Source organism: Dictyobacter kobayashii (assembly GCF_003967555.1).
In the GTDB taxonomy this organism is placed as follows: Bacteria; Chloroflexota; Ktedonobacteria; order Ktedonobacterales; family Ktedonobacteraceae; genus Dictyobacter; species Dictyobacter kobayashii.
This window is the reverse complement of sequence record NZ_BIFS01000001.1, coordinates 3,517,183-3,574,853: the sequence shown is the minus strand read 5'-3', so window position 1 is coordinate 3,574,853 and position 57,671 is coordinate 3,517,183. Positions and strand designations below refer to the sequence as shown.

Below are 57,671 nucleotides of genomic sequence, written 5' to 3'. Positions count from 1 at the left end.
TGGGTCTATTCACAGATAGACCTTTATTGCCTGATTCGATATTTTTGTTTGATGCGAACGAGTGAAAAATCCAATAGTTTAATAAAAGTAGGGACAAACAATGGCTGAAGATGTAGAGATACAAGAACAACCACTCTTCAATGAAGCAGATGAAGAGGACGCTTTCAACTTTGATGAGGTTCAACAACAACAGAAACGCCAGCGCCCCAAGACGTTAGTGATCATATTGATTATCTTGCTGGTGATCATCCTGGCTGCTGGCGCCTTTCTCTACTGGCGCTCCACCCAAAAAGTCTCCATCAGCTATACCCAGGCGACCGTAACTACGGGTAACATCGCGCAACAAATCTCTGCTACAGGTCCTGTCCAGGCCAGGGCAACATATAATTTGAATTTCACCACCAATGGACAGGTCAGTCAGATCAATGTAAAAGTGGGAGATCAAGTTAAAGCGGGCCAGCAACTAGCAGTGATTACGCCTACCAATTCGCAGCAGAACAGCACCGCATTGACCACATTGACCGCCCCGGCCAACGCGACGGTGGCAGCTATCAATGGTTATGTTGGTACAGCCGTTGGCAGTGGAAATAATAATGCCAGCAGCAGTAGTGGTAGTGGCTCAAGTGCATTTATCGTGCTGACCGATACTAGCTCGCTACAAATTGCGGCCCAGGTTAATGAATCAGACATTGGTAATGTCAAGGTCGGGCAGCCGGCACAGTTCACCGTCGCCGCCTACCCTAACTCAACATTTCAGGCCACGGTTGCTTCAATCGAGACCATCGGGCAATCCAGCTCCGGAGTTGTAACGTACCCGGTCAACTTGAACGTCACAATGAGCTCGCTAAATAACATTCACTTGCTACCGTTAATGACGGCAACAGTAAACATTATCACGGCGCAACAAACCAATGTCCTGCGCGTACCAGCAGCCGCCCTTACCTTCTCAACGACAGCCTTACAGAATGGCTACATTAGCCGTCAGTCATTGCGTGCGTTGCGCAACGGATTCAATCAGCAAGGCAATAATGCTGGTAGCAGTTCATCCTCCAGCACAGGTAAACAGGGCATCGTACTGGAATTGCAAAATGGCGTGTTGACCCCGTTCTGGTGACGACAGGCTTAAGTGATGGCCAATACACCCAGATTATCTCAGGTTTGAATGAAGGTGACCAGGTAGTAACCAATGCCACAGGCGGCAGTACGCAGAGCACCACCACCGGCACACAACGCACAGGCGGCGCTGGTGGCTTCGGTGGTGGTAATGGTGGCTTTGGTGGTGGCAACGGCGGCTTCGGTGGCGGTCGTGGTGGCAATGGCGGCAATGGTGGTGGTACTGGCGGCTTTGGCGGAGGTCGTGGTCAATGATAGAGGCCGATCCACAAGCAACCCAGAAAAAAAGCGCTACCCGTATCCAGATCCGTTCTCTGAACAAATACTACACAATGGGCCGGACAGTAGTGCCGGCCCTGCGTGGAGTAAATCTAGAGATCAAACATGGTGAGTTTGTAGCCATCATGGGTCCATCAGGTTCAGGCAAATCGACCTTTATGAACATTCTAGGCTGCCTGGATAGACCGACGCGTGGTGAATACATTCTAGACGGGGTATCCGTAGGGCAGATGAGCAATACAGAGCTGGCAGATGTACGCAACCAGAAGATTGGCTTTATCTTTCAAAGCTTCAATCTGTTGCGCTGGATGTCTGCCCAGGCCAATGTAGAGCTACCACTGGTCTACGCGAGCATTTCAAAAGAAGAGCGCCAGGCACGCGCTAAACGGGCCCTATCCCTGGTCGATCTAAGTTCGCGCGCCAATCACCGTCCGATGGAATTGTCAGGTGGCCAGCAGCAGCGTGTAGCCATTGCGCGCTCGCTGGTAACCTCACCCTCGCTGATCCTGGCCGACGAACCAACGGGAAATCTAGATTCGCATACGAGCCTGGAAATTATGCGTATTATGCAAGAGCTGAATGCACGTGGCATGACAATTGTGCTGGTTACCCATGAACAGGATATCGCCGACTATTGCCAGCGAAAAGTTATTTTCCGGGATGGTCGAGTGGTTGATGATCTGGCTAATCCGCAACCACTGAATGCCAGGGAACAACTCTCTAAGCATACAGCTACAGAGCAGGTGCAACCATGAGCATATCAAAACAACAGGACCGCAAAGATACGCCGACAAGGCAGCCGGCCGCGGCACAGATAATGCCACCCATCAAACACACACAGCGACGGCGCGGCCGCAGTAGTTATGCACTGGTCCAGAGCCTCAGTAGTGCGATTGAAGCCTTGCGTGCCAACAAGCTGCGCTCACTGCTAACCTCGCTGGGTATCATTATCGGCGTAGCTGCCGTCATTATGATGGTAGCGACCAGCGAAGGCAATGCCGCGACCATCAATGGACGTCTCTCAACGCTGAATCCCAATCAGTTGAATATCCGTGGTGGTAGCGCCAGCACTGGCGGCGTCCGTCAGGGAGCAGGAACGCAACAAATACTCACGCAAAGCGATGCCGATGATCTGGCCAGCCAGGTGCCCGGTTTAGCGGCAGTCAGCCCTACGGTCAATGTAAATGGACAGGTAATTTACCAGAACCAGAACTGGTCAACCAGTGTGCAGGGCGTTTATCCGAATTACCAACAGATAGGTAGCTGGCAACTGCAAGAGGGCAACTTCTTTACCAGTGCCGATGAGCAAAGCAATGCCTCAGTTGCGGTATTAGGGCAAACGGTAGTCGATAATCTGTTTACGGCCCAGGGAATCGACCCGCTGGGACGGCAGATTCGTATCGGTTCATCGACCTTCACCGTCGTTGGCGTCCTGGCCACTAAAGGTGCAAATGGCGCCACCAATGCCGATGACGTCGTCTACATCCCATTTAGCACAGCCAAAAATCGTCTTGGTGGCGGCCAGAGAGCAATCGCCATCACGGTTCTGGTAAGCCAGGGACAGAATGTCACGGACGTACAGGCCAATGTACAACAATTTTTACAGGGGCGACACGATGCCAGTGAGTTCACGATCCAGAATCAGGGCCAGCTCCTGCAAACCGTCCAGACGGCCGCTGAATCCCTGACCATTCTCTTGATCAGCGTGGCCGCCATCTCATTGCTGGTCGGTGGTATCGGCATTATGAACATCATGCTGGTATCGGTAACCGAGCGCACACGTGAAATTGGTATTCGCATTGCCCTGGGAGCTTATCCTAGCGACGTAATGGCTCAATTCCTGATCGAAGCCCTGATACTCAGTGCCCTGGGAGGTATCGTAGGGATCGCCATAGGTGTGCTGGGAGCCTTTGTCAGCTCATTGGTGACCGCACAGCCGCTGGTCATTGATCCATTAGCCATCTTACTCTCATTCGCCTTTGCCGCAGTGGTTGGTATCGTCTTCGGCTTCTATCCTGCTCAACGAGCAGCGAGGATGGACCCCATTAACGCGCTCAGGACTGAATGATATGTATTATTGACGGCGGTTCCTATCTGAGGGCCGCTGTCAATAACCTCTAGCATAGTCTCCTCAATGTTCGTTAGCCAAATCCTGTAACCCTGCGTTTCTTTCTACGTATACACCACAGTAATAAAGATAAGCATCTGCCTATGCACGTTGCCATCTTTAATGATTTTTCATAACACCATTCTTAATATCGTATCTACGCGCTTTTTCCTATGTCATCAACAGCGAAGCTGCAAGAGGAGAGACAGAAATGCACGTTATAATTCAGCCGATCCATATCACAACCATACATATTACAGATATACTACAACCAGGCAACCTTATTGCCTGGCTATTGGTAGGATTGATCGCGGGTGCCCTGGCAGGCACAGTCGTACGTGGCCGCGGCTATGGCTGCATCGGCAATATCGTAGTAGGACTGGTTGGTTCAGTCATTGGAGCCATCCTGGCCAGCGCGCTGGATCTGGGCACGTTTCATTTCTGTGGCAGCATCTTCATCTCCTTCATTGGGGCCGCCATTTTTGTTGCCATACTACAATTGCTCTCGGGAGGCAGTCGCCGATAGAACAGATTGTAGGCTATGTTGGGCTCATTGTATTTAGCCAAAACCAATGATCAGTTTGTCTGCTTGATAGCGATCGCGCTAAAATCTGTCATCATGGGAAATAGGCAAAGCAATAGAGTCACTACATTGGCCGTGAGATCGAACCCAGTGTGATGATTGTCGACAGTAAGTCGATCAAAGCCAATGACGTTCCAGCCATTGATAGCTATGATCTAACACTGATAACAATCACCGCAATCAACATGAAATACCAGGATCTGTTGAATAAATTTGAGCAATAAGTGGCCCAAAGACATCTCCTAAAAAAGTTGAGCCAAGGGCGGCGAGGGCTCAGCCGAAGAAAGCGCGCAATGTTGTTTCTGACACTTGATCCCATCCAATAATACCTAACAAAGCGCCTCCGATGCAGCCTTTTATGCCATTTGGCAGCCCGGCTTTACCATGTGGATCAACATTATTAACAGGATTATTATCGGCATACTCATACGGGTTGGCCTTCAGCGTCTCCTGCAAGGTACCACCAACGGGCGTGCGCTGGGTCCAGCGGCCGAAGATGGGATCGTAGTACCGGATACCGAGCCTGGTCAGGCCGGTGGTGCTGTCGTAGTTGCCGCCGGCATACTGTCAGGGGTTGACGATTCCACTCTGCACGTTGCTGCCGGAGATGCTGCCGAGGGGATCGTAATCGTAGCTGGCCACCAGATTACCTGCGCTGTCGGTCATCCCCACAATCGATCCCTGCCCGTTGAACAGGTAGGAGTAGACCTTGCCCGCTGAGGTGCGCTCGCTGTTGAGCAGACCGCAGCTACAGCGCACGTATGCTGTCCACTATAATGATCCTAGTATTCCGAATTTTCTAAAGTGTTAAAAAATTAATCGATTTATCAATACGATTATTATAAACAACAAAATCATAAAACCAGCCCATGAAATTTTACGCGTGTACCAAATATTTTTATTAGTATCCGCAACAGAGTTGTGGCTATCCGAATAACCACTATAAATACAAAATGTTGCAAAAAAAATCAATGCTATAAGTCCAATATCATTAAATAATGGCAATGAACGAAAAATAATGATGGCTAAAAACATAAAAAATCCTGCCGTTAAAGTCATAAGTAGCAAGATCCATTGAATTATATCGAAATGAACGCGCATATTTCTTTCCTCTCGAATAAGATTTCACTGAATGATATTTGGTTCAAAGTAAGTTAGATCAATCTATGCAATTTTACAATGAATCATTGTAAAATTGCATAGATTGAATTAGTCGTGGTTATGGATACCGGCTACAAACTCCTTTAATAGTTCCAATACTCCCGGCAAGAGTATTAGCGAATTGATAGGTTTCATAGGCTATAACACCAAATAATATAGCAGTTACTGCTGCACCTAAAACAGCTCCAACAGCTGTTCCAGCAGGGCCAAAAACGCTTAATGATGCAACTAGCGATGCAGTTATGCCAGCAGCTACCCAACCTGCGACCTCTACTGATGCAATGATACCTGAAAATTCTAAACCTGTTGTAAATCCAAAAAAAGCAATTGTAACATTACAGAAAAAGGAAATTTGCCCATTTGGATCAATCTCATTGACAGGATTATTATCAGCATACTCATACGGATTGGCCTTGAGTGTCTCCTGCAGCGTCCCGCCAACGGCGGGTACGCTGGGTCCAGCGGCCGAAGATGGGATCGTAGGAGCGGACCCCGAATTTGGTGAGCCGGCGGTACTGTCGTAGGAGCCTCCGGCATACTGCCAGGGGTTGACGATTCCGCTCTGCACGTTGCTGCCGGAGATGCTGCCGAGGGGATCGTAATCGTAGCTGGCTACCAGGTTACCCGCACTATCGGTCATGCCCACGATCGAAAGTGGAGCATTGGTAATTCCCTATGGCAAAACGCTAGCGTTAAGATATTCTTTTCACACGTCTATATAGAAAAAGAAAAACAATCAGAGACAAAATTAAGAATAAAATCACGATGATTGATATATTTTTCAATGTCCCTTGAGAAAGTCCATAAAGGATAAGGGATAAAATTATTCCAAATACATCGCAAATAGCAGCAATTGACAAATATCCTAAAGCTTTATCTCTTCTGTCCATATCAGCCTTTCATAAAGACAATTTCTGTATAACTATACAACCAGCGGCAATCAAACAGCACACTTTCAAATTTTCTGATCAAAGATAGTTGAAATTAATTTCAGCTATCTTTGATCTTTCATCTGCGTTTCAAACTAACTAAAATAGTGTTCGATGTCAGGTACTATCTGATCCAAAACATCGCAAACACCCTGTAACTTTATTAGTAGAGCGCCAAGTACTCCTCCTAGAAAAGCCCCTCCTCCTGCGAGCACTGCTAAAGCAGCTACCGGTCCAGTTAGATAAAATGCACCAATTATGCCAGCCAGACCTGCCACTATAGTAGTAGAAACTACAGCCTCACTGATCAAACAAATCGCTAACTGCTTGAGGAAACTGGGGTCCTTACCATTTCTATCCACTTCATTGACAGGGTCATTATCGGCATAGGTATACGGGTTGGGTTTGAGTGTTTCCTGCAAAGTACCACCAACGGGCGTGCGCTGGGTCCAGCGGCCGAAGATGGGATCGTAGTACCGGATGCCGAACTTGGTCAGCCCGGTGGTGCTGTCGTAGTAGCCACCGGCATACTGCCAGGGGTTGTAGATCCCACTCTGCACGGTGCTGCCAGCCACGCCGCCGAAGGGGCCGAAGTCATAGCTGGCCACCAGGGTACCTGCGCTGTCGGTCATGCCCACGATCGAGCCCTGCCCGTTGAACAGGTAGGAGTAGACCTTGCCGGCCGAGGTGCGCTCGCTTTCTTCCCCTTTACAAAAACAAGCAATTATTTGTTAATGCTATATTGTATAAAATATTGCTCCACTATCATGGACGGAAGAAGTAAAATAAAAAACCCCCGCACGCTATTGCTATTAAGAATAATCCTATCAAAAACCATGTTTTTTTATTTGAGGGGGTTGAGGATCCTTTAAATATGTAAAAAAGCAACCAAATGAATCCAGCGATAAAAAGTAGATTACCTATGTATTTAAACGTAGGAATGCTACTTAGTAGCATGATGAATATGCCGGCGAGAATTAGTACACCACTAATACTTAGTGAAATTTTTCGTTCTTTCATTTCTTGCCCTCTTTTTGAAAGTAGAGCTTCCGTCTTTTCAGGAAAAGGAAGCTCTACCCTTGTTATAATGATTTGTTAGCCGTTATATGCTTTATCAATAGCATAGCCGAAACAATAGCCCCCAAGAAAGGCACCAAGTCCGGTGACTACTCCTGCCCCTACGGCTGCAGCAGGTTCTGCCCCTACTCCTGCAAGAATCCCGGTTATGATTGTAGCTGTCCAAGCAAGACCAGCTAAACCATGAGAAAAATCATCTACACCTCCAGATACACATGAACCCCAGTTTCCAAAATTGCGGGAAAAGTCTTGTCGCCAATCCGCACCTCCTCTGTCAGTATAGTTGACAGGATCGTTATCGGCATAGGTATACGGGTTGGGTTTGAGTGTTTCCTGCAAAGTACCACCAACGGGCGTGCGCTGGGTCCAGCGGCCGAAGATGGGATCGTAGTACCGGATGCCGAACTTGGTCAGCCCGGTGGTGCTGTCGTAGTAGCCACCGGCATACTGCCAGGGGTTGACGATTCCGCTCTGGACGTTGCTGCCGGAGATGCTGCCGAGGGGATCATAGTCGTAGCTAGCCACCAGGTTACCTGCGCTGTCGGTCATGCCCACAATCGAGCCCTGCCCGTTGAAGAGGTAGTAGTAGACCTTGCCCGCCGAGGTGCGCTCACTGTTGAGCAGACCGCAGCTACAACGGACGTACTCGTAGGTCGTGCCTCCTGTCTTTTCAGTGCTCAGGCCCAGGCCGGTGTAGACCGTGCTGGTCCCATTGTTGGTGGTGCGCTCCGTCTGGCCGATGTCCGTGTAGCCGTAACTATAGCTCTGCGTCGAGCCTGACGCCGTGCCGATGCCACTCACATCCTGGTTTCACACTTATTATAGGTGTGGGTTTGCCCCAACTTCTCGCTCGTCGGGGCAAACCGCACCGCTTCTCGTTTAGATTCAATCGTATACGTCTCTAAGATTTCTGCATAATCTCTGCACTTTCGCAAGATAGCATATCCTAAGGTTTCTTTACTCTACAGAAGTGGAGAAGTTCACTTTGGTTTGCGCCAAAAGAGCAGAAGAGTAGGTACAAAAATGAGAATAAAACCAATAATGATTATTATCTCATTTTTTGTGCCAGTTTTACCTATAAGACTGTTAATAATCGCAATAACCTCAAAAATAAGACCAACAATAGAAATCATACCAAGAATAACTTTATTCCATGAGCGTTTCATTATTAAATACTCCTTTCTCCTCGTGATTCGCAGGGGCAAATTAGACTCTGCGAATCGCGTAGGCTACCAAATCAAAATGTATTAGAGTTTGAGGCAATAGTGTCACCGTTTTATTGTTAACATCCAACTCCATTTATTTCTGGCAAAACCGCAAGATCTTGGATGGTAATAAGAATGCCATGGTTTCCACATAGGCTATCCTCTAAAAGTGCTGTTACCCCCAAACTGCCACCAATAAACGCCCCTATAGGGCCACCAAAAGCAACTGCACCATTACCAGCCTCAAAAGCTTCTGTAGCTCCCTCATTCAACTTAGCAGTAATCCCCCACCAATAATATGTAAATGTGACGACCCAACTATGATCAGTAAAAGTTTGAGAATAAATTCCATCCTTTCCACTCGGATCAATCTCATTGACAGGATTATTATCCGCATACACATACGGGTTGGCTTTGAGCGTCTCCTGCAGGGTACCACCAACGGGCGTACGCTGGGTCCAGCGGCCGAAGATGGGATCGTAGTACCGGATGCCGAATTTGGTGAGGCCGGTGGTGCTATCGTAGTAGCCGCCGGCGTACTGCCAGGGGTTAACGATTCCGCTCTGCACGTTGCTACCGGAGATGCTGCCGAGGGGATCATAGTCGTAGCTGGCCACCAGGTTACCCGCGCTGTCAGTCATGCCCACGATTGAGCCCTGTCCGTTGAAGAGATAGTAGTAGACCTTGCCCGCCGAGGTGCGCTCGCTGTTGAGCAGACCGCAGCTGCAGCGGACGTACTCGTAGGTCGTGCCTCCTGTCTTTTCCGTGCTCAGGCCCAGGCCGGTGTAGACCGTACTGGTCCCATTGTTGGTGGTGCGCTCGCTCTGGCCGATGCCTGTGTAGCCGTAGCTATAGCTCTGCGTCGAGCCTGACGCCGTGCCGGTGCCACTCACATCCTGGTTCGCGTTGTTATAGCTGTGCGTCTGGGCGTAAGAGAGCGCTCCACGACCATCGCTGCCATTGGTGATCGACGTCAGATTCCCATCGGCATCATACGCATAGGTGGCACTGCCCGAAGTCGGTTGGCCTGCATAGCTGCCGGTGCTGGTCGCCCCCGTCGGCTCGTTGTCCGCGTTATAGTTACTATACGTCGCCACGTTGCTAGAAGCTCCAGTATACTGCCTGGTCTTCAGGTTCCCGTTGGCGTCATAGCTCAGGGCCCAGTGCTGCACGCCGTTATTGACATCCGTCAACTGATTGAGCGTGTCGTACTGGTAGTTCCAGGTCGCGTACTGGGTATAGTTGTTGGCGCTGTGGATCACCGCGCTCTTCATCACCTCCGTGGACCCATTGGAGGGGCCATAGTTGTAGGTGTAACCTGTGTAGTTCGTGCTGACGTTACTGGACGTGCTGCACTGGCTCCCGTTCATCTTGCCGCCCTGGTTGCTCACCTGGCGGCCAGCCGCGTCGTAGCTCATGAGCATGCCGGTGCCGTTGGGATAGATAATGCAGTTCTTGCGGTTCGCGTTATCGTACCCATAGTTGGTGACGGCGCTTCCTGGATCGGTCAACGTCGTCATCAGGTTGACTTCGTTGTAGCCGTATTTGGTCAGACCGGTGCCGTCGTTCAGGCTGGTCAGGTTGCCGATATTGTCAAAGGTACTGACGATGGTGGGACCACCCGGGATCTGCTTGTTGGTCTGCCGATTGAGCACGTCATAGGTGAACGAGGTGGTTCCGGTGGGATCGCTCTGGGTCAGCGTGTTGCCATCATCGTCGTAGCTATACGTGAACGTGCGGGCCGAGCCGGTTCCCTGGTTGTAGATGGTGCTGAGCACGCGATCGAAGACGTCATAGGTATAGGTCGTCGTGTTGCCGTTGCCGTCGGTCTCCGTGCTCAAACGACTCAGGGCGTCGTAGGTCATCGTCGTCTTGCCCATGGGGGCGGGCGGCGTGACCGAGGTCAGATTCCCCTGACCGTCGTAACCATAGAGCGTGGTATTGCCATTGGCATCCTCACTACCAGATGGCGTGCCGTCCTGATTGTAGGAATACTGCAGCTTGCTGCCATTGCTCTTGCTCCCGGTCGTATCAGCCTGAGACAACAGGTTGCCATAATTGTCGTAGTTATTCGTCTTCACATTGCTCTGCGCATCCGTTGAGGTGGTGGGCAGATACTGCACGTTCTGCTGCTGGCCGCCCGAGAGCGGTGAATAGCTGTATTTGGTCGTGGCCCCGGTCGGATCTTTGACCTGCGAGACCATGTTGTTGCTGCTATTATACTGGAAACTGGTTGGTCCATCGGATGTGATCGCATCCTGGTAGGTATTAACGTTGTAGGAGGTGGCGTCAAAGGTGCTGCTGGTGCTATGGCCCAGCGCGTCTTTGGTCGAGGTCACCTGCAGGTTGGCCTGGTACGTATAGGTGGTGGAATGGCTGTTCACGTCTTTCACCACGGTATTGCCGCTGTTATACGTAAAGGTCATCTGCTTGTTGTTGGCATCGGTGATGGTGGCCACCTGGCCGTTTGAGCCATAGGTGATCGTCGTCGTGCGTCCCAGCGGGTCCTTGATGGTGAGCAGCTCCGAGTTCCCGTCATAGGTAAAGATGGTCTGCTTGTTGTTGGCATCGGTGATGCTGGTCAGATTCGACTGAGCATCGTACCCGTAAGTGATAGTGCGCGTCTTGCCGCCAACCACAGTATTGTCGACCACCTTCGTCACCTGGTGGTTGCTGTTCTGGGTGGCGCTCACGGTGCGTCCCTGCGTGTCGGTCGCTCCGGTCCAGTCGCCGTTGTCCAGGTAGCTATATTCGAGCTGGTTGTTGTTCTTGTCCAGCACCTCGTAGCGCGTGCCCCACTGGTTGAACAGCCAGCGCTCGCCGGTCTGGTGGAACTGCAGGGTGTAGACGCCCCCATTCAGGGGCAACAGCGTCGCGTTCAGGCTGGGAGCATCTTTGAAACCGCCTTTGCCATCGGGAGCGAAGTAAGCCTTGAGGCCCGTCGGCAAGTTCAGCGTGATGCCGCCGGTGGTGGAGAGATCATCTAAATACAGGGAGGCTCCGCGACCGGTGGTGAAGTTCCAGTTGGTCCCGTGATCGGCCAGCCACCAGTTCGACTGGCTGTTGTAGTAGCCGCCGATCGTGTTGTTGAGCCCCGGCCCGAGATCTGCAGCTCCGCCGTGTGTAGGACCAGGTTGCCGTTGGCGACGTTGACCTTCAGATCCAGGTGATCGGAAAGGGATTTGTCGATAAACGTGTAGAGCGACGAGTCACCCAGGCCGTTGAGTGGTGTGCCGCTGCTGACCGGTGAGGCGGCAGGCGTCGCCATTTTTGCCTGTGTTTTCGGTTTGAAGGGAGAGATGTGCGAACTGGTATCGTGGACGTTCGTGGGAACCGGTACGTTCCGCGTCGGGTTGCGCACCCCGCTATAGGTCGCGGGCAGACTGGTCTGCGGGAGCGCCTCGTTCGCGGTCGCCGCGTAGGCCGAGGGAACGGATGCGACCACGGTGGTTAAGATCGCCCCTGTCGCCAGGCTGAGGACCAGCAAGAGCCGCCAGAGCGATGACCAGAATGGCGAGGTCTGCTTCGCTGTCACAGGAGCATTTGTCGAAGGGATAGCTTCAGGCACAAGGGTCGCCGAAAAACGATCCATAGAGTGAAATCCTTTTCTCGTTATACCTATTCAAAAAAGCAGCAGCAGAGGGGGAGTGCCTCTATCCTCTCAGCACACACGTTGTCGAAATACGGCGCTGCATCTCACTGGCACCAGGGCACACAATGAGCCGGCATGCGTACCGCGGTGGAGGCATGCTGCTCCCTGGCTGGTCTCCATTCCTTTTGGACAACCAGCGGCTCCTGGATACCGGGGTGAATGGTCGACATCCTGTCATTCGCGCATTAGGGATATTTTTTGACAAAACATGTAAAATAAAAGTTGATAAAATATGAAAGCACCAGAACCAAATCAAGAGAAAGAGTCATAGATTGTCTTTCACTTATTACTGCTTTCTCAAATATAATGTAAAAAAAGATACATGTCAATAATTAGATATAATTCTCTAATAATTCTTATCTTACTCTAATATACATAAAATAGATGAGTTTACAATCAGAAGGTCAGTGACCGCAATAAAGGAGAAAAGAGGTCATGAAAATGATAAGAACAGACAGTCACCAGAAAAACGAATGGCAGCCATGTCATGTGTGGTAAACGCACTTCAACGAAAAAACTGCCTGCTTTGGTACGACAGAAAGGATATCGTCATTGAGCACATGTGAGATGGTACGTGATGTAGCACGCTAATTGCATATCATATCCAACTTTTTTTTGAACCCTATTGTGTCCGAGGCGGCTAAAACGTTTGGCAAATCACAGCATAGATGAGCTCGCGGCTCCCAATTTGTCCAAAAGATACCTCCATCAAACGTAATTAAGAGGGACTTCATAGGTCCACAATTTACTCAGATGGAGGATCATATTATGATTACACATGTTGTGTTAGTACAACCAAAACCAGAGGCCACACCCGAACAAATACAAACAGTCCTTGAGCAGGTAAGGGCGCTCAAACAGCTTATCCCAGGCATCCAGGACGTGCAGGTTGGGAAAAACCTTGGTCAGCATACCCAGGGTTATAGCTATGGAATGATCATGCAGTTTGAGGATATGGAACACTTGAAGGCGTACCTGCCACATCCCGCCCACCAGACAGTGGTTAAAGAGATCATGCAATTATGTGCGAATCTGATTGAGTTTGATCTGGCGCACTAAGCGCAACCAACCCGACACAAAAAAGGATCTGGATCCCTAAACCAGATCCTTTTTTGCCCTCAACGTTCAATTCTCTTCAATGCGCAACTTCTCTATTACCAGGGCGGTCTCGGGCAAATAAACAATCATTAGATACTTACCAGCTGGTATAGCCTTAAATATAAACATGCCCTGTCCATCAACCAGGGTAGAAAATACTGGCTGCTGCATATAATCGCTCGGTCGCTGCTCGGCATAGATAGAATAGTCATTTGGATTGTCTTCTACATCACTAGCGGACATAGCATAATAAAGTTCAATTTTCATATCCGCAAATATAGCCGGGTCATCTTCATCACTTTTCGGTAATAAAGATCCGTAAAAGGTAATCCCAGACTCATAATCTCGTTTTACATACAATGAGAGGAGCGCGTTATCGGTCTGATGCAGATATGGCCAGACGCGTACATGCGAGGTTTGCGGCTGAAGGGCGATAGGGGGTTGGCAGGATGAGAAATCCACGCTAACTGGTTGGGTGTCCACAGAAAAGGGGAGAGGCAGATCAGAACTCATAACAGGCGCAGGCGAGCCCAGAAAACTACGCATTTCAGCGATATCAGTGGCACACACAGGGCATGACTCCACATGTGCTCTGATCTCGTCTTCCTCATGCGCAGACAACAGCCCAATGCAATAGTGACTTAAAACAGTCATATCGGGACACTGACAGCGATAAAGTTGGGACAGCAAAAAATTATTAGCGTAGGTATAGCTATTAAGTCGTTGCTGACAAATAATACAATCCACTAAATGCTCTTTTGCCGCCGTTGGCAAAGCTTCCCCATCAAGGGTATAGCGCAATAATTCCTCGTCTTTAGGAGCAACTAAACACAGGCAATCCATCATTCCTGGTCCTTCATGTAAGATCACTTCGTTTAAATAGATTTTTTACAATGATTTAGTCTTTCACTGTATAAAAACGCTGAGAAAGATATTTTTCGCGCCATCATTTCAGGAACTGCAGAGAGAGCATGCCGCCGTTAAGCAGACATGCTCCCGTCTAATTTCCAGCGAATCTTATCTGCGTTGCGCAGAATACGTTCCATGATGTTGCGTTTGAGACGATAGATCTCTTCTTCACACTGAAACTCACCAGGACAATAGCGAATGATTTCCCGTGGCTTGAGGTTACAGTGAAAGTGTAAATAAGCAACGCGCTGCTCGCGCTCTCCTGGCAGGATACTTTTTATGGTTTCCCATAGCTCATTCTCATGATAGCGATCCTCTACCTGTGGCTCGTCAGGATGCCCATAATCAGGCATGCGCTCTACATTGGCACGCGCAAAGGCACGTAGCGTATCCATAATGGCGCAATGCAGGCAGAGCCGTAAATAGCTCAAGGCGCTAGCAACCGTCGAGAAGGTGAGAGATTGATCACTGACCGCTTGCCAGAAGCGGCGAAATGCATCATCCACATACGTCTGTTCCGCCTCATAGCGCAAGGCCAATTCACGATGTGAATGTCCACCCAACCACAAACGCACATTATCACTGAACTGCCGCTGTAGTACAATCCATGCGTCATTATCCCGCAGTTGAACCGCGCGTCGAAAGATTTCCAGGCAATAACTGTCGTCGCAGGGTTCCTTCCGGCGATACTTACTCATTTCACGTATACAGCATTCTGTCAGGGTCGTCAGGGTCATTTCGCCAATCGGCTTTTCTATTTCGATATTCATTGCTTTAATCTATTCCCCTCCAGCTTTAGCTGAAACACGATATACCTTTTCGTTTTTCGCTATATTAGTAGACGCAAATTGTTGTGCTTTATCAAATGCCCCACATGCTATGTCTAAAATCCCATCTTTTTTGCTTAAAAGAAAGATAAATCTTTTCTACAGGTAAAGTCCACCAACCAGACAACAGGCCAGTCCAACAGTATGCTGCCTGCAAGTGGGCAGATATATAATCATTCTCTCTTTCCGTTACCAACTGGTAAACAGAAATATAGATCTGACGTTTGTAGTGATTAGAAGGATAAATATCGATATAAGACAGATACTCCCTCTATTCTTTTTATCGCATAAAATGTTTTTTTGTCACACTGTTAAAAATATGTTAAGAGGTAAAAACATTGGCGATAAAACAACTGCGATCCACCCTGTCAATCAGTATAGATCACCTTCAGAGCGCGGGTGATATGTCATTTGTCCCATTTCTTGCCCCTTCTTTTCAAAAAAGGTATAATGAATACATACATAAGAGTACAGTTAAAGCCCAATCTACACAATGCAGTACTCAACAGGAAAAAAGTGAACCGTCACACAAAAAGGTGGTGGCGTTCCTATGGACAAGCGTATTTTGCTTGGAATCGATACCAACTTTTCTATTACTACGCAGTGTGCAATCCGCGCAGTGGGTGATCTGTTTGAGTCAGACACCCCGTTTCATATTTTTCTTCTGCATGCCATACCGAGTACCCACATCATCACAGAGTATCCAGGTCATTTTACGGAGCAATATGCCTTCATTCCCCCTACCGGCGACCAGAAAAAGCATGCGGAAGAAGTTCTTAAGAAAGCCCGCGCGACATTGGGACATTTAGGATTTGATCTGCAGCGCATCGAGATGATGACCAGTGTCGGTTCACCGGCCGAGGAGATAGTGCGGGTAGCACGTGAGCGGCATATTAATCTGATTGTGGTAGGAAGCCGGGGGATGGCTGGCGCAACCGCTTGCGCCGCATATTATTGGGCAGTACATCGCGACGCGTTCTCAAGCTGGCTCCCTGTCCGGTAATGGTTGTATTGCCGACCATTCCTCTCCAGCCTCATGAGCTCATCCCATGGTATGAACAGGCCATCAAGCAACATCTTAACGAGCATAGCAGTTCTCTGACAGTACTGACAGCCAGAGAGGTGGCCGATCTATTTCCACTACCACAGAAGAAAGAGGTTGGTGTACAAGAGATCAAAGCCGCAGAAAAAGCCCTGGAACAACTGGCCAGCAAAGGTCTACTCTGCCGCCGTGAGATCCAGGGCGAGGCGCGCTATATCAACGATTAACGATACAAAACACTAGCGCCGTAGTGGTTCAAGATAAACAGCTATAGTAGGGCAGCCAGAGCGGCTGGAGTCGTAACAGGAGCCTGACAGGCAAAATTCTGACATACGTAGGCTGTGGCATGTTGATCTTTAAGCGGCCGATCAGCCAGCAAAGGGATCACGGTACTGGCCTGCTGATCTTCAGGTTGGGCGCAGGCCAGTACACTTTGTGGCAGATAGCGAGCATTGATACAGGCCAATAACTCCTGCGTATCAGCGTTTTGCGCCGTGCCCAGCACAGCCAATTCTTTCACCGGCGAAAGGGCAAAATCCACCGCACACAACACATGTCCAAAGGCCTGGGGATGCTGTACCATAATCTCTGCCAATGGCTGGAGGTAGTCATCGGCGCGTTGACGATAGGTATCCTCACCAGTAAAGGCCGCCAGGTGCAACAAGACATCCGCCGCCACACTATTGCCCGCCGGGGTAGCATTATCCATAATATCTTTAGGACGGCTGATCAGGGTCTCGTGATCTATGCCAGTGTCAAAAAAGCCGCCCTGCTCATCGGCGAAGAGCTGAATGGCCTGATCCATCAGGGTGCGGGCCTCCACGAACCAGCGTGTATCAAAACTGGCTTCATACAGGGCCAATAATCCATCAGCCAGGAAAGCATAGTCTTCAAGGTAGCCCTGCAACCTGGCCCGACCATCCTTGAAAGTACGCAAGAGCCGGCCATCATGACGCAGGGTGGTCAGCAAGAAATCAGCGTTGCGCTCAGCAATCTGGAGATAGTCGGCACGCTGCAAATAGCGGGCGGCTTCAGCAAAGCTGCGCAACATCAAACCGTTCCAGGAAGTAAGCACTTTCTCATCGCGGGCTGGCTTGATACGCTGCTCGCGCAGGCGAAACAATGTGCTACGGCTACGCTGCAAAGACTCGCGCAAAGCCGCCAGATCGAGCTGCGCTTTCTGTGCCGCCACCTGCTCATCCTGGACCCGATTTAGAATATTCTTGCCCTCAAAATTGCCATGCCGGCTCACGCCATAGTAGGCCATAAACAGGGCAGCATCCTGAGGTGCGAGGGCACGTTCGATCTCTTCCTGTGACCAGAGAAAAAACTTGCCTTCAACACCCTCACTATCCGCATCCTGGGTAGAGTAGAAGCCACCCTCAGGCGCCGTCATCTCGCGTACCACATAATCCAACGTCTCCTCGACTACACGCCGGTAGAGCTCGTTGCCAGTCACCAGATAGGCATGCAAGTAAAGCTGGCTCAGCAGAGCATTATCATATAACATCTTCTCAAAATGCGGCACCAACCACTTCTCATCCACTGAATAGCGATGAAAGCCCCCACCCAATTGATCATAGATGCCACCGGCCGCCATGCGCTGCAAAGATGTTTCAACCACTTCCAGGGCAGTGGGCAATTGCTCACCTGCGGGAACATCCACCTGACCAGATTGATGATGCAGATGCATGCGCAAAAGGAATTCCAGCGCCATCGTATTGGGAAACTTGGGGGCCCCTCCAAAACCACCATAGCGAGCATCAAAGTCCTCAATCAAGTGTTGCTCAGCGTTCAGCAAGCTATCCAACACTGGCGAGCCAGCAGCCTTGTCTATACGGGCCAGCACCCCACCACGACGATTGAGATGTTCCGCCACCTGGGTAGCCTGCTCCTCTAATTCCGGCCGCTGATGCGCAAAGGTATCTGCGATACTCATCAGGACGCGTGGGAAACCAGGCATCACCTGCTGCCCATAACGTCGATCCTGGGGAGGATAATAGGTTCCACCATAAAAAGGGCGACCATCAGGCATTAAAAACATCGTCATCGGCCAACCACCCTGACCGGTCATGGCCTGAACCGCCTGCATATAAATAGCATCGATATCAGGGCGCTCCTCGCGGTCAACCTTGATTGAGACAAAATGCATATTCATTAAGGCCGCGATCTGCTCATTCTCAAATGACTCGCGCTCCATCACATGGCACCAGTGACAGGCCGAATAGCCTACACTCAATAAGATTGGCTTGTCCTCCTGACGAGCCTTCGCAAAGGCATCATCACCCCAGGGATACCAATCCACGGGATTGTGGGCATGCTGCAACAAATATGGACTCGTCTCATTAATGAGGCGGTTGGTATGCTTGTAGGAACTTTGACTCTCACTCATAAAAATACTCCTGTGGAATCAGACACAATTGCACCATGGTCATTGTACGACACAAACGGCGAAATACGAAACGCAAATAACGATCCCTTGCTTGCCTCTTGCTTTTTTGAAATTTATAATTATACTCTTTAATAGAAACATATGACTGATTATGTATTTTTAGTCATGTGGTCATCAATGTCAAAGAAGCTGGAATATTGAGGAGGAGACAAGTGGTAGAGAACCGCAGTGATGAACAAGCAGAACCGGGTAAACACCAGGAGCGCGCCAATCGTATTCTGGAGGCCGCATCAGAGCTATTGCAGCGCTGGGGCTATAAAAAAACGACCATCGATGATATCGCCAGGCAGGCTGGGGTGGCCAAGGGCACTATCTACCTGCACTGGAAGACCAAAGAAGATCTTTTTATGGCCTTGATTATGCGCGAGAAGGTCGTTGCCTTACAGCAAGCCCGGCAGGCAATGGAGAATGAGCCTGGAGGCATAACGCTCTATAGCATGGTCAAACATTCCATGTTATGGGCCTTGCGCAATCCGCTCATAAAGGCCATCATGCTGCGCGATACAGATGTGCTTGGGGATTTAATCCATACACAACTGAACCAGGCAAACCTGCACCAACAGCTTGAGGATTTTAATACCTACTTATTGTATATGCAGCAGCAAGGATTGATCCGCAAAGATATTCCGATCAAAACGCAGGTGTATATGCTCGAAGCCATAGCGCTCGGCTTCTTGATGAGCGACCGCTTTATGCCCGATGAATACCAGATTTCGCTTGAAGAGAGGGCTGCCATGGCGGCCGAGGCCGTGCGCCGAACCTTTGAGATACGCCATCCTGACGATGCAGAAAAACGCGAATCATCCAATCGTTTTAATCAACTTATGAATACAGCAGAGGAATATCTGCAGAAGGAGACAGGTAATGAGCGACCTGATTCAAGTCAATAACCTGACCAAAACCTATGGGAAACAACGCGGCATTCGCGCTGTCACATTTAACATCGCGGAAGGCGAAGTCTTTGGCTTTCTGGGTCCCAACGGAGCCGGGAAAACGACGACGATACGCACCCTGATGGGATTTCTCAAGCCAACTGCCGGGCAGGCTACGATCGGTGGGCTGGACTGCTGGTCCCAGGCCACGCAGATCAAACGACTGGTGGGTTATCTGCCTGGAGAATTCTCTTTTGATCCCAATTTAACAGGAGCGCAAATTCTCAGCTACCTGGGCCACCTGCGCGGTGGTGTCGACCAAAATAATGTCAGGCAATTAATCGAGCGGCTGGATTTTGATCCCAGCAAACGCTTTCATACCTATTCGCGCGGCAATAAACAGAAAATTGGCCTGGTCCAGGCCTTTATGCACAAACCACAACTCCTCATTCTGGATGAGCCAACCAGTGGACTGGACCCTTGAACCAGCAAGAGTTCAATAAGATGGTTGATGAGACACGTGCGGCCGGCCGTACCGTCTTTCTCTCATCACATATCCTGCCCGAGGTAGAACATACCTGTACGCGTGTAGGCATCATTCGAGAAGGCGAATTAGTGCGCGTCAGCGAGGTCAACACGCTCAAAGATTTAAAGCAGAGCAACATCCTGATTCATTTTGCGCAAGAGCCAGCGCCTGATTGGTTCAATGGCTTACCAGGCATCGTGAACGTGCAGCACGCACAAAATGGCACTGCTCTTTTGATTACTGTACAGGGAGACCAACAGGCAGTTATTCAAACAGCGGCACAACATCATGCGCTCTCGCTGACAACCCATGAGCCGAGCCTGGAAGAGATTTTCTTACGTTTTTATCAGACAGAAACACTTTCTGATGCTGTCGCCCGTTAAAGCGAGCATAAGCGGACAGGCTTAGATACGCTTAGTTCAAGCCACCGTGGAGTATAAAAAATATGTTTCGCACAGTTTGGAGCAAAACGCTCCGTGCATATCGCACACCACTTTTAAGCTGGGGCATCGGGTTGGCTTTCATTTTGCTGGCCACGCTAGCCACCTTTGGCTCTACCGCCTCCCAGATGGCCGATAGTATGAATCAATTGGCCCAGACCTTTCGTTTTATTGGTGATCCGATTGCTTTGAACACGGCAACAGGTTTTGCTACCTGGCGTAGCCTGGACCTGGTTATTCCAGTTATGCTCAGTATCTGGGCCATCATGGCTGGTACCAACCTGATACAAGGTGAAGAGGAACGCACCGCGCTAGAATTGCTTCTGGCCACCTCTACATCACGCCTGCGCCTGCTACTAGAAAAATTATATGCCCTGGTTCTAGCCCTGGTGATCATCGGTGTGCTAATCGGATCAGGGGCCATCGCCGGGCTGGCCAGCGCTAAATTAGATTTTGATGCTGGCAGAGCCCTATTAGCAGGCTTAAATGTCAGCCTGCTGGCTTTCTTTTACGCCTCCCTGGCATTATTGTTCTCCCAGTTATTCCCAGGTCGCAAAGTCGCTACTAGCTGGACCATAGGCCTGCTGGCACTTTTTACACTATTGGACAGCACTGGCCGCATTGTCCAACACGGGGAGTGGATGCAATATCTCTCGCCCAACTACTATTACAGTATTAATAAGCCACTGATAAATACCTACGATAACCATCCCTTAGCGGCCTTGCTCCTGCTGATCATCAGTCTATTGCTGTGCACCCTCAGCGCCTGGCTCTTTATGCAGCGTGACTTAGGGGCCAGTATCTTCCAGCGCTTAAACCTGCATATCGGCACAAAAAACTCAGCTCAAAGCAGCTCCGAGGTTCTGGCCAAAGCCTGGCATGACAGCTCACTACGCTCAGTTGGTCTACGCACATTGACGGCTCTGGCTATCTCCATCAGCACCTGGCTGATCAGCCTCATCTTATATATCGCCTGGATGATCTCACTAACACCGAGCTTTCTGGGCATCATGAAAGACTTGGTCTCTAAAAGCCCGACTTTAAGCCAGATCTTCAATGGACAAAATGTGGTGACCAACTCAGGCTTTATCGGTTATGCGGTCTTTAGTTTTGTACCCTTGCTGACGGTCATCTTCGTCTTTACACTGGCATTGCAGTGGGCAAAGGACCTCGATAACGGTCGCCTGGAACTGATCCTTAGCACCCCACAAGCACGCCTACGCGTCCTGGGCGAACACATTACGGTCGTGCTACTGACCTCGCTGCTGACAGTCATTTTGATCTGGCTAAGCACACTCGTAAGTGCCCAGCTCATCAACATTCGGGTCGATGCAGGAAAAATCGCTGCAGCCGCTTTTGGGATATGGCCACTTGAACTGATCATCGTCACAGGAGTCTATGCCTGCGCGGTCCGCTTGCGCTCCAGTGCCATCCTGACCGTGATCGCGCTCTACCTCGCCTGGGCCTACCTGACGGAATTCTTACGCTCAGTGCTCAACACCCCGGACTGGCTGATGTCGCTCTCCATCTTCCATGCCTACGGCACCCCCATCCTGGACGGCTGGAAATGGGGGCCAAACCTGGTCATGCTAGGAGTAGCCATCGTCCTGTTACTATTGGCCCTCTTCCAATTTAAGAGAGTGGATATCGACCGTGGAAACTAAATAAAGCATAAAAGATGAGTGTATAGATTTATGATGACCGTCCGCGCGATCATCATAAATCTATACACTACTACTGGACAAATGTTCTTATTATCTCTATACTACCAGCACAGGTTCATGTAAAGCAAAATGGAAGAAGGAATTGTGAGATCAATGCAAACCTCATCTACTGATGTCATCGCAGCCGCCACGACTTATTTAAGCCAGATCGACCCGATTATGAAAGGTGTCATTGAGCGCGTTGGACCATGCACATTGCAACCTGATCCAGATATCTTCAATGCCCTGGTTGACGCCATCATTTCACAACAAATTTCAGTTAAAGCAGCCGATGCGATCATGGCTCGGGTGTGTGCGGCCATGCCTGACGGCAAAGTAACGCCTGAAAATCTTCTTCCCTTTGACTTTGATCAATTGCGCATGCTCGGACTCTCTACACCGAAAGCCCGCTATATTCTTAACCTGGTTGAGCACGTTACCAGCGGCCAGCTACAGCTAGAGCAGCTATTTGAACTTGACGATGAAGAGATAATACGTCAACTGACCGCAGTCAAAGGCATAGGACGCTGGACCGCCGAAATGTGCCTTATATTTGTGCTCATGAGGCCTGATGTGTTACCAGTAGATGATCTGGGTTTCCTCGAAGGCATACGCTTTGCCTATCAGCTAGAGGAACGGCCGACTAAACAAGAAGCGACCGAACGTGGAGAGCTATGGCGTCCCTATCGTACCTTCGCCACCTGGTATATGTGGGGCATCCGCCGCGTCGCCGTCAAGAACGAACGCCCACGCACACGCATCGTCTCTCTTTAGTTATGGCTGTTTTGAGTCGCTATCCGCGACCACAACGGATATATCCTCGGCAACGGGTTCAGCCACAGTGAAGCCGAGATGTTGCGCAACCGCGAGCGGCGATGTCCGCAATAGGGTTCGCGCCAGCTTCGGCCACGGCCGCGATATCAACATCGGCCGTAACTTCCGTCAGTCCTGCTTCACCCTCTAACGCTGCCGACGCCCTCTCTGCCGCGCCTAATATCCTGGAGACGGTGGTGGTAAATTCTTCAGTAATGCTCTCCAGCTTATTGGCGGCGTCACCCATTGCGGATAAGGAATAAACAATATTGGAAAAATCTGTTGCGCTATTGGTTATAGCATCAGCGAATTGACCCGAGGCAATAGTATTTGTTTGCAGTCCCTGCGCATTGGAGTTAAATTGCTGTACGGCAGTGCTATGAACTGAGTTCATATTCTGCGCATGGGCTGAAAAGCCTTGCATTGGATCTATCAGGGGAGAGATCCAACCCATAATAATGTCATATGCACTCATAGGGCATTCCTTGCCTATCTTCTAGTTCTTAATAATAAAGAATATCAAACTTCTATATCGCGTCAGTATGGAGAGTAAACAGATAGTCAGAGCCTGAACTCATTGGCTACTTCCTGATCAGCAAGTTCCAGTTGATCGGCACTGGACTTTAAGGCATTGGCAAAAGCGATCTGCCAGTCATAGGTTGCTCGCATATGTTGTTGATGTGGCTCAATGATGCTGCGTAACAGGCCTTGAAGAATGTCTGGGTAGGACTGTAGATGATTATCCAGCTGGCGCCAGGCACTATCATGGTCATGAATAGCGGTATGTGCATCTGTCAGCATCTGACTGGCTACACTACGCATCCCATCAGCAGAAAACATCATTTTTTCACCCATAAGGCAAATCCTTTCAATCAAGTTACATCAGTTTAAATATTATGAGTGCCAGGAAGTATTTTCTCTGAAAACTCTTCCAATAGAGATAAAATCTTCCACTAACATATAATTCTTATTGAGTATAATATTTTTGACTACATATGACAATGGAATTCTTCACAATTGTAAATATATAGACCATTTTACCTGCCAATGTTAAATGCATAAAAGGTACCTTTTGCCTGCTATTCATAGCTTAGTAAATAATTATTTGTATGTTTATAATAATAGCTTCCTTGCCTGAAAAATAATGGGGTTAAAGATCACGAATAACGTATTTGTAGATTTTATTGCACTGGCAAGGCTAAACGCGACTAACAGCATAGAGGAATAAACACATCTGTCGGGTGGTTTTTCAGCACCTCTTGCCAGGCCATTGATAAGCGCACGGCAAGAAATATGGTAGAATCGGAGAGAAAAGATTTATTGTTGTAATTTCTGGTCGGCTCAACCTGAAAAATGATGCGGCCAGAGGCCTGGCTATGATACGATAAAGAAATATGGATACACCAGAGAACTATTATGCCATTTTAGGCGTCCCTATTGATGCGGATAATGATACAATCAAGCATGCATATCGGCAATTAGCGCGCCGTTTCCATCCTGACCTGGCCGGCCCGGAGGGAGCGCTCGAGATGAAGCGCATCAATCGGGCTTATGCGGTGCTTGGGGATGAGGAGAAACGTGAGCAGTATGATGTCATTCTTGGTGGTGTGGTAGATCTGCGCAAAAAGTATACACGCCCACGTTCACGTCCTCATATACCAGATAATCCTGAGGATGTGGAATTTTCTGGCCTGCATACCTTCAGCACGCGAGGGCCACTCCATGCTGGCCCCATCATTAAGACCAGCCATGGCATCACCTCGGCACTGCATAGCAGGCGTACAGTCCATGGCATCCAGCTAGCGGCTGGCTCACTGGATGGGGCAGGCACAATCTGGCAGATCACACAGGACAAAGTTGAAGAGTCGGCCAGATTTACCAGCGATCCCAACCTCACAATTGAAGCGCTACGCGAGCTACGTTTTTCACAGGCTGGCTCGCTGCTAGCAGGCTGGAATCGCCTGGGGCTACATGTTTGGGATGCCTATACAGGCAATCGGCTCTGGAGCTATCCTCTAACAGAGCGAGCCGTCTCAGCCCATTATTCACTGGATATCAGCCTGCAAGTAACAACCGATGGCAAGCGTATCGCACGCCTGTCCCTCCCTTATCTCAACGAGGATAGTCGCGCGCCCCGCTCACAGGGCGTACGCAGTACTGATATTCTCAGTCATGAACTGGGTGCGCCCAACAACACCTTCTTTGATCCGCTTGTTTGCGTCGAAGAAGCAACCGATAAAAGAAATTTCTGGGCCATCCGCATGCGCGCGCTATCTCAGGATACACGCAAGTTGGTCACCCTCTCCTGCGCCCAGATTCCTCAGGAACAGCAACAGATGGCGATTATTCGCCGTTGGAATCTCTTCAATCGAAGCAGGTTGGGCAGCAAAGGTCCTCATATCGAGTCCTCTATTCTAATGGGGCGCTGCGAGGATTGTACACCTCCCTACATTACGACACCAGACGCAGCATGGCTGGCCTTTGTTTATGAAGGAAATAAGCTTCGATTATGCGATATAGATAATGGCACCTATAGTGAATTCGCCAGTGGAGCCATGGGGAGTAGCGCGCGCCTGGCCATTTCGCCCGATGCCGCCTGGTTGGCCGTCGCACGCGAAGATAGCGAGGTAAACGAAGGCGTCATCGACTTATGGTCAATTGCAACCGGTCAGATTGTGCAGAAACTTTACCATCCCTGGCAGATTAGTGCACTCAATTTTGCCGAGAATCAACTTATTGTCGCGCTCACGGATGGCACAATTCAACTCTGGCAATGAACAAAAACAAGACTAAAGGGTATTTGATTTTCTTACCAAATGCGCAAGGTTATAGAATTCGCTAAATTCGATAAATCCTAACAACGTGTCGATACAATAACATTGAACCCTCACTAATACTATGTGAGGGCCAGCCTGCACTGACTCGATAATAGAATGACCGGGCGCACCAAAAGTGTGTAAAAGAACCAGCGTGTATCAAATAGTTGCAAATTCTCCCATTCTATTCAATAATTATAGTTAAAGAGGTTGACAATTGCCTGGTTGTTACTAATACTAGTAATCATATCCCTATTTTTATGTTGACCCACTACAGGATAACTATCTCGTTCAGAGGAGTTTGAAACGTGATTAGGGAAGGCACACTACTTACAAAAGAACCAGGACTACACACCATCTTTCAAGGCGAAGAACATAATTATGTACGTTGCGTCATCGCCGACAAAACGGACCCTGATCGCCATTTCGAGTGTCGTGTACTGGACGAAACAGATATTCCCATCGCTATTGGGGAACCTATTAAGCTAGAGGTATTAAAAGTCGTAACCGAGCGCCAGAGTGGAGTTGTACGCTTTGATTGTCATTTAATAAAGGCACCATAAAAACAGGGAGCGTGACATATGAAATGTTCTCAGTGCTCAGCCGAGCTTCCCGACACAACTACCTTCTGCCCACGCTGTGGAACCAGTACATATACGAGTCGCGCATCGAACTTCTCGTATTTACCGCCGGGCACTCCACCGTGGCCAACCAGCGTCCCACAACAGCTTCCCAATGTTATAGATGGCCAGGTCGCATCATCAACCTCTCCACTGACCGCTAAAAACGCAACCCCCAAAGCAGGCCGCAAAACTGGCAATGTCATCGGAGTGATCGCAGTCCTTGTAGTAGCTCCTCTTATTGCTGCCCTTGTAACTTTTGCCTCACTATACAGCAACGGTCAATTAACCAGCCAGGCCGCCAAACCCAGTAGCAACACCAATCAATCATCGAGCGCCGCGGCTCCCCAGCCCAAAGGCAACACCAATACATTACCCAACCCGAGCTCATTCAAAACGGCCAAAGATTCTAACCTGAATATGTCAATAAAATATCCATCTGACTGGACGGTTGGTGCTCCCCAGCAATCGACCTCCGCAACATCGCTAGCCATCTCCCAGGACCAGGTCGGCATCTCCTTTGTCATCAATCACCTATCCAGTGCGGTAACAAGCTCGATCAGTGGAGTCGATGAATTAAATCAGACAACGGTACAAAGTCTGCAGCAGATACAGGGCAGCCACGAGATTCAGACGGTGCAGGCCGCTAACGCCAATCCCAAAATTGCCGGGGAACAATGGTCTCAGAAGGATGCTACTTTGCTAGATGGGCAGAATACAAAGATTCACTTTACGACGATTGCCGATAAGCATAGCAAGAGTTATTATGTGATCTACTTTTTAGTGCCAGATACTATTTATCAAGAGGCGCTACAAAAATATCTGACGCCGATGCTGAATTCTGTGAAGTTTCTTTCTTAATATGTGTGCGTGCGCTACGCGCCCGCACTTTTTTATTATAGTGGGGTGGTGGTAGAACGCGTGCCAGGCACGCGTTCTACCACCACCCCACTATAATAAAAAAGATTATGCACCCTCACAGCCTTCAGCTCACAATTTCCTTTTTATATAGTGTGGTGTGGGAAATGCGCAGGGGCGCATTTCCCACACCACACTATATAAAAAGTGCGGGCGCGTCAGCGCACGTATACTTTCAGCAGCAAATAACAAAAAGGATGCCCCCCATGGACATATCCATGGGGGGCATCCTTTTTGTTGGGGTTGCTCGATGAGAATTAGTATTCAGGGACAGCTGGAGCAGCTGGTTGATTCTTCTCTGGCAGATCAGTGATCAGAGCCTCAGTTGTCAGGATCATGGCACCGATGCTGGCAGCATTCTGCAGTGCCGAACGGGTCACTTTAGCAGGGTCAGCAATACCATACTCGAACATATCGCCATAGGTATCGGTCAGAACGTTGTAACCAATGTGTTTGTTGTTCTGCTCACGCTGGGCACGCAGGATACCTTCAACGACGACTGAACCGTCACGGCCACCATTGGAAGCCAGCTGGCGGATGGGCTCTTCGAGAGCGCGGCGCAGGATATTAACACCGGTTGCGGCATCACCCTGCAGGTTCAGATTATTCAGAGCCTCCATAGCAGTCAGGAGAGCAACACCACCACCAGGGACCATGCCCTCTTCAACACCGGCGCGGGTAGCGGACAGTGCATCCTCAACACGGGTCTGGCGATACTTCAGCTCAACCTCGGTACCAGCACCAACTTTGATTACAGCAACACCACCGGACAGCTTGGCCAGGCGCTCCTGCAGCTTCTCACGATCGTAATCGCTGGTAGTCTCATCAATCTGAGCTTTGATCTGGCGAATGCGAGCCTGAATCTCCTCAGGACGTCCATGGCCCTCAATGATAGTGGTATCTTCTTTATGGGAGGTAACCATACGGGCAGAACCCAGATCCTCAAGGGTTGCGCTATCCAGGCGACGGCCCATCTCTTCGCTGATCACTTCACCACCGGTCAGAACGGCAATGTCGCGCAACATCTCTTTACGGCGATCACCAAAGCCAGGAGCTTTGACAGCCAGGACATTGAGGATACCGCGCAGTTTGTTGACAACCAGGGTAGCCAGAGCCTCGCCATCAACATCCTCAGCAATGATCACAATTTCACGGCGACCCTGCTGAACAATCTTCTCAATAAGAGGCAGGATATCCTGAATAGCACTGATCTTCTTATCGGTGATCAAGATGTAAGGATTCTCGAGGGTAGCTTCCATCTTCTCCGCATTCGTTACAAAATAAGGAGAAATATAGCCTTTGTCGATCTGCATACCTTCGACATACTCGGTCTCAAAGTTGATACCGCGAGACTCTTCAACAGTGATAACGCCATCTTTACCGACTTTGTCCATCACTTCAGCGATCAACTCACCGATCTGCTCATCAGCGGCAGAGATAGAAGCAATCTGAGCAATCTCTTTCTTACCTTCGACCGGCACAGCCAGCTGGCGAATATAAGCAACGACTGCCTCGGTACCTTTGTCGATACCCAGCTTCAACTGCATAGGATTGGCGCCAGCGGCCAGGTTCTTCAAACCTTCGTTAACGATAGCCTGAGCCAGAACAGTCGCGGTTGTCGTGCCATCACCAGCTACGTCGTTCGTGCGGGTGGCAGCCTCTTTCAACAACTGAGCGCCCATGTTCTCAAATGGATCTTCCAGCTGAATCTCTTTCGCAACGGTCACGCCATCATGGGTAACGTTGGGAGCACCAAACTTTTTATCCAGAGCAACGTTACGGCCCTTAGGACCCAGGGTGGTTTTTACAGCACCGGCGAGAATATCAATGCCCTTTTTAAGGGACCGGCGAGCCTCTTCGTCAAATACGAGCTGTTTTGCCATGAGTGAATTCCTTCCCCTACACTATTCTATTCCTCACACATTCAGACGATGAACATATAAGCAAGCAGCCTGTTCATACAGTCCAATGCAGGAATTACTAGCCAACAATTGCAAGAATATCGTTCTCTTTGAGTACCAGGTACTCTTCGCCTTCCAGTTTGAACTCGGTGCCGCCATATTTCGCGAACAGCACACGATCACCCTCATGGACATCTATGGTTGCGCGATCGCCATTATCCAACAAACGGCCATTGCCAACAGCAATGACAACCCCCTCCTGGGGCTTCTCTTTAGCAGTGTCAGGGATAACGATGCCGCTTTTAGTTACTTCTTCTTTTGCCGCGGGTTTTACTACCACGCGATCTCCAACTGGACGAATTTTAGCCACGGTTTACACTTCCTTTCATCAATGAAGCTTATCAGTCAGAAGACTTATTCAGTGCCTCTTCGTCTGGGCCATAATGAATTACACCTGAGATATTAATAGAGCGATATTGCGAATAGTCACAACAACAGGGTCCACCAGCCGCACAGCCAGTACAACAGTAAGTCTGTCCACGTTGCACAGTCGGAGACCAGAGAATCTCAATATCACAGTTCGCACAACGTAGCGGCTTCTGCACATGTGCCGAAACCGCTTGAGCAGATTCGCTCTGTTCGTGCGTACTGTCTTTATTATAGGGATCGTTAAAATCCTCTTGTCTCTTCATGGTATTACCTTCGCTGTAGCTTCCCATACAACGCCGTTTTAAAGGGAGCATCGCCTCAAATCAGAGGCCGATACCAGGCGTCTCCTACACCATGTAACTCCTCGCACTCACCCCTTATAAATATCCAAGATGCTGCGTTATTCTTTTCTCTGCGTAAGAGTATGCCACGACAAGTGTTAGAAGCGCATAGGAAAAGTGTTAGAGGAATGTTAGAATCAGTGCCAGTTTTCCCGAAATATTCCTGTCTCGCCTACTCCTAATAGACATGATACAATGACCTCGTGTACATCTGTTAAGAGATGACTTTCAAAGTAGAAGGTAAAACGCCATGCCATATATTGCATCCATAAAAAATCAGAATTATACGATTACGACCCAGCCGCAAGGTGCCCAGACAGCGGTGACGCTGGATGGGGTATCTCATATACTCGATTGGCAACGCATTGCAAAGCTAGCCACCGATGAGAAGGGGAAACAGCCCGAAGGTGGACACTATAGTTTGCTCATTGCGGGCAAATCCTATGAAGTCTTTGTCCGTCGTGTTGTGCAAGAAGAGGAAAAGAGCAGCCAGACCTACGAAATTCAGTTAGCGGGACAGTACTTTCTGGTGACCGTTGAAGACGAACGCACACGGCTGCTGGAAGGTATGGCACGCGCGGGTGCACAGAGCAGTGCAGCCAGGATACAAGCTCCTATGCCCGGGCTAGTAGTCAATACGCTGGTACAGCCAGGTGACACAGTCAACGCTGGACAAACCGTGATTGTGCTAGAAGCCATGAAAATGGAAAATGATCTGCCATCTCCAATTACAGGAACCGTGAAAGAGCTCAAAGTCAATAAAGGACAGACGGTGGATCAGGGCCAGTTGCTGGTCATTATTGAAGCTGAGCAGCCTGCTTAGTTCAATTTTCGTCTTATGTTATAATTTTCTTGGCATTCATAGGAGGAGCACGGGCGTCTATGGATATACATGTGAGTAAAAGTGCCAGCGAGTGGCGCAATACAACAGCACGCAAGGTGGGCGAAAAGTCCACCACGCGGAAAGAGAAATTTGTGACAAGTTCGGACATTGAGATTCCGGATCTGCCCAACGAAGAAGACCTCACCAACTGGGATGCCCAGACGCAACTGGGATATCCAGGAGAGTTTCCATTCACACGTGGCGTACGCCCCGGCATGTATCGCTCCAGGCTCTGGACGATGCGCCAATACGCTGGCTTCGCTAGCGCTGAGGAGTCTAATCAGCGTTACCACTACCTCTTATCTCAAGGAACTACCGGTCTGTCAGTAGCTTTTGATCTACCAACCCAGATGGGCTATGACGCAGATCATCCTTTTTCTGAGGGAGAAGTGGGCAAAGTAGGGGTATCTATTTCAAGTCTGGAAGATATGGAAACGTTGCTCCATGGCCTGCCACTCGAACGCATTAGCACATCAATGACGATCAATGCCACAGCCAGTATACTGCTGGCTCTGTATATTGCGGTCGCTAAAAAGCAGGGAGCCGATCCGCGCAAGCTCTCAGGCACGATCCAAAATGATCTGCTCAAAGAGTATACCGCGCGTGGTACCTATATTTATCCTCCACGCCACTCAATGCGCATCATTACCGATATTTTTAGCTATTGCGCCGAAGAATTACCGCAATGGAACACGATTAGCATTAGTGGCTATCACATGCGTGAAGCTGGCTCTACAGCAGCCCAGGAGATCGCATTCACCCTGTCAAATGCCATCGCCTATGTACAGGCGGCCCTGGACGCGGGTCTCAATGTAGATACCTTTGCCGGTCAGCTCTCTTTCTTTTTCAACAGCCATAATAACCTGTTTGAAGAGGTAGCCAAGTTTCGAGCCGCCAGACGTATGTGGGCCCATATCATGCGTGAGCGCTTCCATGCGCAAGATCCGCGTTCCATGATGCTACGCTTCCATACGCAGACTGCTGGCTCGACGCTGACAGCCCAGCAGCCAGATAATAATATTGTGCGCACAGCCTACCAGGCACTGGCAGCAGTGCTGGGCGGCACCCAATCATTGCATACCAACTCTAAAGATGAGGCGCTATCTCTTCCGACCGAAGAGACAGCACGCCTGGCCCTGCGTACCCAGCAGGTCCTTGGCTACGAAACCGGAGTAGCTGACGTTGTTGATCCGCTGGCAGGCTCATACTATGTTGAAGCCCTGACAAATGAGTTAGAGCAGCGAGCCTGGGCATATATCCAGCAAATCGACGACCTCGGTGGGAGCGTACGCGCCATCGAGAACGGCTATATGCAGTCCCAGATTGAGGAAGCGGCCTATGAGTATCAGCTCTCACTGGAGAAAGAGCAAACAGTTGTCGTCGGCGTCAACCGCTTTAAGCAAGCAGAGCCAGCCCATACCAGCAGTCACAAGGTCGATCCTCAGATAGGCGCGCGTCAGGCAGAGAAGCTAGCCGCGTTGCGACAGAGACGTGACAATGAACTGGTCAGCCAGAAGTTACAGGCACTGCAGCGAGCCGCCACAGGTAGTGATAATCTGATGCCGGCCATTATCGCTGCGGTTGAAGCTTATGCGACACTGGGTGAGATCAGTGATACGATGCGACAAATCTTTGGTGAACAACACGAGTTTCGTAGTCTAGCAGAGTAGTAATTGTAGAGTATAATAAAGATATATTATGAAAATCAGGAGTTTAGAAAGCGCGGCAGGACAACACGAAGTGTATCCTGCTCGCGATTCCGAGCGGAGTGAACATATAGCCCACGATTATCACCGCAATGATCCACGCAACGCTCAAAAGGGGCAGGATCAAAGCAAATTAAGTAATGTAGCGCGCGCACCTATTGGGGTCTTCGACTCAGGCGCAGGTGGTCTCACCATTTTGGCCGCCTTGCGCAAAGAACTCCCTGATGAACACTTCATTTACTTTGGAGACACCGCTAATTGTCCTTATGGGACACGCAGCGAAGATGAAATTATCGAATTATCCTTACGGGCCAGCCGTTTTTTGATCGATCAGGGTGTGAAACTGATTGTCGTCGCCTGTAATACCGCCTCGCAAGCTGCTTTAAGCGTACTTCGTGCCACTTATTCGATCCCTTTCATTGGTGTTGTCCCCGCTGTAAAACCAGCTGCACGTGCCACGCGCCGCGGCCGCATCGGCATCGCAGCCACTAACCAGACCATCAAGGCGGCCTATCTACGCCACCTGATTGATGATTTCGCGTCCGATATTCAAGTCTATGCCGTTGGGTGCCCTGAATTGGTTACTCTGGTCGAACATGGTGAATTGGATGGTCCGGTGGTGAATGAGACCCTGCGCCATGCATTGCTGCCCTTGACCGAGAAAGAGGTCGATGTAATCGTGCTTGGATGTACGCACTTCCCTGCCTTGAGGCCGGCGATCGAACAGGTAGTCGGGAAACAGGTGCAGGTTATTGATAGTGGGACCGCCATCGCGCGTCGCACCCATGCGATCCTGGACACAGAAAGACTGGCACACTCTGTTGATGGGCAGGGAGGAACTATGTCTATCTGGTGTAGCGGTGAAGCGCAGGAGTTCAGCAGGGTTGCCAGTGCGGTCCTGGGTTATCCAGTTCAGGCCAGTCAGTATACCTTTTAATGATCCAGGCGTTAAGGAGCATATGGAATTTTATGTTCTGGATGCGTTTATATAGACGGGTGCATTGATACCTATCAAGGAACTTAAGGAGAGACCCACAATGCTTGAGAATATGGCAATACAAGAAAGCGATGATACTGCGACTATCACGAGACCGCTGCACATTCAAGGTGCACGCCTCGTGTCAACGATCCTCTCGCCCGCTGTAGTAGCCTTGCCCTTTATTTTATTGATGGCCTTTTCAACCAACGATCAGAATCCACTCCTTTCAGCTATCATTACTATTTTCTTTCTTTGCGTTGGTCCCATGGGTTACATTACCTTTGGTGTTATGACCGGTAAATTTACTGATGTCGATGTAAGTGTGCGCTCACAGCGTGTTGGCCCATTCCTGTTCGGTATTGCATCGAGCTTGATTGGTTTCTTAATCCTGCATGTAACCAATGGACAAAAAAATCTGGAGTCGGTGCTGCTACTGGTCTCGATCAGCGGCATGATCATGATGTTGATTACTTTCTGGTGGAAGATCAGCATGCATGCTTCGGCCCTGTCGGCTGCCGTTACAGCATTGAGCATGGTCTATGGACGCGTTATCTTGCCAGCCTTCTTACTGGTTATTCTGGTAAGCTGGTCGCGCGTGGTCCTGCGCCGCCATACACTGGCACAGGTCATAGCGGGATCATTGGTAGGCGTGGGCCTATCCTGGCTCTTGCTCAAGTCACAAGGTTTCTAAGAGAGTCTTACTTCCATGCGGGCGTGCGCTGGCGCGCCCGCATCTTTTTTTATGTGGTGCAAAATTGCGCCCGGGCGCAATTTTGCACCACATACGAAATTGTATATGAGCTTTCGTGCATTGGACCTCATCATTTTTGATTGTCTGTTTTGTCCTCTTGCTTAGCGCCGACAAGCGTTGGCTCGCCGTGCCAGAGGCGCCGCATCTCTTCGCTGGCCTCCAGCACATATTCCAGTGTACCTTCTACCTCAATCCTGCCATCTTTCAGGACGATGATATGATCGGCCTCGCGTAATGTGGCATGACGATGCGAAACGGCCAGGCGCGTGAGGTATGGCGCAAAGCGCGACCAGAGTAATTGCTCGGTCTCAACGTCCAGGGCACTGGAAAGATCATCAACGACCAGCAATTCAGCATCGCGCACCAGCATACGCGCGGCCGCGGTGCGCTGCACCTGTCCCCCTGAAAGCTTGACGCCACGTGGCCCAACCATGGTGTCCAACTGCTGCTCCAGAGTGGCGATATCGCTTTCAAGCACTGCATTGCGCAGCGCGGCCGCTACATCCACCCGATCCTCAGGTAGACCAAGCAGGATGTTCTCTTTGAGGGACAGGCTGAATAAACGCGGTACCTGGGGAGTATAGCCACAGCGCGGCGGCACAAAAAATGCCGCCGGATCCGCCACCAGCTGGCCATTCCAGCTAATCTCTCCGCTCTGGGCAGGTAACAGACCCAACACCGTCCGCAATAAGGTGGTCTTGCCCGCCCCGATGCGACCAGTAATGACTGTGAACGATCCTCGCGGCAGGTGTAAATGAATATTTTCAATGCCCCGCTCGCTACCAGGATAGGTATAACTCAGGTTTGCGACGCTCAGATCCTCAAAGCGATGTTGAGGCTCTTTAGGGCTGTATGGCAGTGGCGGCGGCTCATGGGAAAGATAGAGTGGCTCGTGGTCCACCAGTATCTCTCCAGGAGCACCCTGCAGCAATGGAAAGAGACGATCCAAAGATACGCCAGCCTGACTATAGCGGGTGATAAAGCTACCAGACATACGAATCACCTGGGTCAACCAGCTTAAGTAAGAAACAAACAGCGCCAGGTCACCAGCAGTCAAACTCTGATTGCGCAAAGCCTGGGCTGCTACTAACAGCACCAGGCCAGTCCCGATATCTGCCGCATTGCCAGACAGGGAATCAATAAGCTGACTAAGTAAGGTATCCTTCAGGGTGGCCCGGCGACGTATCTCACCTAATCGACGGAAGTGGGCCACCACGTGCTTTTCAACCCCCAATACCTTAAGCATCTGTACCGCCCCAAACACATCCCCAGTAATCCAGTCACATCGCCAATTGATTCCTGGGTAGCCTTGCGATAGCGCTGAACATGGCGCCGAAAGGTATTTACAATCAACAAAACCGCAATTAAGGGCACAAACACGGCCAGAGTAATCAGGACTGAGACGCGTAAAAGAATGCCCAGCGCGATCAGCATCACAATAATTTGCCCCAGGGGATCAAAAAGCCAGCAGACAAAAGCTCCAATCTCCTGGGTATCATTGCGCAAGCGGCTGATCGCCTCTCCCGAAGACGCTGGAAGCGCCTGTGCCCCTGGCCGCCGCAAGATACTCGCAAAAAGATTGTGCCTGAGCAAGGCTTCCATAGTCTGTCCCATCGTGATCTCAGCAATGATGGCAACAAAAGTACATCCAGCTCGACCTAACGCGACCCCAATCATTAGAGCAATCATCCACCAGAGGATAGATGGAGTGAGCGTATGGCGTGTTAAGCCATCCAGAATATATTGCGCTATTAAACCTGGAATGAGGGGAAATAGGTAGAAAAGAACGCCATTAAATAGACCACTAAAAAGATATAGCCATGGCCGATAGTTGCCCATGCGCCAGATATACCAGGACTTGCGTTTCATGCTAACGCCTCCTCTAATCCAACCCGCAACAATTGTGCAAAACGCGATTCCGGGTTCCGCTCCAATTCCTGGCGTAAACCATGCTCACAACATGCTCCCTGCTCTAAAATCATAATGTGATCTGCCCGTTGCACCGTCGAGAGGCGATGAGCAATGATAATGCCGGTGCGGCCCTCCAATAGTCGATCAACAGCCCGCTCAAGCAAGCGTTCAGTGGCTGGATCTAGTCTGGATGAAGCCTCATCGAGAATCACCAATCCCGGATCGCGTAAAAAGACCCGCGCAAAGGCCAGCAATTGTGCCTCACCCGCAGAAAGTCCACTGCCACCGGGAGCTAATATGGTATCAAGTCCATCAAGAAGAGATTGATACCAATGCTCAAGGCCCAGCATTTCCAGCGCAACCATAATCTGGGCATCCTTAATAGATTCATCAAACAGGGTTAAATTGTTACGTACGCTGGTATGCAAGATATGTACCTCCTGGGTCACCATACCTATGCTAGTGTGCAAATCATTCAGCCGCAGTGTACGAATATCTGTATCATTCACGCGAATTGTGCCGGTAGTGGGATCATACAAGCGCGCTAGAAGCTTTATCAGCGTGCTTTTGCCGCTACCAGTGCGTCCCAATATTCCCAGCACATTACCAGGAGCCAGTTGCAGGTGGATATGCTGCCAGACTGGCACATCCTCTGCATAACTAAAAGAAACATCGTCAAATTCAACCGCCAGAGCACCAGCCTTCAGGTTCGCACCGGATCCATCCACAATCGTCAATGGAGTCTCAAGTAAATTCAGAACGCGCTGAATACTACCTGCCGATTGCTGCAGGTCACGCAATTGATTGACGATCTGTTCGATAGGCGTCGTCAATGCGGTCGTATAGAGAAAAATTAATAGGACGGTCCCTGGACTGAGTGCAGCAGACCAATACAGATAGACACCAAGGAGCAGGGAAAGGGCCATGCCCGCAGCATTAATGAAGGTCATCGTACCCCAGGTCGAAAAGTTAACCATCATCGCCAGACGCATCTTCTGCAGGCGCTGGCGAGAGTGTCTGGCTAAACCCTGTAACATATACAGGGTCGCTCCACTCGAGCGCACATCTTCTGTACCCGCCAGGCGTTCTTCCAGGAAACCAAATAATTCGGCACTGGCCTGCCGCTCAGCCTGCCAATAAGGCGTGGCCAGACCATTTAAACGGCTGATCAGCAGGAAGGCACTAGTAGCGAAGATAGATAGGGTCAGGCCAACACGCCAATCGACCAGGAACAATAGAATCAGGACACCAACCAGCAAACAGAGATTGCCAAAGATAGTGATCACCAGGCGCGAAAAAAAATTGCTAAGCGCGCTCACATCCCCATCCACACGCTCAATCAATTCACCTGGAGCGTGGATAGTATGAAAAGTGGAATCCAATTGTAAACAATGCAGCATCAAATCCGCGCGCAAGGCGTTGGTAGCAATCAAGGCAACATCGGCGGCCACATAGGCTTCCGCAACCGCGATAAGTTGCCGCAGCACAGAAAGAGCCAGAAAAAGGAGCGCAATATTGATCAGGCCCGAGAGAGCATCCCGAGCACTGGCACTATCCACAAAGACACGCAAAATCTGTGGATTGATCAAAGATATGCTAATAGTTCCCGCTAGCAGCAACAACAGCAACAAGACACGCAGCCATTGCGGTTTAAGATAGGTCATCAATAAGCGTCGATAGGTAGCAAAAGAAACAGGCATAGAAGTATCCCCTCTATGTGTGATCAACAGAAGTAAGCGTCGCGCTTTTATAATCAGCCAAACAAATGCCATAAGCCGAAGGTCGGCAATCAGCGGCCAGGATAATAAGTGAGGATAAACACAAATGTGTGGCTAGCAGTATAGCAGGATCATGGGATCGAACCTTTCTAATGCCAATAACATCAATAAAAGAGTACACGATCCACAATAGATTTGTAAAGCACTTTGTAGATATTATGGGATATCTTTTTGGGCAAATCAAGAAATTTGCCCATTATCGGCGTCACGCAATGCCTGCAAAATATCTGTCCAGGGGATATTATTGTTGGGGGGATAGAGATCGGGGCGATAGTGGACCAGCACACCCTGCTGTTGCAAGTGGGCCAGGCTGGGGGTGAAAGCGGGGTCCTGCGCTAATTCGCTACTGGCGCGAGGAAAAACCAGGACAGGAAAAGAGGCCTGGCGCATCCACTCCAACAATAATGTCAGGGCATATGTATCAGCTATCCCCTGTGACCACTTTCTAATGGTGTTAAACGTTGCAGGAACCACCACAGCGGCCCCAAATTCAGGTAAAGGCAATGTAGGGGTATCGACCGTCACAGGATGGTCTGTGAGTCGTGTCAGCGACGATTGATCGATAAAAGCACGGGCATTGGGGGTGGCAATTACCCAGACATCCCAATTATCATGTTGTGCCAGCAGGACGAAGTCCTGTACCTGTCTGGCCGACAGGGCGGCACAAACAATTAATGCCAGTGCTTTTTTCACTATCGTCTCCTTTCTCGCTACCGCACATTTGAGTACGTGCGCATGCGCGCCCGAACTGTTTTTTTTTGTGAATTGCAATTGTGCTGCGCACAATTGCAATTCACATGATTTTTTATTCTGTTGTATAATATATTTTTTATTGTATTTTACATGATTTTACTTTTTTCATTATATAATACATTATAATATTGTATTTCACATGTTTTGCTTTGATTAGGTATATAATACGTTTTTATTATGCAACTCACTGGCTTGTTTAGTTCGGTACACAATGACTTTTTATCTGAGTTCCAAAGACGAGCAAATAAAGTTATTGTTTTATAATATGGTGCAAAAATGGTGCCTCGTACCATTTTTGCACCATATTATAAAACAGTTCGGGCGCGTATGCGCCCGAACTCAAATAAGCTAGCGCATTATAAAAAAGCAGGTGGACCAGCGAGATAGCTGGTCCACCTGCTTTTTTATAATTGAGTTTACTCGTGGCTACCAGCACCGGCAGGCAGGGCCACGCGGGTTGGTACACCATCGCGCAGAGCCGGGGTTGGCGTCGCGGACTTAGCACGCAACTGAGCACGGATAGCGGGTGCCTGAGCACGGCGTGTGGTCGAGGTAGTTACACGACCAACCAGCCAGATGAAGCCAAAGAGGCTTGCCCAGTTTACAGCCGCCAGCACGGTCAGGAAGACCCAGGTTGGCAGGCTCGCAGTCAGGAAGTACAGCAACCCGGTAACCAGGATATTGCCCAGTGTAACCGGCATCAAGATCAACCAGGCGAACTGCATCAGCTGGTCAGCACGCAGACGTGGCAGCGTAGCACGGATCCAGATGAAGACACCACACAGGGCGTAAATCTTGAAGACAAAGTAGAGCAGGGCCAGAATATTACCAACAAAGCCCCACAGCAAGGAACCCTGAGACGTCAGCCAGCCCACACCAGGACCAGCAAAGCCGCCCAGGAAGAGGTAGGAGGCCACAGCCGAAGCGATGGTCATATTACCGTACTCACCCAGGAAGAACATAGCCCAGCGCATACCGCTATACTCGGTCATGTAACCGGCAACCAGTTCGGACTCAGCCTCAGGCAGGTCGAAAGGAGCACGGTTCGTCTCAGCCAGACCACAGGTGTAGTAGATGATCAACATCAGAGGCTGGAAGAGGAAGAACCATGACCAGGGAGTAAAGCCCTGGAAGATGAAGTCCAGTACAGGAATACCAGTATTGTGCCAGGCCGCGTTCTGAAACAGCATGATCTCGTAGGGAGAGATTGTGCCTACACCAGGGGTATCCTGATGAGGGAAACCTGGCAGGCCAGCCAGGATGCTGGTCAACATAATGACGCCAACAAAGGCCAGTACCAGAGGCAGCTCATACGAAATCATCTGGGCGGCCGAACGCAGGCCACCAATCAACGAATATTTGTTATTTGAGCCCCAACCAGCCATAATTACACCGATAACGTCGATTGAGCTCATCGCTACCAGGAAGATCAGGCCGGTTGATAAAGCACCACCAGGTAACTGAAGATAAGGTGAGAATGGCAGTACCGCAAAAGCTGCGATAACAGGTGCCATAAAGACAGACGGTGACAGCAAGAACATCATCTTGTCTGCCTCTTTGACGCGGATATCTTCTTTAAGCAACAGCTTACCGACGTCCGCCACCGACTGCAACAGACCCCAGGGACCAGTATGAAGGGGTCCTTCGCGGTCCTGCATCCAGGCCAATATTTTACGCTCGGCGAGAACCAGGATCGTAGCACTGGTCAGAACAAAACCGAAAACGGTCAGGAAGGTGACCACAAACTGCAGGAAAGGCCAGGAAATGATCCCCCCCACAGCTGTGATAAAAACAGCCACCACGGAGCGCTGTCGGCTACAATCATTGCAAACATATGAATAACTCCAAAGGTAAAGTAGCGAACAGGAGAGAGGTGTACTCAATCCTGCTTGCTTCTTCACAAACACATTTACCGGTCAACCTCGCCAAGTACGATGTCAGTACTACCCAGAATAGCAATCGCGTCACTCATCTTGTGGCCACGCATCAGCTCAGGCACAATCTGCAGATTGATAAACGAGGGTCCACGCAGCTTGGCGCGCCATGGATATTCGCTACCATCGCTAATCATGTAGACGCCCAGTTCACCCTTACTACTCTCAACCGCAAAGTAGGTCTCACCACGAGGAGGACGCAGAGCGATCGGTGTCCGGGTACTGATTGCTCCGCCAGGCATTTTATCAATCGCCACCCGGCAGAGACGAATGCTCTCGGTAATCTCTTGCATGCGCACATAGTAACGTGCGTAGCAGTCGCCTTCCTGGCGCACATAGGTATTTACAGGGACTTCCCGATAAGCCATATAAGGACGATTCACACGCAGGTCCCAGTTGACGCCGCTGGCGCGCAGCATAGGTCCGGTCAGACCATAGGCCAGAGCCTGCTGAGGATCGATATAACCAACGCCCTGTGTACGGGACATGAAGATTTCGTTGCCACTGAGCAGCGCATCCATTTCCTTCATGTTCTCTTCTAAACGATCAAGGAAAGCTGAACACTCATCCAGCCAGCCCTTAGGGAAATCGTGCAGTACTCCGCCAACGCGCATATAGTTGACGTTAAAGCGACTACCACCCAGGGCCTCAAACATAGAAAGGATACCTTCACGATCGCGGAACGCCCACAGAATAGGAGTCGACGCACCCAGGTCCATACCGTAGGTACCGATACCAACCAGGTGGCTAGCGATACGCTGCAACTCATTGGTGAGCAAACGGATATATTGTGCACGCCGTGGCGCCTCAATCCCCATTAACTGCTCGACTGCACCAACATACGCAGTCTCATTCAGCATCGGAGACAGGTAGTCGGAGTTATCCATATAGCGAATACCTCCCATATAGGGGCGGTTTTCCAGGATTTTCTCCAGACCACGATGCAGGTAGCCGATTACAGGGGTACACCCGGTGATAGTTTCGCCTTCCAGGGTCATAATCAGACGCAACACACCGTGGGTACTGGGGTGCTGCGGACCCAGGTTCAGCAACATTTCCTGCGTCTTCGTGCCCTCAGCTGAAATACCAGCCTGGGCTTGAAGATCAGTATCTTGGTTCGTAGCCATAAGCTTCCTCTAGTTTGTTTGTCTTCTTCGTTGCCACTTCCGTAAACGAACGTAGAAGCTAATCGACCACATTAACGCGATCATGGCCATCATGCCAGCAAAAAGATAACGATTCGGGCTCTCCTGCAAGGTAAAGGTGTAGGCTACAAACCAGCACCCAACCGCCACAATGGCGCCCATTACCAATCCCGTTGTTGCATTACTATTCTGCGAAACGCCCCTCCTGGCAGGCACAGCGCCAGGTGTAACTGGAATAGACCTGTTAGCGCGGGCAGCCGCAGACATATTTTGCTGTTTTTTCGACTTTGGCATGATATTCACTCACGTCCTGGTCGCAACTTCACTACGCGTTTCCATTAGATGACGGGCTGGTTCCCGGCACAGACTCACCTGCCTGCGACGATTCATGCAAATTCGCTTCCGTCTGAGCGGATTCATTGGCATGACCAAAAGTAGGTGTACCCGGATGGAGACGCTCCTCCATACCCTGGCCCAATTTCTTCTGTACAACACGCTCAAGATTCTGCTGCTGGTACTTACCGGAAACGGCCATATTCGGGTCAATCTGTGTCGTGGCACGAGGTTTCACCGTTAAGGGAACCTGGTGGAAGCTCTTTAAGAGGGGGTACCCTTCAAAATCATCATCGAGCAGCATACGGCGCAGATCAGGATGACCAGCAAAACGAATGCCATACATATCATAGGTCTCGCGCTCCAACCAATTTGCCGTTGGCCAGACCGAGACCACGCTATCGACTTCAACAGCATCAGAATTGATACGTACCTTCAACTGCAACAATTGATCACGGGTCGTCGAACGAACATGGTAGAGCGTTTCTAAATGATCTAACATGTCGACGCCCGAAATGCTACTGAGCAGGTCAAAACCGAGTTGATCGCGTAAAAAACGACAGACCGCCACAAGATTCTCACGCTCAACCTCAAGACCAAGGTAATCGCCTTTCTGCACCTGAGGCACAACAGGCTTACCAGTAATCTGAGCGATTGGAGCCAGATCGCGAGCAAGAGCAGCGTTCTGATCACGATATCCAGTCGTGGCACTGGGAATATTTTTCGAACGTGGTACTAGATCCATCGAGTTACTCCCTTACGCCATGCATAAACCAATCCAAGTGCGAGAACAACAATAAAGAACACGATCTCGCAGAAACCAAAAATGCTTAACTGTTTAAAGATTATAGCCCAGGAAATGATAAAAACGATATCCACATCAAAGGCCACAAACAACAGGGCGAAGATGTAGAATCCAAGTGGATATTGAACCCAAGCGGAGCCAATGGGAGTTTCGCCAGACTCATAAGTTTGCAGTTTTTCTTTTGTTGCTTTATGGGGAGCAAGTATGTTTGCTGCGGTCGTTGCCACGAGCACAAACACAAATCCTGCTGCCAGCAAGATACCTGCATATAAATATCCAATATTAGCCGTTGTTGACACGAGCTTTTCCTCCCAACAAATACCTCCGCTAATAGGAGCGGAGGTCAAGAAAATGCTGTCTAGATTATAGCACAGGGAAGAAGGAGCGACAATTTTACTGTAACTGGGGCATCTGTACTGAGTCGGGCTTCGCAATTAATTGCATACGAGGCATCCCAGCCGTCTCGACTGGCTCAGTCACATGCACGACAATCACACTGACGTTATCTTCTCCGCCACCCTCAAGAGCAGCTTTGATCAAAGCCTCACCGACAATGGCAGGGTTAGAATCAGGAGCTTTAACCACTGATTCAATTTTAGGATCTCGTACCATATCCCATAAGCCATCTGAGCAAAGCAATAATTTATCACCGGGCTGTAGAGCCTCCTTGAACGAATCGACCTCGACCCCAGGCTTTTCACCCAGACTACGATAGATCTGATTGCGTTTCGGATGGGTATAGATATCATCCGGCTTGATAATGCCGGCATCTACAAGACTTGCTACAACCGAATGATCTGTCGTTACTTTCCGTAGCCCGGTAGATGGGCGATACAGATAGGTTCGACTATCTCCGACATTTACAATATAAGCCATACCATCAACAACTAAAGTAGCCGTAATGGTTGTGCCCATATCGCCATTTTGTTGCATATTATTCTGATGCACTGCCAGGTTAGCTTCCTGCACACCTTCAGCCAGGAGACGAGCATATGCCTCATCCTGACGTAATCCTTGCCCATAGATCTTCGGCAACAGATAATTTACAATCGCTTGAATAGCTGTGCGACTGGCATCTTCACCATTGGCATGTCCCCCATACCATCAGCAACCACAAACAAACCAAACATCGGCGGCTTCTGCGCGCTATTTACCAGTCCCTGGGCGGCAAACAGGCTATCTTCGTTTGGCTTATATTTACGCTTAATACCCGGATCTGAGCGTGCGCCCACCACAATACCTAGACGTCGACCACTCAGTTGTCGCATAGCATATGGTACCGTCTTCTCAGGATCCAGCGGGGCAGTTGACTCACTGCCAGCAGGGATATCGATCGTCGGCTGCTCAGAAATCGAGCGACCCGGCACAATCGTGGGTTGTTCCGCAATGGCGCCGGCAGGCACAATCGTGGGCTGTTCCGCAATCGAGCGTGACGATGAAGATGGAGATGCAGGCACAACAGAGGCATGTGCCCCATTGGGCGATCCAGAAAAAGCAGGCTTCTCAGGTGAAAGCGCAGCAAGATCAGCAGGCAAAAGCTGCTGCTGGCAATTGGTACAGAAGTTATCTTCTGGCGCTACCAGATCACCACAGCGAGGACAATGCAGGGCCGGGGTCCCGAGAGGTCCGGTCTTAAGGATCGCTGGCTGCGCGGCGAGGGAACCTGATTGACTCGCACTTCCCTTGCCTTGAGCAGCCTCCATCTCAGCCAGGCGAATGCGCTGGGCCTCAATGGTTGCTCGCTGCTCGGCATCAGCCAGCTCCGCATCTAAGCGTTTTCTCTGCTTTGTACGTGCCCGCCAGAACATAAAGAGCACCAGGGCCACTAGCACCAGCAGTATACCAACCAGAACAGCAACCTGCCAGTAAGGGAAACGCAAACCCAGGAAAGAGAGCCCACTGGCTGGAGCCGGTGTAGGAGCTATCAGCCTGCTTACCTCTCTTGAATTTTGCGCACCCGCTGAAGCGAATTGTTGTGCAGCCTGAAAATTACTGTTTGCTGCATAGGCATTTCTAAAATCTGGCTGAGCCTTATCCAGCATTTGTTGATAATAAGCGTCCATGCCTTTTTTCCAATTATCATATACCGGGCTGACAACAGAAGTGCTACTAACCTTTGGAAGAGTTGCATCCAGAAAAGGTCGAAGCGTATCCAGAGAAAGCAGGGTACTGGCGTGGGAAACACGCATACCAACCAGTTCACCCGCAGCGTTCACCAGCGGAGTCCCGGCCTCAAGCTCTTTATTATCCAGAGACCTGGTAATTGGTGTACGATACGAGGCCAGTTGATTTGCATAGTTATTTGGTTGGTCAGAGCCCACCGTAGAAGTTTGCAAACCATCCAGCGAAGCATCGCTCTTAGCTAAGATGAGTGCATGATTCTGCGCCGCACCGTTTGTGCTAGTTCCCTGGCTGGTCGATAAATCAATGAAAGGTTGTGGTTCCTGTATTCCACTGGTAAAAGAAAAGAGTACAGGACCATCAGTACATGGTTTCGAACCGGCAGGGCAACGTACAGAAATAGCGTTAGCTTTGGCATCAAACTTGATGAGTTGCTGTGAATTATAGAGACTGCTTGTATAAATAGAGATCTGAGACAGCGTCGCCGCCGGCGCAGATGACAAGCAGGTAGCCTTTTTCTCATTATTGACCAATGTACCATCGGTCAATACCCAGTTTTCATACAGATTGGAGTTGCCAGCTTTCAGTTGACTTCTGACCAGAACCCCTAATCCTGTACACATAATATTAGAGTTTGCCGCAGACCCATTATTATCAGTGCCCACATATGACATAAGAAGGCGAACAACAGAAACGCCTGCTCGACTCACATCCTGGGCAGGAGGTGACGCAGAAGTTTGTTGAGCGGCAGCCAGGGCAGTGGAGGAGAGCCCCACTTGTAGGGCGATCACGAGCCAAGCGAGTACAGGGAAAACAAACAGTCGGAAGCTCTTGTATCTCCTAGAGCTGAGACGATGCGTACTCATTGACACTTTCCCTTCATGCCAGATAGACAGTGCATAAAAGATTGCCTCTTATCGTCCTAAACGATTTTTCAAACTAAAGAATAATTGCTGAGCCGCAGGAGTATTTCCCATTGGCCCATTCATGACATAACCACACTCGCGGAATGCATCTTCCAGCTTTCCTTCACGCTCATACACCTGACTGAGTAAGAAACGAGCCTGGGGCTCGGCCGCGTTTAAGATCAATACCTGTACAAAAGCGTTTTCCGCCACAGGCCATTGATTGTTACGCATAGCTAACTGGCCTAGTGAGAAGTATAACCGCAAACGCAAAATCTCTGGTCGCGCCGGAGCCAGGCGTAGGGCCTCTTGATATTCACGGATAGCAGGCTCAACTTGATTCGTCTTCTCAAAACATTGTCCCAGCCGATCGTGCGTCTCAAAATCTTGAGCGTTGAGTCGGAGCGCCTGAGTATACGCTGGAATGGCCTGAAGGGGATTCTGACGCAAGAAATACCAGACATCTCCAATTAGCTTATGGGTTTCTGCATCGCCAGGATTCAGCTGCAAAGAGCGGTTGTAAGCCTGTAGTGCCAGGTCTGGCTGCGGCGGCGTTCGTCGCGCGAAGACCTGGCCAAAAATTTTATGTACAACCGCGTTCTGAGGCTCTAATGTATGGGCCCATTTGACTGCGTCATGGGCGGCCTCAATACGTGCGGCAGCTAGATGTCCAAGGGCGGTAGTGATGTGTGGCGCAGCAGGACCAGTAGTCAACGCTGATGCGGGCCGCACTGGCGTAATGTTCGGCGCTGAGCTCGGGCCTGGAGTAGATGGCACTCCACCTGAACCACCACTTGCTACTTCACTTCCTCTACCTTGAACAGGATTGGCCATGGGAGGAACAACCGTAATCGGTGGTAAATTGATCAGGGCACGTTCCAGTTCAGCCGCACTAGACCAGCGGAAATCCAACTGTGGCGCCAACGACTTCATCACTATCTGCTCAAATGCTGGCGAAATATCAGGGCGTAACATGCGTAAAGCAGGGAAGGCAAAGGCATTTGGTTTATTATTAGCCGCGTCATGGCGAGTAAGCAAACGATGCATCGTTGCCCCCAGAGCATAAATATCACTTCGTGGCTCAGGCATACCATGTAGTTGCTCAGGAGGAGCATACCCCAGGGTCATAATCACAGTTGATTGGCGCTGCGACTGGAAAGTACGAGCGATACCAAAATCGATTAATTTAACTTCATCGCGTCCGGTTACCATGATATTAGAGGGCTTGAGATCGCGGAAGATAATAGGGGGTAACTGTGAATGGAGGTAGCTCAATACGCTGCTGACCTGGCGCATCCAGCTCCGAGCCCGCGCCTCTGTCACACCACGCGCCCCATTTACTCCCACCACATTTCCTTCCAGGTCCAAAACTTCGGCCAGTGTATGTCCATCAATAAAGTCCATTACCAGGTAGTGCCGACCATTCTCAGCAAAGAAGTCGCGCACACGTGGAATACAAGGATGATTTAAATCCAGCAGCAAGGTTGCTTCACGTGAAAACCATTCAACTGACTGGGTCCGTTCAGCTTCATTATTAAACTCATCCAGCATTTCTTTGACGGCGCATGGGCGATTGAAACGCGTATCAAGCGCGCGATAAACCGCACCCATACCACCAGAAGCAATTAATTTTTCTAACTTATAGCGCCCGCCCGAAAGTACTGTACCAGGAGTTAACCTTCTGGGAACAACTTTACCTTCCGTTTCAGTTAGCGAGGCACTAGAAGATGGCGGTGTGTTTACATTCAGTGCATTATCTGGCGTGTTATTGCGCAACCCGGGCTGGCCAGGTTGGGAGCCACTTATTGGTAATACATGCTCGGAATCTGATGAATAATTATTTGACATAATCTTTTTTTACACCGCGAACAAAACTATTTGAACTCCTTGATCAATACAGTGAAAAGCTGGCTTCCTGTGGAGTTCAACGATATATGCGCTCCATACCTTAAATTTAGACTTTTATAGGGGGCATTATAACACATCTTTCCTTTAGTGAGCAGGGTTTGCGTCCAGAGTCCTGGGTCCCGTAGCTCTCAATAGCTATTGCAGCGTTTCTGCTGCGCAAATTGTGTTTAGCAAGGTTTTTGGTGTTGTTTGTCAGGTTGATAGGCATGGTGTGCTTTGCAATATAAACGTTTTGTGTGTTGTGTTGTGGGGCTATGTTTTTTTGGGGCGGTGCCGCCGTCCGGCGTCACCACGGGGAGGATGGAGAGAGGCGGGGGCGCAGCCCCCGAGCCCCCAGTCAAGGGGCTGACCGCCCCTTGCATCCCTGCTTTCCAGGGTCGCGAGTCTTAAACGACCCTGGTCCGGGAGGCAGCCTCTCGGGCTGCATTCCAAGCCACAGGGGAGGATGGAGAGATGGGCGCGATACAGCCCCAGAGCTCCCGGCTAGGGGCTCGCGGCCCCTTGCATCCCCGCTCTCCAGGGCATGGGTCGTCTTATGAGACCCTGGTCTGGGAGGCAGCCTCTCGGGCTGCATTCCAAGCCACAGGGGGAGGATGAAGAGATGGGCGCGATACAGCCCCACGCTGCTGATTAAAGGCTGGTCGCCTTATGCGTCCCTGCTTGCCAGGGTCGCTTAAGACTCGCGACCCTGGCCTGGCAAGGGGTTTAGGATTGGGCCTGGGGACGATCAGTGACGGCACGGGCGTGGGATGGGAAACCTTCGAATTCGGCCAGGCGACGTGTGGTCTCGCTGAGGCTGGCATAGCCTTCTGGTGTGACATAACCCAGGCCTGTGCGCTTCAGGAAGTCGTAAACGGAGGTACAGGAGAAAGTATGCGCAAAACCGCCTGTTGGTAAGATAGCGTTGGTGCCAAGACTATAGTTGCCAAGCGGTGTAGGGGTGTGTGACCCTAGCAAAATCTCGCCGGCATTGTTGAGCTGGGGCAAGATAGCAAAGGGATCATGTACATGGACTTCCAGGTGCTCTGGGGCGTATTCATTGGTGAAGTCGATCGCCTCTTGTAGTGTGGCGGTCAATACCAGGCCACCAGTACCTTTATCGCTTTCAAAGCCGGTACGACAGAATGTCAGGCGCGGCTCTGGCAAGGCGGCAATTTTTGTGGGCAACAATTGTTGCACCGCTTCAATCAATGCGCGGCTATTCGTGACCAGCAGGCTTGAGGAGTCCGGGCCATGTTCTGCCTCAACCAGTAGATCGCGGGCCACTAATTCAGGATCAGCGGTATCATCTGCCAGCAGAATGGATTCGCTGGGGCCGGCGGGCAAGCCAACATCCAGGGTGCCATAAAGTAGACGCTTGGCGGCTGAAACATAGGGATTGCCCGGGCCTGTGACTTTACGTACTTTCTTGATAGTCTCGGTTCCATAGGCCAGTGCAGCAATAGCTTGTGCCCCACCGATACGGTAAATCTCATGCACACCACAGAGGTCCGCTGCCACCAGCGAAGCCGGATCAACCTCTCCCGTCGGAGCAGGTGGGGTACATACCACAATGCGTGGCACGCCAGCAATACTGGCCGGGGTTGCCAGCATATACATGACCGAAGGGAAAGCTCCCTTACCACGAGGTACATACAAACCAACACTGCTGATCGGTGTAATCTTTTCACCCGCCATAACACCCGGGGACACCTGTGTAAACCACTGCTCATGTGGCATCTGGCGCTCATGGAAAGTGCGCACATTCTGAATAGCATGTTCAATAGCCCGGTGAACATCTTTATCAAGCAAATCGTGCGCCCGATCAATCTCAGCGCGGCTCACGCGCAGATTAGCGGGCGACAATTTTACATGATCAAAACGCTCCATGAACTCCAGCAGCGCCTCATCCCCCGGTCACGCACAGCCTGTACGATTGGGCGCACATACTCCAATAAATCGTCGATCGCCACTTCCGCGCGGCGCATAAGACGAGCCCGTTGCGCTTCATCCAGGCTAGCTAATTCATAAAAATGGACCATGATCTATGCTTCTTCCTTTCATCCACTTGATCGCATCGCAGCAGTATACAGGGCTAATGGCAGGCCAATAAACACCTCCGCAGCCCGGCAGAACAACCTATACAAGAAATAGAACAGTCGCATGCTCATTATTGTCTGGTTCATCTTTTCTCATGATACGCGACTGGTAGGAACATTGTCCATAGTCTTACGGGCAATCGCTGTGGGCTATGTTTCTCGGTACGAACTATGATATGATTGCCAAAACCACAATGCCTAGTGAGGATGAGGTTATTTATGGCACATCAAGACCCCAAACAGGAAATAATTAATAGATTGACACGTTTGCTGGTTTCGCGCAGTAGCAAGGTTCCAGCGGGAAGCCTGGATGAAGGCACCCAGGAGTCCAGGAATAAAACCCTGCAATTCTTGAAAGAGCGTTCCCTGCCCGGTCGTCGAGCCTATATCGTTGTATTCGAAAATGAGCAGGGAAGCGAAGTGTATTTTACCTGCTACGTTGAAGAGGATTCACAGGGAAACTGGCAGTTCCGTGGAGCCGCCGGTGATGGCATTATGGGGCATAATCCAGGACCTGTAGTTGAGCGCGCCTGGGCTAATCTAGGTGGCGGAGGAATGCCAGATCATTTTTATGCGGGTGGCTTTGTGGCCGACCATGAGCAGAATGTGGCCCGCGTACGCCTGATCGCCAAAAGCGGCACCATGGTGGAGGACAAAGTAGAGAATGGCATGGTGCTCTTCTTGTCTGATCAGCATGTCGATCTACCCATCCAGGCCGAGCTATATGATGCCGCTGGCACCCTTATTTATAATCATAAGGTGCTGGGATAATAGACCGGCCAGCGGCTATCTCTGAGCATTCAACATTTCTAAGAAGCTCCAGGATTTCAAATCGCGCTCCAGGTGGAAACGAATTAAGCTATGCATAGCAGTCTCAATCTCTGCCTGGAGGCGAATATCTAGCTGCAAACGGGGTACTTTTCCCCACTCGGTCCTCTGTAGCAGGCGCAAAACTTTCAAGGCATTCATTGAGAGAGACTGCGACCAGAGATGCGAGCAATTAGGGCATAGCGCTCCACCCAATGCGGGGGCGAAGCCGTTCTCCTCTGGTTTAAGTTCTGCTGCGCAATGAGCACATTGGCGCAATACTGGCTCATAGCCAATATACGAAAGAAGATAGATTTCAAAATATCGCAATAGCAGGCGTGAACGATCCTGATCATGCACTGACGCGGCCTCGCCATTGGCACGCTTTTGCTGCACCTGTGTAGCATCTATATCCAAGATACGCAAAGCAGCCAGCAACAGGTTATAGACGTCCTGCTGCGGAGTATTATCTTCCACGAAACGATCGACCAGCTCGGCCAGATAAAAACCACAGGTCATATACCAGAGATCATTGCGCAGGTGGAAAAAGTTTTCTTTAGCCTGGGCCTGGGTGACGATATCGAAAGTGCGACCCACCGCCAATTGGAGCTGACTATAACAGAGCAATTCTAGATGACCAGCTTTTTTACTCCCCGGACGGCGTGAGCCCTTGGCCAGGCCACGAATTTTCCCCTTATAGGGCGTGAAAAGCGTCAATACCCGATCGGCTTCACCCAGATCGGTATGTTTTAGAATAATGGCTTCGGTGGGATAACTACGTTGTTCACGCATGGGTGGAAATCCAGTAGATACTGCTAAAAAAAAGAGACGTGGTAAATTACCACGTCTCACCTGGAGGCGACGAGCGGACTCGAACCGCTGGTGCAGCTTTTGCAGAGCCGTGCCTTACCACTTGGCGACGTCGCCTGAAAAAGGGGAGCGGGAGACGGGATTCGAACCCGCGACATCTTCCTTGGCAAGGAAGTGCTCTACCACTGAGCCACTCCCGCATCTGCATTTCGTAACGAATTGCATCACGTTTGTAGGGATAAGATATCACACACGCTCTAGTTTGTCAACTGTTTTATTACAGAGTTTTTCCGGTCTTCTCCACATGCTGGTCATCGCTAGCCATAGTTATAAAGCCGCGCTGACGCAAGAGCTCCAGTAGTTGGGCCAGGTTCTCGGTGGAGACATGCACCAGGCGCTGGTCATCCACTATCTCAGAGCCTAATAAAGAAGCCACCTCCTGGTCTGCCTGTAGATCGCGTAAAACGTCATCTGACAACCTCAAGAGAGGCGCATGCTCAACATGAATCTGCTGCGTATGCGTATAACCACCACCCCATAGCTTGAGGCGAATGACCAGAGCGCCTGGAATACCATGGAGGCAATAGTGTTGTAGGAAACGCAAAATGTGTTCCAGCGTGATATCTTCATCCAGGGCCCGCTGTAGCGATTGAGCGGTCACGCGCAACCAGCCTGTCTCGGCATCTTCGACACAAAAGCGGGCAACCTCAGTCAACACATAGAAATCGAGCACCGCATAAACGGGTTCGAGCCGCCCATCTTCATGCAATGTCCATTGTGGCTCATGTAACGGCAAAGACGAAGCTTCAAGCAATCCCTGGTCAGGAGCCACCGAGAAAGCTGGCAGAAGCGCCTGTTGCCAGAGAAGTTGCTGCACCGCCAGTAATTGCGCCGATCCCACCTCAGCCATCAGAGGAGTCAAACGACGGCGAAAGAGAGAACGCAGCTCAGGATCGGAAAAAAAACGATCCAGCAAAGCCGCATCATCCACTTCAACCAGCGTAGCCTGCGGCCAGATCTCAACCCGCCGGGCCTGCCGCTCCCATTCATCCAGTGAATAACGGACATTCTGTGGTATATCGCCTTCAGCAGCCTGCTCTAACACGGCAATCATCGTCTCTGCCCGCTCGCCATGCTGGATAGCACGTGTGACACTGCTCTTTGAGAGACGATATTGGGCAATATGCTCCATGCTAGTTCGGTCAGCAAAACGATCCAGGCGAACAAGCATGCCTTCAGAGATAGGGGCCAGTACAACCACATCAAAATTTGGCTGTACAATCAAGCGGCTGGCTGGCAAGGGTGAGAGTGACAACGGTATATCGCGCATAATCACCACCGCATCGCGCGAAAGGGCAAAAGCTGGCGCCAGCTTCTCCGGAGCAATCTGTAGTAATCCCATCCAATGCAATGGGCCGGTGAGCAAGGTGCGAATAAAGCCACCTTCCACCATATGCCAACCTTCGCGATGGGTCAACCAGCCACGCCGCAAGCGGAAATCCCAACCATAGGGATTTGAGCCCTGGGAATAGCGCTCGGCCCGTGGCCCATAGCGGCGAGGGAAAAGCAAATAAGGCACATGTAGTTTTACACGCGCGATAAAGGCTGTCAGGTCATGCCACTCTGTCGGCTCCTCACCCAGGATGCGCTCAATCACCTGCTGGCGGGCTCGCAGTACTTCTTCATGGGCAGGCAACAATGGATCAGGAGCGGGCCGTACATTGAGATCGGTCAGATAGATCAGCTCATTCCAGAAATGTGTATCTACGTAGGCATGATAGCAACGGCGCGCTCGCTCAGCTACCGAAAGAGAAAAAAAAGCCTCAGCAGGCTCGGGTAGCAACATATTTTGCCGCGCGCTAAGCAGACCCAATTGCATCAATAAAAGGCGTATAAACAATAGTCGGGGATGATCAGTCTCCAGGCGCAACTGATCGCTATCCAACGGCACCGCCATGAAATCAGCGATTTGCCGCAGACTGGTGCGGGCCAGCAAGCCATTATTGACCAGGGCAAGATTGCCATGGGCAGTTACAAACGACCAGTAGAGATACAATGTACGCTGAAAAGCCTGCAGGCGACCATCTTCATCTTCAACAACCCCAGACGCGGGTAGGATGGCGGCATTCTCAAAACGCCAGCGCCTACGAGTCACATTTACCAGTGTCTGTGGAACGATCAAAACCCCATCATGCATACCACTGCTATAATCGCGACCCACAAAGTGCGTCTGACGGCCCCAAAATACCAATCCAAGCAATAACAAATGGCGCACCGCCAGTTCAAAAGGACCATGCGGATGGGCGGGTGGATAACGTGGGGGCTGTAAACCACTATCTGCCGACACCCCAAGAGATAGTTGTTCTGATAAAAGGGGCGCTTCATCCTTCTTCTCCCCCATAGGCAGACCTGAACTTTGAAAATAAAGCGCCAGGTCCCGGCTGTTAGCACGTCCACCACATAAGACCAGTTCGCGCAACAACAATATTTCCAGTTCGCTCAAATCCTGCAATAGCTCGCTCAGCGAGGTCGTATCGAACAGATAATGAGCCACCTCTAGCACTACAGGAGTTGAAGCGGTTGCAGAAAGATCGTTTGAGGGTGAAGAGGCATTGAATACATGAGGAGCCACCGTGATGCGCCGCGCTTTTAACACTGCCTGAAGGTGGTACAGAGGCACTGTCTGCAATAGTTCAAGATCATTCTGGTCCATATAGCTCCTCATCATGTACTAGCGGAGATTGGCCACGGCGTTTGAGTTCGTCATTTAAACGCTCGGCTGCGACTTTTTTCACTACCAGCATGGTTGGAGATACTGGTCGTATGACATGTTCATCTAAAGAGGTGGTCGCCTCCAGTTCACGCATTACCGTTGTGTCGATGGTCTCGACAACCGTTACCCCGGTATAGATACGTACACGACCATAACCAGCCAGCCAGTATTCCAACCGGGCAAGCAACTGTGCGCCATAATCAGCAGGTTGCTCTGATTGTTCTACAGCTTGTCGTAACACTTCTAATAAACGCGCTATCTGATAACCCTGGCTGAGTGCCTGACTTAAGGCCTGTGGTGTAAAGCGATAGAGCAAGTGAGAACGCTCAACCCCTGTTGCCTCGGCACACTGCTCAAACAACTGGATGAGCGACCAGTGCTGAGATGAGCAGGGCACCAGAACCTGGCAATCCTCTAAAAACTCCAGGGCATCCAACACCGACGCCTGGGAGGTACTGATAGGCTCAGTTTCATCTGGAGGCATCTCATGTAATAGCCAGTTGGTCAGACCGGTCATGCGAAAGGCCAGTAAACGGCCCTGGCTGGATAGAGCCACGTCACAAAGTCCCCACCAGTGGAGTGGACCCTTGATTAATTGGGCCAGATAGAGCAGCTCCGCACGCTGCCAATCACCCAGATAAAGTGGTTTTAAGGGTTTGCCAGCCTCAGCCTCCAGCCACCAATGAGGTGATGGAAAGAGCCGCTGGCGTCGCTGCAACAGGAGGGGATTTAAGCGATAAACAAAGCGACCAAAGGCGGCAAACTGCATCCACTGCCGGGTCGGGGCCTGGGCCAGCAGCGCAGCCACATTCTGCCGCGCTTCCATATTCTCTTCAGCCAGTTCACCAACGCGCAATACAGGCACGTTTAAAGGCGTCATCCGACAAAGGAGCCGCAAACCATCCTCTTGTAAAGCAAATAATTCCGCAGCAGAGGGAGATTGTAACCAGAGCTTAAATAAATCGGCCAATACATTAGCATGATTGGAGCCCAACAGGAGCCGGGCCGCATCCGGCAAGACCCGAAAATAAGGAACATCCCGCTCCGGGCGCTGCACAATGCCGGCTAAATGCAGCATCTGTGTGGCAAAGCGTAAAAAAGGCTGCTCAAAAGGCAGTTTTTTTTGTAAAGCTGCCAGCAAAGCCACTGACGGTAACTCTTTAGGCTGGGGCAAAACAGCCGTATGATCGGTCGCGGATGAGGTCGAGTTGACCATTGGCGCTTCTAGCTCAGAGTTAACTGTAGGGGACCAGGGATCGCCTGGCTCAACCTGCAAGCCATCTAACGCTCGTGCCACTAATAAGAGATCCGCCAGGATACGCAACGGCTGCACAGGCTCTACAAGCGGCAAGCCAGCGCGCTCATCAGGTTGGGCTGGATCAAACGCAGTCACAGGCACAAAGACCCGTAGCGCAGTACGTATCTCAGCGGGCACAAACCATCCGATATCTAATAAATTGTTGGCACTGCCTGCTCGTGTGGGCAAATCTGAATTATAAGAATTGACTCGAAAGAGCAAAGCTTTTCCCTGCAGGGCCAACAACGCCCGCTGCAATTGAGCAGGCTGCCCCAACGAAAAGCGCTCAAACAGGCCCCGCAAGTCATCATCATTAATCACACCGCCCGCCAGCGACAATGCTGCTAACAACTGCCGCTGAACCTTCTCCAGCGTTGTAGCCACCCGTCGCACCACATCCGGCTGTTTGATCGCCTCAACAATCTGCTCTGCCAGCTGTTGCCTGGATAAACCATTTGTCTGCAAATTATATTCACGGGCAATGCCACGCAGCTCGCCCAATCCAATCTGCACCAGGATATTCACCAGATCGGGACTATAACGCACCACCAGGCTTGAAGGAGATGGAGGGAGATTATCCGATTTTGGCATCTCACGAGTGGAAGAAGGTTGCTTCGGAGAAGGTTGTTTCAAAGAGGAAGTCGATCTGGCAGCGGATCTATCCGTGGTGGCCGCTTTGTCTACCATCGGCTCAAAGGCCACGGGCTGAGCCAGCCAACGATACAACAGGGCAGCGCCATGTGGACACAGCAAAGCCCCCGCCTCACCACACGAACAAGAGCTTGGCCAGGCAGTTGTACTGACCACATCAACTTCAACTGTATAGGAACGTGCGGTCGTGGTGCTATCCTGTATTGCCACATCATGTTCATCAAAAGCAGCATCAAGTGGATCTGTGCTTAAAGGAAGATCCACCAGACCGCGCAAACGGGCGCCCTGGCGTTGCATATTTCGGAGCATGCCCGTCCGATTATATTCTTGTCCGAGAGAGGCTGCGTTTAACCCTGCCATACGAAGAATATCAGCAGCTCGTAGACGCTGTAGCGCGCCAGGTACTCCATTTTCCATCAAAAGCAAATTACTCGAAAAACCTATTTTAAACTAACTTATTCGGCTATGATAGCACGAAGTATCTGCTTTGGTCAATCTTGCTCATGTTGTCGCCCAGCTATTTCTAGCTAAAGTAAAAAACGGACGTGGAAGGCCGCAGCTACTCGCCTACTGTGATATGCTAGAAAACACAAAAGGCGATTGGTGGTTGCAAAGTAAATATTGCCACCAGACCTATCATGCGAAAGGTAGTGAGTTGTTTTCATGCAGTGGTTGGAATTAACAGTACAGGTGCATCCTGAAGCGGTTGAGTCGGTCAGTGAGTTGTTAAGTAATTATTCTCGCGATGGCGTCGTGATTGAAGAGCCCTATGAGTTGAGCGATGATGGACAAGAATATCGCATCCTGGTCGGACAACCCGTTCAGGTACATGCCTATCTTCCATTAGATGGTACGGAAGAAGAGAAGAGGCAGGAGATTGCGCGCGGGCTCTGGCATTTCACCAGCCTGGGAGCCCATTTTGTTGGTGAGCTCCATTCTCGTGTGGTCGATGAGGAAGATTGGGCGAATGCCTGGAAGGATTATTATCACGTTACCCACATTGGTAGCCGCCTGGTGATCCGCCCTTCCTGGCGTGAGTACACGCCAAAAGAAGGCGAGGTGGTACTGACCCTGGACCCTGGCATGGCCTTTGGAACGGGTGTGCATCCGACAACCAGGATGTGCCTGGAACGGGTTGAGCAATTGGTAAAGCCCGGCATGCAGCTTCTGGATGTCGGCACCGGTTCAGGCATCCTGGCCCTGGCAGCCGCCAAACTGGGAGCGACCCACATCGATGCGATCGATAACAGCAGCGTGGCCGTGGAAAGCTCAAAAGCCAATGCTGAAATGAATGGTCTCCAGCAAGAAATTGATGTGGTACTGGGCGTGCTAGACGAAGCAGAAGCCAGACGTAAAGAAAATCACTATGACCTGGTCCTGGCCAATATCATTGCCCATATCATTGGCTCCATTGCCCCACAACTGGCCCAGGTAGTAGCGCCCCACGGCTTATTGGTTGTCAGTGGTATCATCGAGGCCCGCCGCGCGGATGCTGAGGGTCCATTGCTGGCCGCCGGGATGGAACTGGTT

At 50.3% G+C, this 57,671-nt stretch carries 55 protein-coding genes, 2 tRNA genes and 1 pseudogene (1 of these 58 running past the window's edge); 24 read left to right on the top strand and 34 right to left on the bottom strand.

From position 1 onward, the window contains the following. The first annotated feature begins 100 nt into the window (after positions 1-100). The 6 genes from EL645_RS15695 (at position 101) to EL645_RS44195 (ending at position 4,306) form a co-directional block, all read left to right on the top strand. The gene (locus EL645_RS15695; RefSeq protein WP_126551394.1) at positions 101-1,114 is read left to right on the top strand and encodes an efflux RND transporter periplasmic adaptor subunit; all 1,014 of its coding nucleotides are present in this window, start codon (positions 101-103) and stop codon (positions 1,112-1,114) included. Next, positions 1,111-1,368: a hypothetical protein gene (locus tag EL645_RS40340; RefSeq protein ID WP_176599841.1), complete on the top strand. Its 258-nt coding sequence runs from the start codon at positions 1,111-1,113 to the stop codon at positions 1,366-1,368. Before EL645_RS15695 ends, EL645_RS40340 begins: the two co-directional genes overlap by 4 nt. Next, a complete protein-coding gene (locus EL645_RS15685) occupies positions 1,365-2,147 on the top strand; it encodes an ABC transporter ATP-binding protein (RefSeq protein ID WP_126551393.1) in 783 nt (260 codons plus the stop codon). Before EL645_RS40340 ends, EL645_RS15685 begins: the two co-directional genes overlap by 4 nt. Continuing rightward, the gene (locus tag EL645_RS15680) at positions 2,144-3,460 is read left to right on the top strand and encodes an ABC transporter permease (protein WP_126551392.1); all 1,317 of its coding nucleotides are present in this window, start codon (positions 2,144-2,146) and stop codon (positions 3,458-3,460) included. The genes EL645_RS15685 and EL645_RS15680 overlap by 4 nt, the downstream gene beginning before the upstream one ends. Before the next feature lie 250 nt (positions 3,461-3,710). After that, positions 3,711-4,025, top strand: coding sequence for a GlsB/YeaQ/YmgE family stress response membrane protein (locus tag EL645_RS15675; protein WP_126551391.1), 315 nt, complete (start codon positions 3,711-3,713; stop codon positions 4,023-4,025). Positions 4,026-4,174: 149 nt separating this feature from the next. Continuing rightward, a complete protein-coding gene (locus EL645_RS44195; protein WP_281276309.1) occupies positions 4,175-4,306 on the top strand; it encodes a hypothetical protein in 132 nt (43 codons plus the stop codon). A gap of 49 nt (positions 4,307-4,355) precedes the next feature. Here EL645_RS44195 and EL645_RS45465 read toward each other — a convergent pair whose 3' ends face one another. The 6 genes from EL645_RS45465 to EL645_RS15645 form a co-directional block, all read right to left on the bottom strand. Further along, a complete protein-coding gene (locus EL645_RS45465) occupies positions 4,356-4,598 on the bottom strand; it encodes an RHS repeat-associated core domain-containing protein (RefSeq protein WP_371865733.1) in 243 nt (80 codons plus the stop codon). A 703-nt stretch (positions 4,599-5,301) separates the two neighbouring features. Continuing rightward, on the bottom strand, positions 5,302-5,889 hold the full coding sequence (locus EL645_RS15665; RefSeq protein ID WP_126551390.1) for a hypothetical protein: 588 nt from the start codon (positions 5,887-5,889) through the stop codon (positions 5,302-5,304). Positions 5,890-6,267: 378 nt separating this feature from the next. Further along, positions 6,268-6,897, bottom strand: a complete 630-nt coding sequence (locus EL645_RS15660; protein WP_503827028.1) for an RHS repeat domain-containing protein — start codon at positions 6,895-6,897, stop codon at positions 6,268-6,270. A gap of 370 nt (positions 6,898-7,267) precedes the next feature. After that, positions 7,268-8,050 carry an RHS repeat-associated core domain-containing protein gene (locus tag EL645_RS45460; RefSeq protein WP_126551388.1) on the bottom strand — a complete coding sequence of 261 codons (783 nt, stop codon included), beginning with the start codon at positions 8,048-8,050 and terminating at the stop codon, positions 7,268-7,270. Between the two features lie 179 nt (positions 8,051-8,229). Beyond that, a complete protein-coding gene (locus tag EL645_RS15650) occupies positions 8,230-8,415 on the bottom strand; it encodes an LPXTG cell wall anchor domain-containing protein (RefSeq protein ID WP_126551387.1) in 186 nt (61 codons plus the stop codon). Between the two features lie 116 nt (positions 8,416-8,531). Then, positions 8,532-11,108, bottom strand: coding sequence for an RHS repeat-associated core domain-containing protein (locus EL645_RS15645; RefSeq protein ID WP_136625221.1), 2,577 nt, complete (start codon positions 11,106-11,108; stop codon positions 8,532-8,534). Positions 11,109-11,120: 12 nt separating this feature from the next. On the opposite strand from EL645_RS15645, the gene EL645_RS15640 reads away from it, so the two are divergent. Then, the gene (locus EL645_RS15640) at positions 11,121-11,441 is read left to right on the top strand and encodes a hypothetical protein (RefSeq protein WP_126551385.1); all 321 of its coding nucleotides are present in this window, start codon (positions 11,121-11,123) and stop codon (positions 11,439-11,441) included. Here the strand turns inward: EL645_RS15640 and EL645_RS15635 are convergent. Further along, complete coding sequence (locus tag EL645_RS15635) at positions 11,438-12,046, bottom strand: hypothetical protein (protein ID WP_126551384.1); 609 nt, start codon at positions 12,044-12,046, stop codon at positions 11,438-11,440. The two genes, EL645_RS15640 and EL645_RS15635, sit on opposite strands and share 4 nt — an antisense overlap. Before the next feature lie 104 nt (positions 12,047-12,150). Next, positions 12,151-12,276, bottom strand: coding sequence for a hypothetical protein (locus EL645_RS44190; protein WP_281276308.1), 126 nt, complete (start codon positions 12,274-12,276; stop codon positions 12,151-12,153). Between the two features lie 598 nt (positions 12,277-12,874). Between EL645_RS44190 and EL645_RS15630 the strand changes: the two genes are divergently transcribed. Beyond that, positions 12,875-13,165, top strand: coding sequence for a Dabb family protein (locus tag EL645_RS15630; protein ID WP_161977390.1), 291 nt, complete (start codon positions 12,875-12,877; stop codon positions 13,163-13,165). A gap of 66 nt (positions 13,166-13,231) precedes the next feature. Here EL645_RS15630 and EL645_RS15625 read toward each other — a convergent pair whose 3' ends face one another. Both EL645_RS15625 and EL645_RS15620 read right to left on the bottom strand, forming a co-directional pair. Next, positions 13,232-14,050, bottom strand: coding sequence for an anti-sigma factor (locus tag EL645_RS15625; protein ID WP_126551382.1), 819 nt, complete (start codon positions 14,048-14,050; stop codon positions 13,232-13,234). Between the two features lie 134 nt (positions 14,051-14,184). Further along, positions 14,185-14,883, bottom strand: a complete 699-nt coding sequence (locus EL645_RS15620) for a sigma-70 RNA polymerase sigma factor region 4 domain-containing protein (protein WP_126551381.1) — start codon at positions 14,881-14,883, stop codon at positions 14,185-14,187. A 607-nt stretch (positions 14,884-15,490) separates the two neighbouring features. On the opposite strand from EL645_RS15620, the gene EL645_RS41010 reads away from it, so the two are divergent. Both EL645_RS41010 and EL645_RS41005 read left to right on the top strand, forming a co-directional pair. Further along, positions 15,491-15,943, top strand: coding sequence for a universal stress protein (locus EL645_RS41010; protein WP_126551380.1), 453 nt, complete (start codon positions 15,491-15,493; stop codon positions 15,941-15,943). Continuing rightward, entirely contained in the window at positions 15,880-16,209 is a 330-nt protein-coding gene (locus EL645_RS41005; RefSeq protein WP_371865680.1) for a universal stress protein, read from the top strand. Before EL645_RS41010 ends, EL645_RS41005 begins: the two co-directional genes overlap by 64 nt. Before the next feature lie 41 nt (positions 16,210-16,250). Here EL645_RS41005 and EL645_RS15605 read toward each other — a convergent pair whose 3' ends face one another. Beyond that, positions 16,251-18,374, bottom strand: coding sequence for a thioredoxin domain-containing protein (locus EL645_RS15605; protein WP_126551378.1), 2,124 nt, complete (start codon positions 18,372-18,374; stop codon positions 16,251-16,253). A gap of 212 nt (positions 18,375-18,586) precedes the next feature. Between EL645_RS15605 and EL645_RS15600 the strand changes: the two genes are divergently transcribed. The 5 genes from EL645_RS15600 (at position 18,587) to EL645_RS15585 (ending at position 22,749) form a co-directional block, all read left to right on the top strand. After that, a complete protein-coding gene (locus tag EL645_RS15600) occupies positions 18,587-19,324 on the top strand; it encodes a TetR/AcrR family transcriptional regulator (protein ID WP_161977388.1) in 738 nt (245 codons plus the stop codon). After that, positions 19,299-19,790 carry an ABC transporter ATP-binding protein gene (locus tag EL645_RS41000; RefSeq protein ID WP_218031864.1) on the top strand — a complete coding sequence of 164 codons (492 nt, stop codon included), beginning with the start codon at positions 19,299-19,301 and terminating at the stop codon, positions 19,788-19,790. The genes EL645_RS15600 and EL645_RS41000 overlap by 26 nt, the downstream gene beginning before the upstream one ends. 20 nt (positions 19,791-19,810) lie before the next feature. Further along, positions 19,811-20,215, top strand: a complete 405-nt coding sequence (locus EL645_RS40995; RefSeq protein WP_218031863.1) for an ATP-binding protein DrrA1-3 family domain-containing protein — start codon at positions 19,811-19,813, stop codon at positions 20,213-20,215. A gap of 62 nt (positions 20,216-20,277) precedes the next feature. Then, positions 20,278-21,936: an efflux permease Rv1217c-related protein gene (locus EL645_RS15590; protein WP_126551376.1), complete on the top strand. Its 1,659-nt coding sequence runs from the start codon at positions 20,278-20,280 to the stop codon at positions 21,934-21,936. 153 nt (positions 21,937-22,089) lie between these two features. Beyond that, positions 22,090-22,749, top strand: coding sequence for a DNA-3-methyladenine glycosylase family protein (locus EL645_RS15585; protein ID WP_161977387.1), 660 nt, complete (start codon positions 22,090-22,092; stop codon positions 22,747-22,749). Positions 22,750-22,807: 58 nt separating this feature from the next. On the opposite strand, the gene EL645_RS15580 is transcribed toward EL645_RS15585, so the two are convergent. Continuing rightward, on the bottom strand, positions 22,808-23,263 hold the full coding sequence (locus EL645_RS15580; RefSeq protein WP_126551374.1) for a hypothetical protein: 456 nt from the start codon (positions 23,261-23,263) through the stop codon (positions 22,808-22,810). Between the two features lie 86 nt (positions 23,264-23,349). Continuing rightward, positions 23,350-23,643 (bottom strand): hypothetical protein, encoded by a 294-nt coding sequence (locus EL645_RS15575; protein WP_126551373.1) that lies wholly within the window; start codon positions 23,641-23,643, stop codon positions 23,350-23,352. A 539-nt stretch (positions 23,644-24,182) separates the two neighbouring features. On the opposite strand from EL645_RS15575, the gene EL645_RS15570 reads away from it, so the two are divergent. The 3 genes from EL645_RS15570 (at position 24,183) to EL645_RS15560 (ending at position 27,085) form a co-directional block, all read left to right on the top strand. Beyond that, entirely contained in the window at positions 24,183-25,565 is a 1,383-nt protein-coding gene (locus tag EL645_RS15570; RefSeq protein ID WP_126551372.1) for a J domain-containing protein, read from the top strand. A 347-nt stretch (positions 25,566-25,912) separates the two neighbouring features. After that, positions 25,913-26,167 (top strand): hypothetical protein, encoded by a 255-nt coding sequence (locus EL645_RS15565; RefSeq protein WP_126551371.1) that lies wholly within the window; start codon positions 25,913-25,915, stop codon positions 26,165-26,167. An 18-nt stretch (positions 26,168-26,185) separates the two neighbouring features. Then, positions 26,186-27,085: a zinc ribbon domain-containing protein gene (locus EL645_RS15560; protein ID WP_126551370.1), complete on the top strand. Its 900-nt coding sequence runs from the start codon at positions 26,186-26,188 to the stop codon at positions 27,083-27,085. Between the two features lie 314 nt (positions 27,086-27,399). Here EL645_RS15560 and groL read toward each other — a convergent pair whose 3' ends face one another. The 3 genes from groL to EL645_RS15545 form a co-directional block, all read right to left on the bottom strand. Beyond that, the gene (gene groL, locus EL645_RS15555) at positions 27,400-29,025 is read right to left on the bottom strand and encodes a chaperonin GroEL (protein WP_126551369.1); all 1,626 of its coding nucleotides are present in this window, start codon (positions 29,023-29,025) and stop codon (positions 27,400-27,402) included. A gap of 97 nt (positions 29,026-29,122) precedes the next feature. Beyond that, on the bottom strand, positions 29,123-29,413 hold the full coding sequence (groES, locus tag EL645_RS15550) for a co-chaperone GroES (RefSeq protein WP_126551368.1): 291 nt from the start codon (positions 29,411-29,413) through the stop codon (positions 29,123-29,125). A gap of 31 nt (positions 29,414-29,444) precedes the next feature. After that, entirely contained in the window at positions 29,445-29,735 is a 291-nt protein-coding gene (locus tag EL645_RS15545; RefSeq protein ID WP_126551367.1) for a hypothetical protein, read from the bottom strand. A 328-nt stretch (positions 29,736-30,063) separates the two neighbouring features. Between EL645_RS15545 and EL645_RS40990 the strand changes: the two genes are divergently transcribed. The 4 genes from EL645_RS40990 (at position 30,064) to EL645_RS15525 (ending at position 34,072) form a co-directional block, all read left to right on the top strand. Further along, on the top strand, positions 30,064-30,636 hold the full coding sequence (locus tag EL645_RS40990; RefSeq protein ID WP_218031862.1) for an acyl-CoA carboxylase biotin carboxyl carrier protein subunit: 573 nt from the start codon (positions 30,064-30,066) through the stop codon (positions 30,634-30,636). Positions 30,637-30,695: 59 nt separating this feature from the next. Further along, positions 30,696-32,366 (top strand): acyl-CoA mutase large subunit family protein, encoded by a 1,671-nt coding sequence (locus EL645_RS15535; protein WP_126551366.1) that lies wholly within the window; start codon positions 30,696-30,698, stop codon positions 32,364-32,366. Between the two features lie 28 nt (positions 32,367-32,394). After that, positions 32,395-33,339: a glutamate racemase gene (gene murI, locus EL645_RS15530; RefSeq protein WP_126551365.1), complete on the top strand. Its 945-nt coding sequence runs from the start codon at positions 32,395-32,397 to the stop codon at positions 33,337-33,339. Between the two features lie 100 nt (positions 33,340-33,439). Then, positions 33,440-34,072: a phosphatase PAP2 family protein gene (locus EL645_RS15525; RefSeq protein WP_126551364.1), complete on the top strand. Its 633-nt coding sequence runs from the start codon at positions 33,440-33,442 to the stop codon at positions 34,070-34,072. Positions 34,073-34,202: 130 nt separating this feature from the next. On the opposite strand, the gene EL645_RS15520 is transcribed toward EL645_RS15525, so the two are convergent. From EL645_RS15520 to hisD, 13 genes and pseudogenes are all read right to left on the bottom strand, one after another. Continuing rightward, the gene (locus EL645_RS15520; RefSeq protein ID WP_126551363.1) at positions 34,203-35,378 is read right to left on the bottom strand and encodes an ATP-binding cassette domain-containing protein; all 1,176 of its coding nucleotides are present in this window, start codon (positions 35,376-35,378) and stop codon (positions 34,203-34,205) included. Continuing rightward, positions 35,324-36,001, bottom strand: a complete 678-nt coding sequence (locus tag EL645_RS15515) for an ABC transporter transmembrane domain-containing protein (RefSeq protein WP_126551362.1) — start codon at positions 35,999-36,001, stop codon at positions 35,324-35,326. The genes EL645_RS15520 and EL645_RS15515 overlap by 55 nt, the downstream gene beginning before the upstream one ends. Further along, positions 35,998-37,743 (bottom strand): ABC transporter ATP-binding protein, encoded by a 1,746-nt coding sequence (locus EL645_RS15510; RefSeq protein WP_126551361.1) that lies wholly within the window; start codon positions 37,741-37,743, stop codon positions 35,998-36,000. The genes EL645_RS15515 and EL645_RS15510 overlap by 4 nt, the downstream gene beginning before the upstream one ends. 258 nt (positions 37,744-38,001) lie before the next feature. Next, entirely contained in the window at positions 38,002-38,514 is a 513-nt protein-coding gene (locus EL645_RS15505; RefSeq protein WP_161977386.1) for a flavoprotein, read from the bottom strand. 476 nt (positions 38,515-38,990) lie between these two features. Next, positions 38,991-40,373, bottom strand: a complete 1,383-nt coding sequence (locus EL645_RS15500) for a complex I subunit 1/NuoH family protein (protein ID WP_218031861.1) — start codon at positions 40,371-40,373, stop codon at positions 38,991-38,993. Positions 40,374-40,483: 110 nt separating this feature from the next. Continuing rightward, a complete protein-coding gene (locus tag EL645_RS15495; RefSeq protein ID WP_126551359.1) occupies positions 40,484-41,635 on the bottom strand; it encodes an NADH-quinone oxidoreductase subunit D in 1,152 nt (383 codons plus the stop codon). A 9-nt stretch (positions 41,636-41,644) separates the two neighbouring features. Further along, a complete protein-coding gene (locus tag EL645_RS15490; RefSeq protein ID WP_126551358.1) occupies positions 41,645-41,947 on the bottom strand; it encodes a hypothetical protein in 303 nt (100 codons plus the stop codon). A gap of 31 nt (positions 41,948-41,978) precedes the next feature. Further along, complete coding sequence (locus tag EL645_RS15485) at positions 41,979-42,731, bottom strand: NADH-quinone oxidoreductase subunit C (RefSeq protein ID WP_126551357.1); 753 nt, start codon at positions 42,729-42,731, stop codon at positions 41,979-41,981. Then, positions 42,722-43,090, bottom strand: coding sequence for an NADH-quinone oxidoreductase subunit A (locus EL645_RS15480; RefSeq protein WP_126551356.1), 369 nt, complete (start codon positions 43,088-43,090; stop codon positions 42,722-42,724). Before EL645_RS15480 ends, EL645_RS15485 begins: the two co-directional genes overlap by 10 nt. A gap of 94 nt (positions 43,091-43,184) precedes the next feature. Further along, positions 43,185-43,829 carry a PP2C family protein-serine/threonine phosphatase gene (locus EL645_RS15475; RefSeq protein WP_246035547.1) on the bottom strand — a complete coding sequence of 215 codons (645 nt, stop codon included), beginning with the start codon at positions 43,827-43,829 and terminating at the stop codon, positions 43,185-43,187. 5 nt (positions 43,830-43,834) lie between these two features. Continuing rightward, complete coding sequence (locus EL645_RS15470) at positions 43,835-45,778, bottom strand: zinc ribbon domain-containing protein (protein WP_136625220.1); 1,944 nt, start codon at positions 45,776-45,778, stop codon at positions 43,835-43,837. Between the two features lie 48 nt (positions 45,779-45,826). Then, on the bottom strand, positions 45,827-47,665 hold the full coding sequence (locus EL645_RS15465) for a serine/threonine-protein kinase (protein ID WP_126551353.1): 1,839 nt from the start codon (positions 47,663-47,665) through the stop codon (positions 45,827-45,829). 765 nt (positions 47,666-48,430) lie between these two features. Further along, a pseudogene (hisD, locus tag EL645_RS15460) lies at positions 48,431-49,746 on the bottom strand (histidinol dehydrogenase). Between the two features lie 276 nt (positions 49,747-50,022). Here hisD and EL645_RS15455 point away from each other — a divergent pair. Further along, positions 50,023-50,574, top strand: a complete 552-nt coding sequence (locus tag EL645_RS15455; protein ID WP_126551352.1) for a hypothetical protein — start codon at positions 50,023-50,025, stop codon at positions 50,572-50,574. Positions 50,575-50,589: 15 nt separating this feature from the next. On the opposite strand, the gene recO is transcribed toward EL645_RS15455, so the two are convergent. The 5 genes from recO to EL645_RS15430 all read right to left on the bottom strand — a co-directional run bounded on the left by recO (position 50,590) and on the right by EL645_RS15430 (position 56,558). Next, the gene (gene recO, locus EL645_RS15450) at positions 50,590-51,402 is read right to left on the bottom strand and encodes a DNA repair protein RecO (RefSeq protein WP_126551351.1); all 813 of its coding nucleotides are present in this window, start codon (positions 51,400-51,402) and stop codon (positions 50,590-50,592) included. 61 nt (positions 51,403-51,463) lie between these two features. Next, positions 51,464-51,537 (bottom strand) — tRNA-Cys (locus EL645_RS15445). Positions 51,538-51,548: 11 nt separating this feature from the next. Further along, positions 51,549-51,620: transfer RNA gene (locus EL645_RS15440), tRNA-Gly, on the bottom strand. A 77-nt stretch (positions 51,621-51,697) separates the two neighbouring features. Continuing rightward, positions 51,698-54,133: a helicase-associated domain-containing protein gene (locus EL645_RS15435; RefSeq protein ID WP_161977384.1), complete on the bottom strand. Its 2,436-nt coding sequence runs from the start codon at positions 54,131-54,133 to the stop codon at positions 51,698-51,700. Next, the gene (locus tag EL645_RS15430) at positions 54,120-56,558 is read right to left on the bottom strand and encodes a hypothetical protein (protein ID WP_136625219.1); all 2,439 of its coding nucleotides are present in this window, start codon (positions 56,556-56,558) and stop codon (positions 54,120-54,122) included. The genes EL645_RS15435 and EL645_RS15430 overlap by 14 nt, the downstream gene beginning before the upstream one ends. 246 nt (positions 56,559-56,804) lie before the next feature. Here EL645_RS15430 and prmA point away from each other — a divergent pair, with 246 nt between their 5' ends. Then, positions 56,805-57,671, top strand: the 5' portion of a protein-coding gene (prmA, locus tag EL645_RS15425) for a 50S ribosomal protein L11 methyltransferase (RefSeq protein ID WP_126551348.1). The gene runs 54 nt beyond the window's last position; 867 of the gene's 921 nt are visible here — the first part of the coding sequence; its start codon is at positions 56,805-56,807; its stop codon lies beyond the right edge, outside the window.

Excerpts from the sequence above, each read along its gene's own strand:
- EL645_RS41010 (WP_126551380.1), top strand. The coding sequence starts at position 15,491 with ATGGACAAGCGTATTTTGCTTGGAATCGATACCAACTTTTCTATTACT.
- EL645_RS15580 (WP_126551374.1), bottom strand. The coding sequence starts at position 23,263 with ATGAGTGCATATGACATTATTATGGGTTGGATCTCTCCCCTGATAGAT.
- EL645_RS15680 (WP_126551392.1), top strand. The coding sequence starts at position 2,144 with ATGAGCATATCAAAACAACAGGACCGCAAAGATACGCCGACAAGGCAG.
- EL645_RS15495 (WP_126551359.1), bottom strand. The coding sequence starts at position 41,635 with ATGGCTACGAACCAAGATACTGATCTTCAAGCCCAGGCTGGTATTTCA.
- EL645_RS15470 (WP_136625220.1), bottom strand. The coding sequence starts at position 45,778 with ATGAGTACGCATCGTCTCAGCTCTAGGAGATACAAGAGCTTCCGACTG.
- EL645_RS15560 (WP_126551370.1), top strand. The coding sequence starts at position 26,186 with ATGAAATGTTCTCAGTGCTCAGCCGAGCTTCCCGACACAACTACCTTC.
- EL645_RS40990 (WP_218031862.1), top strand. The coding sequence starts at position 30,064 with ATGCCATATATTGCATCCATAAAAAATCAGAATTATACGATTACGACC.
- EL645_RS15510 (WP_126551361.1), bottom strand. The coding sequence starts at position 37,743 with ATGCCTGTTTCTTTTGCTACCTATCGACGCTTATTGATGACCTATCTT.
- EL645_RS15465 (WP_126551353.1), bottom strand. The coding sequence starts at position 47,665 with ATGTCAAATAATTATTCATCAGATTCCGAGCATGTATTACCAATAAGT.
- murI (WP_126551365.1), top strand. The coding sequence starts at position 32,395 with ATGAAAATCAGGAGTTTAGAAAGCGCGGCAGGACAACACGAAGTGTAT.
- EL645_RS15635 (WP_126551384.1), bottom strand. The coding sequence starts at position 12,046 with ATGGATCGTTTTTCGGCGACCCTTGTGCCTGAAGCTATCCCTTCGACA.
- EL645_RS15525 (WP_126551364.1), top strand. The coding sequence starts at position 33,440 with ATGCTTGAGAATATGGCAATACAAGAAAGCGATGATACTGCGACTATC.
- EL645_RS15630 (WP_161977390.1), top strand. The coding sequence starts at position 12,875 with ATGATTACACATGTTGTGTTAGTACAACCAAAACCAGAGGCCACACCC.
- EL645_RS15430 (WP_136625219.1), bottom strand. The coding sequence starts at position 56,558 with ATGGAAAATGGAGTACCTGGCGCGCTACAGCGTCTACGAGCTGCTGAT.
- EL645_RS15585 (WP_161977387.1), top strand. The coding sequence starts at position 22,090 with ATGCAAACCTCATCTACTGATGTCATCGCAGCCGCCACGACTTATTTA.
- groL (WP_126551369.1), bottom strand. The coding sequence starts at position 29,025 with ATGGCAAAACAGCTCGTATTTGACGAAGAGGCTCGCCGGTCCCTTAAA.
- EL645_RS15490 (WP_126551358.1), bottom strand. The coding sequence starts at position 41,947 with ATGCCAAAGTCGAAAAAACAGCAAAATATGTCTGCGGCTGCCCGCGCT.
- EL645_RS15520 (WP_126551363.1), bottom strand. The coding sequence starts at position 35,378 with ATGCTTAAGGTATTGGGGGTTGAAAAGCACGTGGTGGCCCACTTCCGT.
- EL645_RS41000 (WP_218031864.1), top strand. The coding sequence starts at position 19,299 with ATGAGCGACCTGATTCAAGTCAATAACCTGACCAAAACCTATGGGAAA.
- EL645_RS15515 (WP_126551362.1), bottom strand. The coding sequence starts at position 36,001 with ATGAAACGCAAGTCCTGGTATATCTGGCGCATGGGCAACTATCGGCCA.
- EL645_RS15485 (WP_126551357.1), bottom strand. The coding sequence starts at position 42,731 with ATGGATCTAGTACCACGTTCGAAAAATATTCCCAGTGCCACGACTGGA.
- EL645_RS15575 (WP_126551373.1), bottom strand. The coding sequence starts at position 23,643 with ATGGGTGAAAAAATGATGTTTTCTGCTGATGGGATGCGTAGTGTAGCC.
- EL645_RS15435 (WP_161977384.1), bottom strand. The coding sequence starts at position 54,133 with ATGGACCAGAATGATCTTGAACTATTGCAGACAGTGCCTCTGTACCAC.
- EL645_RS15570 (WP_126551372.1), top strand. The coding sequence starts at position 24,183 with ATGGATACACCAGAGAACTATTATGCCATTTTAGGCGTCCCTATTGAT.
- EL645_RS15535 (WP_126551366.1), top strand. The coding sequence starts at position 30,696 with ATGGATATACATGTGAGTAAAAGTGCCAGCGAGTGGCGCAATACAACA.
- EL645_RS15650 (WP_126551387.1), bottom strand. The coding sequence starts at position 8,415 with ATGAAACGCTCATGGAATAAAGTTATTCTTGGTATGATTTCTATTGTT.
- EL645_RS44190 (WP_281276308.1), bottom strand. The coding sequence starts at position 12,276 with ATGTCGACCATTCACCCCGGTATCCAGGAGCCGCTGGTTGTCCAAAAG.
- EL645_RS15675 (WP_126551391.1), top strand. The coding sequence starts at position 3,711 with ATGCACGTTATAATTCAGCCGATCCATATCACAACCATACATATTACA.
- EL645_RS15685 (WP_126551393.1), top strand. The coding sequence starts at position 1,365 with ATGATAGAGGCCGATCCACAAGCAACCCAGAAAAAAAGCGCTACCCGT.
- EL645_RS15695 (WP_126551394.1), top strand. The coding sequence starts at position 101 with ATGGCTGAAGATGTAGAGATACAAGAACAACCACTCTTCAATGAAGCA.
- EL645_RS15455 (WP_126551352.1), top strand. The coding sequence starts at position 50,023 with ATGGCACATCAAGACCCCAAACAGGAAATAATTAATAGATTGACACGT.
- EL645_RS15545 (WP_126551367.1), bottom strand. The coding sequence starts at position 29,735 with ATGAAGAGACAAGAGGATTTTAACGATCCCTATAATAAAGACAGTACG.
- EL645_RS15620 (WP_126551381.1), bottom strand. The coding sequence starts at position 14,883 with ATGAATATCGAAATAGAAAAGCCGATTGGCGAAATGACCCTGACGACC.
- EL645_RS15590 (WP_126551376.1), top strand. The coding sequence starts at position 20,278 with ATGTTTCGCACAGTTTGGAGCAAAACGCTCCGTGCATATCGCACACCA.
- EL645_RS15605 (WP_126551378.1), bottom strand. The coding sequence starts at position 18,374 with ATGAGTGAGAGTCAAAGTTCCTACAAGCATACCAACCGCCTCATTAAT.
- EL645_RS40995 (WP_218031863.1), top strand. The coding sequence starts at position 19,811 with ATGGTTGATGAGACACGTGCGGCCGGCCGTACCGTCTTTCTCTCATCA.
- recO (WP_126551351.1), bottom strand. The coding sequence starts at position 51,402 with ATGCGTGAACAACGTAGTTATCCCACCGAAGCCATTATTCTAAAACAT.
- EL645_RS15625 (WP_126551382.1), bottom strand. The coding sequence starts at position 14,050 with ATGATGGATTGCCTGTGTTTAGTTGCTCCTAAAGACGAGGAATTATTG.